The sequence below is a fragment of the Novosphingobium sp. SG707 genome (genome assembly GCF_012275515.1).
Lineage (GTDB): Bacteria > Pseudomonadota > Alphaproteobacteria > Sphingomonadales > Sphingomonadaceae > Novosphingobium.
In genome coordinates this window covers 226,820-284,490 of sequence record NZ_JAAZQL010000006.1, presented here as the reverse complement: position 1 = coordinate 284,490, position 57,671 = coordinate 226,820, and the positions used below count along the sequence as shown (strand labels likewise).

The 57,671-nt window shown below is 63.2% G+C and carries 47 protein-coding genes, 3 tRNA genes, 1 other RNA gene and 1 pseudogene (2 of these 52 running past the window's edge); 21 read left to right on the top strand and 31 right to left on the bottom strand.

Translation table 11 applies throughout. The annotated features are described in order from the left end of the window. Nucleotides 1-1,128: the 3' portion of an MFS transporter gene (locus tag FHW92_RS18010; protein WP_168604648.1), read on the top strand. Its footprint begins 150 nt before the window's first position; only the last 1,128 of its 1,278 coding nucleotides appear in the window; its start codon lies off the left edge, out of view; its stop codon occupies nt 1,126-1,128. On the opposite strand, the gene FHW92_RS18005 is transcribed toward FHW92_RS18010, so the two are convergent. Continuing rightward, entirely contained in the window at nt 1,125-1,763 is a 639-nt protein-coding gene (locus tag FHW92_RS18005) for a TetR family transcriptional regulator (protein WP_168604647.1), read from the bottom strand. The genes FHW92_RS18010 and FHW92_RS18005 overlap by 4 nt on opposite strands. A gap of 86 nt (nt 1,764-1,849) precedes the next feature. On the opposite strand from FHW92_RS18005, the gene FHW92_RS18000 reads away from it, so the two are divergent. Then, on the top strand, nt 1,850-2,530 hold the full coding sequence (locus FHW92_RS18000) for a class I SAM-dependent methyltransferase (RefSeq protein WP_168604646.1): 681 nt from the start codon (nt 1,850-1,852) through the stop codon (nt 2,528-2,530). Nucleotides 2,531-2,841: 311 nt separating this feature from the next. On the opposite strand, the gene FHW92_RS17995 is transcribed toward FHW92_RS18000, so the two are convergent. From FHW92_RS17995 to FHW92_RS17985, 3 genes are all read right to left on the bottom strand, one after another. Continuing rightward, a complete protein-coding gene (locus tag FHW92_RS17995; protein WP_168604645.1) occupies nt 2,842-3,918 on the bottom strand; it encodes a hypothetical protein in 1,077 nt (358 codons plus the stop codon). A 118-nt stretch (nt 3,919-4,036) separates the two neighbouring features. Beyond that, nucleotides 4,037-6,169 carry a discoidin domain-containing protein gene (locus tag FHW92_RS17990; protein ID WP_168604644.1) on the bottom strand — a complete coding sequence of 711 codons (2,133 nt, stop codon included), beginning with the start codon at nt 6,167-6,169 and terminating at the stop codon, nt 4,037-4,039. A gap of 112 nt (nt 6,170-6,281) precedes the next feature. Further along, a complete protein-coding gene (locus FHW92_RS17985) occupies nt 6,282-8,771 on the bottom strand; it encodes a TonB-dependent receptor (protein WP_246870247.1) in 2,490 nt (829 codons plus the stop codon). Between the two features lie 269 nt (nt 8,772-9,040). Between FHW92_RS17985 and FHW92_RS17980 the strand changes: the two genes are divergently transcribed. The 3 genes from FHW92_RS17980 to FHW92_RS17970 are packed head-to-tail and all read left to right on the top strand — an operon-like array spanning nt 9,041 to nt 14,126. Next, nucleotides 9,041-10,741: an arylsulfatase gene (locus FHW92_RS17980; protein ID WP_168604643.1), complete on the top strand. Its 1,701-nt coding sequence runs from the start codon at nt 9,041-9,043 to the stop codon at nt 10,739-10,741. Further along, nucleotides 10,738-12,198 (top strand): sulfatase-like hydrolase/transferase, encoded by a 1,461-nt coding sequence (locus tag FHW92_RS17975; RefSeq protein WP_168604642.1) that lies wholly within the window; start codon nt 10,738-10,740, stop codon nt 12,196-12,198. The genes FHW92_RS17980 and FHW92_RS17975 overlap by 4 nt, the downstream gene beginning before the upstream one ends. A gap of 44 nt (nt 12,199-12,242) precedes the next feature. Next, nucleotides 12,243-14,126 carry a sulfatase-like hydrolase/transferase gene (locus FHW92_RS17970; RefSeq protein WP_168604641.1) on the top strand — a complete coding sequence of 628 codons (1,884 nt, stop codon included), beginning with the start codon at nt 12,243-12,245 and terminating at the stop codon, nt 14,124-14,126. Here the strand turns inward: FHW92_RS17970 and FHW92_RS17965 are convergent. Then, nucleotides 14,123-15,133, bottom strand: coding sequence for a LacI family DNA-binding transcriptional regulator (locus tag FHW92_RS17965; protein WP_168604640.1), 1,011 nt, complete (start codon nt 15,131-15,133; stop codon nt 14,123-14,125). The two genes, FHW92_RS17970 and FHW92_RS17965, sit on opposite strands and share 4 nt — an antisense overlap. A gap of 193 nt (nt 15,134-15,326) precedes the next feature. Between FHW92_RS17965 and FHW92_RS17960 the strand changes: the two genes are divergently transcribed. Next, nucleotides 15,327-16,784 (top strand): MFS transporter, encoded by a 1,458-nt coding sequence (locus tag FHW92_RS17960; RefSeq protein ID WP_349237707.1) that lies wholly within the window; start codon nt 15,327-15,329, stop codon nt 16,782-16,784. Nucleotide 16,785: 1 nt separating this feature from the next. Here FHW92_RS17960 and FHW92_RS17955 read toward each other — a convergent pair whose 3' ends face one another. Then, the gene (locus FHW92_RS17955; RefSeq protein WP_168604638.1) at nt 16,786-17,814 is read right to left on the bottom strand and encodes a LacI family DNA-binding transcriptional regulator; all 1,029 of its coding nucleotides are present in this window, start codon (nt 17,812-17,814) and stop codon (nt 16,786-16,788) included. A 210-nt stretch (nt 17,815-18,024) separates the two neighbouring features. Between FHW92_RS17955 and FHW92_RS17950 the strand changes: the two genes are divergently transcribed. From FHW92_RS17950 to FHW92_RS17940, 3 genes are all read left to right on the top strand, one after another. Then, nucleotides 18,025-20,418 (top strand): TonB-dependent receptor, encoded by a 2,394-nt coding sequence (locus FHW92_RS17950; protein WP_168604637.1) that lies wholly within the window; start codon nt 18,025-18,027, stop codon nt 20,416-20,418. A gap of 61 nt (nt 20,419-20,479) precedes the next feature. Beyond that, entirely contained in the window at nt 20,480-21,880 is a 1,401-nt protein-coding gene (locus FHW92_RS17945) for a sulfatase (RefSeq protein ID WP_168604636.1), read from the top strand. Nucleotides 21,881-21,892: 12 nt separating this feature from the next. After that, the gene (locus tag FHW92_RS17940) at nt 21,893-23,323 is read left to right on the top strand and encodes a sulfatase-like hydrolase/transferase (RefSeq protein ID WP_168604635.1); all 1,431 of its coding nucleotides are present in this window, start codon (nt 21,893-21,895) and stop codon (nt 23,321-23,323) included. A 94-nt stretch (nt 23,324-23,417) separates the two neighbouring features. Here FHW92_RS17940 and FHW92_RS17935 read toward each other — a convergent pair whose 3' ends face one another. After that, on the bottom strand, nt 23,418-24,689 hold the full coding sequence (locus FHW92_RS17935; RefSeq protein ID WP_168604634.1) for a cyclopropane-fatty-acyl-phospholipid synthase family protein: 1,272 nt from the start codon (nt 24,687-24,689) through the stop codon (nt 23,418-23,420). A gap of 119 nt (nt 24,690-24,808) precedes the next feature. After that, on the bottom strand, nt 24,809-25,834 hold the full coding sequence (locus FHW92_RS17930) for a sensor domain-containing diguanylate cyclase (RefSeq protein WP_168604633.1): 1,026 nt from the start codon (nt 25,832-25,834) through the stop codon (nt 24,809-24,811). Between the two features lie 154 nt (nt 25,835-25,988). On the opposite strand from FHW92_RS17930, the gene FHW92_RS17925 reads away from it, so the two are divergent. Continuing rightward, nucleotides 25,989-26,639 carry an FKBP-type peptidyl-prolyl cis-trans isomerase gene (locus FHW92_RS17925; protein ID WP_246870246.1) on the top strand — a complete coding sequence of 217 codons (651 nt, stop codon included), beginning with the start codon at nt 25,989-25,991 and terminating at the stop codon, nt 26,637-26,639. An 82-nt stretch (nt 26,640-26,721) separates the two neighbouring features. Here FHW92_RS17925 and FHW92_RS17920 read toward each other — a convergent pair. Both FHW92_RS17920 and FHW92_RS17915 read right to left on the bottom strand, forming a co-directional pair. Then, a tRNA-Tyr gene (locus FHW92_RS17920) sits at nt 26,722-26,807 on the bottom strand. 226 nt (nt 26,808-27,033) lie between these two features. Continuing rightward, nucleotides 27,034-27,119 (bottom strand) — tRNA-Tyr (locus tag FHW92_RS17915). A 168-nt stretch (nt 27,120-27,287) separates the two neighbouring features. On the opposite strand from FHW92_RS17915, the gene rlmB reads away from it, so the two are divergent. After that, nucleotides 27,288-28,118, top strand: a complete 831-nt coding sequence (gene rlmB / locus FHW92_RS17910) for a 23S rRNA (guanosine(2251)-2'-O)-methyltransferase RlmB (RefSeq protein WP_168604632.1) — start codon at nt 27,288-27,290, stop codon at nt 28,116-28,118. Between the two features lie 112 nt (nt 28,119-28,230). On the opposite strand, the gene FHW92_RS17905 is transcribed toward rlmB, so the two are convergent. The 9 genes from FHW92_RS17905 to FHW92_RS17865 form a co-directional block, all read right to left on the bottom strand. Beyond that, nucleotides 28,231-28,503, bottom strand: a complete 273-nt coding sequence (locus FHW92_RS17905) for an HU family DNA-binding protein (protein WP_168604631.1) — start codon at nt 28,501-28,503, stop codon at nt 28,231-28,233. Nucleotides 28,504-28,745: 242 nt separating this feature from the next. Beyond that, nucleotides 28,746-31,175 (bottom strand): endopeptidase La, encoded by a 2,430-nt coding sequence (lon, locus tag FHW92_RS17900; protein ID WP_172249323.1) that lies wholly within the window; start codon nt 31,173-31,175, stop codon nt 28,746-28,748. A gap of 146 nt (nt 31,176-31,321) precedes the next feature. Beyond that, the gene (locus FHW92_RS17895) at nt 31,322-32,050 is read right to left on the bottom strand and encodes a trypsin-like peptidase domain-containing protein (RefSeq protein WP_172249325.1); all 729 of its coding nucleotides are present in this window, start codon (nt 32,048-32,050) and stop codon (nt 31,322-31,324) included. Between the two features lie 43 nt (nt 32,051-32,093). After that, nucleotides 32,094-32,429: a YbaB/EbfC family nucleoid-associated protein gene (locus FHW92_RS17890; protein WP_168604628.1), complete on the bottom strand. Its 336-nt coding sequence runs from the start codon at nt 32,427-32,429 to the stop codon at nt 32,094-32,096. Next, entirely contained in the window at nt 32,430-34,220 is a 1,791-nt protein-coding gene (locus FHW92_RS17885) for a DNA polymerase III subunit gamma/tau (protein ID WP_168604627.1), read from the bottom strand. A gap of 273 nt (nt 34,221-34,493) precedes the next feature. Continuing rightward, nucleotides 34,494-34,588, bottom strand: an RNA gene (ffs, locus tag FHW92_RS17880) — signal recognition particle sRNA small type. A gap of 47 nt (nt 34,589-34,635) precedes the next feature. Further along, nucleotides 34,636-34,914 (bottom strand): ETC complex I subunit, encoded by a 279-nt coding sequence (locus FHW92_RS17875; protein ID WP_168604626.1) that lies wholly within the window; start codon nt 34,912-34,914, stop codon nt 34,636-34,638. A gap of 33 nt (nt 34,915-34,947) precedes the next feature. Further along, entirely contained in the window at nt 34,948-37,395 is a 2,448-nt protein-coding gene (gene hrpB / locus FHW92_RS17870; RefSeq protein ID WP_168604625.1) for an ATP-dependent helicase HrpB, read from the bottom strand. A 267-nt stretch (nt 37,396-37,662) separates the two neighbouring features. Beyond that, a complete protein-coding gene (locus FHW92_RS17865) occupies nt 37,663-38,694 on the bottom strand; it encodes a polyprenyl synthetase family protein (protein WP_168604624.1) in 1,032 nt (343 codons plus the stop codon). Between the two features lie 74 nt (nt 38,695-38,768). Between FHW92_RS17865 and FHW92_RS17860 the strand changes: the two genes are divergently transcribed. Further along, a complete protein-coding gene (locus tag FHW92_RS17860) occupies nt 38,769-39,089 on the top strand; it encodes a chorismate mutase (protein WP_168604623.1) in 321 nt (106 codons plus the stop codon). Between the two features lie 211 nt (nt 39,090-39,300). Here the strand turns inward: FHW92_RS17860 and FHW92_RS17855 are convergent, their stop codons facing one another. From FHW92_RS17855 to FHW92_RS17845, 3 genes are all read right to left on the bottom strand, one after another. Next, nucleotides 39,301-40,632, bottom strand: coding sequence for a HAMP domain-containing sensor histidine kinase (locus tag FHW92_RS17855; RefSeq protein WP_168604722.1), 1,332 nt, complete (start codon nt 40,630-40,632; stop codon nt 39,301-39,303). A 93-nt stretch (nt 40,633-40,725) separates the two neighbouring features. Then, nucleotides 40,726-41,394 (bottom strand): response regulator transcription factor, encoded by a 669-nt coding sequence (locus FHW92_RS17850; protein WP_168604622.1) that lies wholly within the window; start codon nt 41,392-41,394, stop codon nt 40,726-40,728. A gap of 80 nt (nt 41,395-41,474) precedes the next feature. After that, on the bottom strand, nt 41,475-41,717 hold the full coding sequence (locus tag FHW92_RS17845; protein ID WP_246405060.1) for a PepSY domain-containing protein: 243 nt from the start codon (nt 41,715-41,717) through the stop codon (nt 41,475-41,477). A 230-nt stretch (nt 41,718-41,947) separates the two neighbouring features. On the opposite strand from FHW92_RS17845, the gene FHW92_RS17840 reads away from it, so the two are divergent. Beyond that, complete coding sequence (locus FHW92_RS17840) at nt 41,948-42,619, top strand: SIMPL domain-containing protein (protein WP_168604621.1); 672 nt, start codon at nt 41,948-41,950, stop codon at nt 42,617-42,619. A gap of 41 nt (nt 42,620-42,660) precedes the next feature. Further along, nucleotides 42,661-44,454, top strand: coding sequence for an ATP-binding cassette domain-containing protein (locus tag FHW92_RS17835; protein ID WP_168604620.1), 1,794 nt, complete (start codon nt 42,661-42,663; stop codon nt 44,452-44,454). Nucleotides 44,455-44,481: 27 nt separating this feature from the next. Here FHW92_RS17835 and FHW92_RS17830 read toward each other — a convergent pair whose 3' ends face one another. Beyond that, nucleotides 44,482-44,955, bottom strand: coding sequence for a DUF6456 domain-containing protein (locus tag FHW92_RS17830; RefSeq protein ID WP_168604619.1), 474 nt, complete (start codon nt 44,953-44,955; stop codon nt 44,482-44,484). A gap of 108 nt (nt 44,956-45,063) precedes the next feature. Here FHW92_RS17830 and FHW92_RS17825 point away from each other — a divergent pair, with 108 nt between their 5' ends. Both FHW92_RS17825 and FHW92_RS17820 read left to right on the top strand, forming a co-directional pair. Further along, nucleotides 45,064-45,636 carry a helix-turn-helix transcriptional regulator gene (locus FHW92_RS17825; RefSeq protein WP_168604618.1) on the top strand — a complete coding sequence of 191 codons (573 nt, stop codon included), beginning with the start codon at nt 45,064-45,066 and terminating at the stop codon, nt 45,634-45,636. 13 nt (nt 45,637-45,649) lie between these two features. Next, nucleotides 45,650-46,825 carry a glycosyltransferase gene (locus FHW92_RS17820; protein WP_168604720.1) on the top strand — a complete coding sequence of 392 codons (1,176 nt, stop codon included), beginning with the start codon at nt 45,650-45,652 and terminating at the stop codon, nt 46,823-46,825. A gap of 189 nt (nt 46,826-47,014) precedes the next feature. Here the strand turns inward: FHW92_RS17820 and secF are convergent, their stop codons facing one another. The 3 genes from secF to yajC all read right to left on the bottom strand — a co-directional run bounded on the left by secF (nt 47,015) and on the right by yajC (nt 49,999). After that, nucleotides 47,015-47,971, bottom strand: coding sequence for a protein translocase subunit SecF (gene secF, locus FHW92_RS17815; protein ID WP_168604617.1), 957 nt, complete (start codon nt 47,969-47,971; stop codon nt 47,015-47,017). Between the two features lie 15 nt (nt 47,972-47,986). Next, on the bottom strand, nt 47,987-49,561 hold the full coding sequence (gene secD / locus FHW92_RS17810; protein ID WP_168604616.1) for a protein translocase subunit SecD: 1,575 nt from the start codon (nt 49,559-49,561) through the stop codon (nt 47,987-47,989). Between the two features lie 102 nt (nt 49,562-49,663). Beyond that, the gene (yajC, locus tag FHW92_RS17805; protein ID WP_349237706.1) at nt 49,664-49,999 is read right to left on the bottom strand and encodes a preprotein translocase subunit YajC; all 336 of its coding nucleotides are present in this window, start codon (nt 49,997-49,999) and stop codon (nt 49,664-49,666) included. Nucleotides 50,000-50,296: 297 nt separating this feature from the next. Here yajC and FHW92_RS17800 point away from each other — a divergent pair. The 5 genes and pseudogenes from FHW92_RS17800 to accC all read left to right on the top strand — a co-directional run bounded on the left by FHW92_RS17800 (nt 50,297) and on the right by accC (nt 53,274). Continuing rightward, nucleotides 50,297-50,373: transfer RNA gene (locus FHW92_RS17800), tRNA-Pro, on the top strand. 167 nt (nt 50,374-50,540) lie between these two features. Next, nucleotides 50,541-50,795 (top strand): annotated as a pseudogene (locus FHW92_RS17795) (3TM-type holin); the annotation flags it as partial. Nucleotides 50,796-50,861: 66 nt separating this feature from the next. Then, a complete protein-coding gene (gene aroQ / locus FHW92_RS17790) occupies nt 50,862-51,296 on the top strand; it encodes a type II 3-dehydroquinate dehydratase (RefSeq protein ID WP_168604614.1) in 435 nt (144 codons plus the stop codon). 120 nt (nt 51,297-51,416) lie between these two features. Continuing rightward, nucleotides 51,417-51,923 (top strand): acetyl-CoA carboxylase biotin carboxyl carrier protein, encoded by a 507-nt coding sequence (accB, locus tag FHW92_RS17785; RefSeq protein ID WP_246870245.1) that lies wholly within the window; start codon nt 51,417-51,419, stop codon nt 51,921-51,923. A 7-nt stretch (nt 51,924-51,930) separates the two neighbouring features. Beyond that, complete coding sequence (gene accC / locus FHW92_RS17780) at nt 51,931-53,274, top strand: acetyl-CoA carboxylase biotin carboxylase subunit (protein WP_168604613.1); 1,344 nt, start codon at nt 51,931-51,933, stop codon at nt 53,272-53,274. A 276-nt stretch (nt 53,275-53,550) separates the two neighbouring features. On the opposite strand, the gene FHW92_RS17775 is transcribed toward accC, so the two are convergent. The 5 genes in view from FHW92_RS17775 to FHW92_RS17755 are tightly spaced (at most 15 nt apart) and all read right to left on the bottom strand, a layout consistent with a single transcriptional unit that may run on beyond the window. Next, nucleotides 53,551-54,669: an aminotransferase class I/II-fold pyridoxal phosphate-dependent enzyme gene (locus FHW92_RS17775; protein WP_168604612.1), complete on the bottom strand. Its 1,119-nt coding sequence runs from the start codon at nt 54,667-54,669 to the stop codon at nt 53,551-53,553. Continuing rightward, the gene (locus FHW92_RS17770) at nt 54,666-55,253 is read right to left on the bottom strand and encodes a TetR/AcrR family transcriptional regulator (protein WP_168604611.1); all 588 of its coding nucleotides are present in this window, start codon (nt 55,251-55,253) and stop codon (nt 54,666-54,668) included. The genes FHW92_RS17775 and FHW92_RS17770 overlap by 4 nt, the downstream gene beginning before the upstream one ends. A gap of 15 nt (nt 55,254-55,268) precedes the next feature. Beyond that, nucleotides 55,269-56,000 (bottom strand): sulfotransferase, encoded by a 732-nt coding sequence (locus FHW92_RS17765; protein WP_168604610.1) that lies wholly within the window; start codon nt 55,998-56,000, stop codon nt 55,269-55,271. Further along, complete coding sequence (virB11, locus tag FHW92_RS17760) at nt 55,997-56,962, bottom strand: P-type DNA transfer ATPase VirB11 (protein WP_168604609.1); 966 nt, start codon at nt 56,960-56,962, stop codon at nt 55,997-55,999. Before virB11 ends, FHW92_RS17765 begins: the two co-directional genes overlap by 4 nt. Further along, nucleotides 56,959-57,671 carry the 3' portion of a TrbI/VirB10 family protein gene (locus tag FHW92_RS17755; protein WP_246870244.1) on the bottom strand. Its footprint extends 316 nt past the window's final position, so 713 of the gene's 1,029 nt are visible here — the last part of the coding sequence; its start codon lies off the right edge, out of view; the stop codon is at nt 56,959-56,961. The genes virB11 and FHW92_RS17755 overlap by 4 nt, the downstream gene beginning before the upstream one ends.

Sequence of the window (57,671 nt, the reverse complement as noted above, 5' to 3'; positions counted from 1 at the left end):
GCCATGTTGGTGCTGGCGGGCGGGATCACCGCCAGTCTGGCCAATATTGCGGCGGGACAGATCAGCGACCGCGCGATGACCCGTCGCGGCAACCGTCGAAGGGCCATCGCGGGCGGCCTGGCCTGCCTGTTCGCCAGCTACGGCGTGCTGGCTTTTTCATACAGCCCGCCGGTGCTTGCCCTGGGGGTCATCGCTTTTCAGATCGCGGTCAACCTGCTGCTGGGGCCGATAGGGCCGCTGATCGCGGATTATATTCCCGATGAGCGCAAGGGAAACATCGCCGGTTTCCTCAATTGCGGCGTGCCGGTGGCCAATGGTTCGGTGGCCGTCATCGCATGGGCCGCGCCGGTTGATGGATCGACCGGGTTTGCCTTCACAATCGCGCTTGTCGCCGCCTGCGTCTTGCCGCTGCTGGTCTTCTGGCCCTTTGGATCGCCTTTGAAACCGCAGCCTGCGCCCATGCCGGTGGGCGATGCGGGTGGACGGACGCCGCTCCTCCTGCGTAATCTTGCGCTGGCCTGGTGGGCGCGCTTCTTGCTGCAACTGGGCGCGGCCTTGCTGACCAATTATCTCTATCCCTATATCGCGTTTGTGATGCAGGGGCCGATGGCGGCCAGCCGGTTGACGGCCGATACGGCGGTGGGCTGGCTGTCGCTCTGGGCCGCGCTTGCGGCCTGCTGCGGCGCGGTGGCCTTTGGCCGCCTGTCCGACATGCTGGCCGACCGGCGCAGCCTGATGATCGGCAGCGCGCTCTTGGCCGCGCTGGCGCTGACGGGTTTTGCCACGGCGCCGGGATGGTGGATGCTGGCCGTGGCCTATGCGCTGTTTCATCTGGCGCAGGCGGCCTTTTTCTCCGTCGAGGCGGCCTTTGTTGCCGAGATCATCACCTCCTCGCGCAAGAAGGGGCGTTGGTTGGGTTATATGAACCTTGCCAACACCTTGCCCGCGGTCCTCATCACCCTGCTGGCGATGCAGGCCAGCCACCAGAATGTGCTTGGCTCCGCAATGCATCTTGTGCTGCTGGTCTGCGCATCGGCCTGTATCATCGCTGCCGGGCTGTGTTTTGCCATGCGCGACCATCTCGGCTTTGACGGCTTGGTGCCGGATACTGCGGGCCGATATAATTAAGTCGCGGCCCCGTCGACGCCCAACCACGCCAGATAGGCACAGAGCATATCGGCCAGTGCCTCCGTCCGGACCAGACGTTCGCCCTCATCACGCAGGGACAGCGGTTTGCCCAGCGCCTTGAAGGCGGCCAGCATCGTGTCGGCAGCAACGCGCAGCGCATCGTCCGACACGCCCGGCGCGGCTTCACGCAGCAGGCCGAGCAGCGCCCCGCTCCCCTCGCCTTGCGCCGCCTGCGCCTCGGGCTCGTCGCGATAGAGCGGTGCGGCATCCTCCAGCGCCTGACGCATCTGCGCCTCCTCGGCCTCGGAGGCGATAAAGGCGCGCACCACCGCGCGCAGCCGCTCGGGCGGCGGCACAGCAGTATCGGCCAGCATGGCATTCAGCATCCCGCGCGTCTCGCGCCATTCGTCGCTTTGCAGGCGGAACAGGATCGCGGCCTTGTTCGGAAAATATTGATAGAGCGAGCCGATGCTGATCCCCGCCCTTTCGGCCACACGCGCAGTGGTAAAACGCGCCGCGCCATGGGTGGTCAAAACCTGAGCAGCGGCCTGAAGAATCGCCGTCACGGCCTGTGCCGAACGCTGTTGCTGCGGCTGTTTGCGCGAGGAAAGACGGGGGTTTGCGGGCGTATCCATCGCTGATCCTGCCAATGCGATTAGAAAAGATGAGTAATTGCTCATATTTTTGCGCTCAGGACAACTCCCCATCCCCGGAGACGATCATGACCACCCTGACCACCGCCCCTGTTGCCCCGCTGCTGACCCACCTGTTTGCCCAGGCCGATGCCTTGCGCCCGGAAAACCTGCCCATCTTTGCCCAGACTTCGCCCGAAGAGATCGACCGGCTGATGCAAAGCAAGGCCGAATGGCGTGAGCTTTACACCCATCTCAAAGACATTGCCCTGCCCGTCTCGCGTGAGGCGGGGCGGCTGCTCTACATGCTGGCGCGGGCTATGAACGCGCGCCATATTGTTGAGTTTGGCACCTCGTTCGGCCTGTCGACGCTGCATCTGGCTGCGGCGCTGCGCGACAATGGCGTGCCAGACGCCCGGATCATCACCGCCGAATTCGAACCTTCCAAGATCGCCCGCGCCGCCGACCATCTGGCGCAGGCTGGCCTTGCCGATCTGGTAGAAATCCGCGCGGGCGATGCGCTGGAAACATTGGCCCATGGCCTGCCCGATGGCATCGATCTCGTGCTGCTCGACGGGGCCAAGGCGCTCTATCCCGACGTTCTGGCCCTGGTCGAGCCGCATCTGCGCCCCGGCGCTCTCATCCTTGCCGACAATGCCGATTATTGCCCACACTATCTGGCCAAAGTACGCGCGCCCGGTCAGGGCTACCTCTCCCTGCCCTTTGCCGAGGATATCGAACTCTCCATGTGGATCGGCGCAAAGCGCTGAGCCGAGAATGGCTTCATTTCGCGAAAGAGAACTTCCCCCTCTTCGTCGAACGCCCCGGCAGCCGTCCAGTTCGACACACCGGAAATCAAAATACGTCTCGGGGTAAAGACTGTTTCCCAGAAAACCACGTCGATCTCCCGGACGATGGCCCGGCTATCGCTGACGTCTGATGATAACCGGCAATGGCCGGGCAGATCCCAAACCCCGCGCATGGATACCGGCATGAGAGGAAGGCTGAGAGCATGGTCTCATAATGCTGGTTGAGGAAACGGAAAATGGCCCGATATTCCTGCGATCGGGCTGAGCAGGACCTAATCGGGAGCGATGGTGATGGTTTTGTTCTTCGATTTGCCGATCGCCCGGTTCACCACCGAAATCGGCCTTTCGCTTTGCAGCACCTTCATCACCTGCGCCGGGCTCGGCATGGCGGTGAAGGGCGCATAACTGACCCGATTGGCCACAGTTGTCAGCGTCATCGCATATTGACCGCTCTTTTTCTCATCCAGAAGCGCGGCCATGGTGTCGGGGGCCAGCCAGATCACATTGCCATCATCCCCCACCGCTATCAGATAGTTACCGGCATCCTTCTCGTTGCGATAGGCGCCGTAATCGACAACGGCGCCGGGATCAGAGCAATAATGCGGAATTTCGGACGCTCCCTCGCCCTTGTCCGGCTTGACCTTGCCTTCCTCGACCACCTGCATCAGAGCGCCTGCCAACAGACCCCCGGTCATGTCGCGCGCGCCGCGCTCAACAGTCTGGGTCGGGAAAGGCTGGGCGCAAGGGGTGATGCCATAGGCCGCCGTCGCAGGATTTTTTGCCGCCCCAATGCCCAGAGCATCGACAAAGGTGGCGAGGGCCGGGTCCAGATCGGCAGGCGCAAGGCTCGCACTCGTCATGCGGACCACAATCAGCCAGTCATCATGCGCAAACACAGCCACCCCGCTCGCCGCCTGCGCTTTGCCCGACAGCGGAACCACCGAGCGGATGCCGCTGTTTTCGCCCTGCCCCTTGGGGGTGAAGATAGTGGTGACCTTCTTGCTCTGATCGACCTCGCCCAGCCCTGCGCCGCCCATCACCTTGAGGATGCGATCATGCCAAATCGAAGCATCCGGCAATCCGGCCCGATAGACATAGACCGTTGCCACGGTCCCGGTTTCCGGTTGCTCATAAATCGCGGCGATGTCGAGTTGCTGGTTGCCGTAATCGGCAATGTTCCTGCGCGGCAGCTCGCCGATCTGCGGCGGAAAAGTGGTGCCGGTCAACGCATGGCGCCAGTCCTTTCCGGCCTTGGAAGGAATGGGCTTCAGTTCCGCCTGCGCGGCCGTTGCGGCAAACATCGCCGAAAAGCCGAATGCCAGCACCAGACCAAGACTATTCCTTCGCATCAATAACCCCTCGGACCGCCAATTTCGCCCATGCTTAGCCATGAAGTTATTTAAAACCAGTCCAAATCGGTCTTGATGCTTATTTTTCAGCGCAGAAAAAGCCTTTGTCGATGACTTATCAAGGTGCAATCACCGCCGCCAAACTCATCGGCTTCAGCACGATATTCAGATCGCCCATAGAAGCGGACGTCCTTGCCGGAGGGGCGGAGCGGGCGGGGCGGCTCGCCGGGCCCTGGTCGATCCAGGCATATTGGTCCGGGCCAAAAAGGCTCAGCTTCACGCGGCCCGCGATCGGGCGGGCCGCTCCATGGGCGCCCTGAGCCATGACATGCAGATCAACCGTCCGATCCGGGCTGCGGTTGATGGCCATCAGGCCCAGCTTACCATCGGGCCGCCGGATGGCAAAAAGGCGAACCGCAGGGTCGGCGCCATCCTTCATCTCAACCGGCAGAAATTGATGCATGCCCCTGGACATCAGCCAGTCCCGGGTCAACAGGCGGGCAGTGTGATAGCTGGGCAGCGGTGTGGCCGCCTGCCCATTTCGGTCGGCCATGTGCAGGGCCATGTTGCCATAACCGGCGCAGGCCATGTTCTGATTGACCGGCACATTCGGACCATAGCCGAACAGATAGGCCGCGCTGCCCCTTTCGTTCAGGAATTGGCCGATGATATTGGCCATCAGCAGGGCGCTGGGCATTTCGGCCATGGCGCGGCCGGAATAGGCGGAAAAACCATATTCGGTGATGATCCGGGGAATATCCGGCCCCACCCCCTCGGCCGTCAATCGCGCCATCAGCCGCTCCATCAGGCGGTCCTCCTCGATCAGCTTGGCGGGAATGTCGCCGCAAATGTCATCGAAGGGGTAGAATTCGAAAGAGTAGAACTGCAGGTCCGACAGGCGACCGCGATCCTGCAGGGCGCGGATAAAGTGGCGGTTCCATGAGCGATCCGGGTCGGAATTGAGCCATGTCTCGCTCAGCGCGCTTTGCGAACTGGGGCCGCCGAAATGGATGGCGGAGGCGATAGGGCGCAGCCGGTCCACCCAGGCAAGGTAGAGCGCGGCATAATCATCGGCATTGCCGAATTGCCCGTCGGGCTCCTCTCCCAATTCCACCTGCGTCACCGGATAGCGCCGCCATCGCACATAGCGCAAAGCCGCCGCCGCATTCTCGGGCGTATCAAACAGCACGCCCACCGGCAGCAGGATCGGCCGCCCATTGCCGAGCCCGCTGCGGAACACGCGGTCAAGGCCGGGCTGCTCCAAGTTCGGGTCGCGATCAATGGAGCGATGCCACGGATCGGTGGAGGAGACATGGGTGAATGTCTGCCCCGTCTTGTCGGCGGCATGGCGGACAAGATCGACCAGCCTGCCATCCGGCCCGATCCGCCCTGCCCCGATCTCGCGCACGGCAAAACCGGCCCGGTCGCGCCAGTCCCTGGCCCCCGGCGGCGCGGTTTGCGACCCTTGCTCAAGCAGCACGCGCAGATATTTCACGCTGACCGGCCGCTCGGCCAGTTTCAGCAGCACATCGCCGCCCTTTCCGCCGGTTAGGACGCCATGGTCAAAGGTGATCCAATGCGCGCCCGGCCCATAGTCATTGTCGCTCGACCAATACTGGACCTTGTAGGCGGCGGCATAAGGCGTGCCCCAGGCGATCCTGACGGCATCAATATCAACCGGATTGTCGAACCGCAGCAGCAGCCATTGCTCATGCGGGCGCCCATCCTTGAGGAAGGCGGCGTCGAGATAGGGATTGGATTTCCAGAAGCTCGTCTCGTCGCCGTCGGTCAGGCGTGAATAATCCCGGTCATTGGCATTGTCGATCGTGTCCCCCCGCCGCGGCAGCTTGTAGCCCCATGAGACGCGGATCGACTTTTTCGCGCGGTCGCTGGATGTCCAATAGCCTTGTTGGTGGGCCGGATCGCTCCATTGCCCCTCCGGGTTCCAGTGCCAGTTCTCGATGCCCAGCTCTGTGCGCAGCCGATAGGTCAGCCGGGTCAGACGGGCGCTGCGCATGGCGGAGACGTTGTGCCGGGTGAGAAGCCGCCCCGCCGCGCCGCCCGCGCCACCATCAATCCCCGCCCCAAGGGCCTCGGCCGGATCGAAGCGTGCCCCGTTTGTGCTGTCTGTATGAACCACGGCCGAGACCGGCAAACTCTCTCCGCCAAGCACCGGTCCGGCGCCCAGACAGGCAAGGCCGAGCAGGATAGGCAGAAGGTGATGGCGGCGCAAACGCGGTGAAATGGGCATGCGCTAATAGGGGCCTGAACGCGGTAATCAACAGGGCAAAGCCCGATGCGCCATTTGGCCGGTGGGGAGATTGCAGGGGTATCCCCCTCCAATCTCCCCAACCTTGGCCATTTTAGAACTTATAGCCCACCGTCGCCCCGAAATAGCGGAACGCGCCCTTGGGCAGGAAGCCCATGCGGTTGGTCGGCGTCACCGTCTGAGTGGTGAACAGGCCCGGCGTGCCCATCGCGGTGTAATAACGCTGGTCGGTCAGGTTCTTGACGAAGAGCGAGAAGGAGAGCCCCTTCTCCTCGGCGCGCAGACCGATTGTGGCGTCCACGGTGGTATAGGCCGGTTGCCATTGCAAGGGGTCCTGCTCCAGCGCGAAATTGACGCTGCTCTGATAGGCCACATTGACATCGGCATAGGCGATTTTGTCCGCCAGCGGATGTTCATAGCGCGGATTGACGCCAAGGCGCCAGGTCGGCGTGTTGGGCAGGATGCCGCCAACGATGTTTTGCGCCGCGCTCGACACAAAGCTCGATCCCGTCTTGTAGCGGAAACAGGTGTTGACGGGCGCCGCCGATCCGGTGGTCACGGTGGTGAAGGCCGCCTGATTTTGCAGCGGGCAGCCAATGCCGTCGGCATCGAAGCGGGTCTTCACATAGCTACCCGAGAGGGCCACGCTGAGCCCTTCAAACGGGCGCAGCGTCATTTCCACTTCCACACCCTTGGTTTCGGAGGCCCCGGCATTGGTGGTCACGAAAGTGAACGTGTTGGTCGAGGGGTCCGAACGGTTGGCCTGAACCTGAAGGTTCTTGTATTTGGCCAGGAACAGCGCAACCGCGATGCTGATCTTGCGATCGGCGGTGCTGCCCTTGAAGCCGACCTCGAAGGCATTTACCGTTTCGGGCTGGACCACCGGGTTGTTGTTGAAGGTCTGGGTGAATTCCGTGCCCAGCGACTGCCCCTTATAGCCGCGCGTATAGGAGGCATAGACCTGTGCGCGGCGGTTGAATTCATATTGCAGACCCATCTTGCCGGTCAGCACATCGTCCGAGGCTGCCGAGGTGCCCTCGGTCAGTGGATAGCCGCTCTGGAGGATCGTATCGCCCGCAAAGGGAGGCGTCGTGTCCTGCTTGCCCCAGACCGAGATCGTCTCATGCTGCCAGCGCAGCCCGCCCAGCGCCTTCAGGCCGCCGGTGATATTGTAGTCGAACTGGGCGAAACCGGCGATCTGGCTCTGGCGCAGATGAGCGCGGTGATGGCCCGAAAAACCGGCCAGATTGGTCGAGGGACAAGTCGCGCCAAGCGTCAGACCCGAGGCCGTGCAATTGACGAAGCGGCGAGTGAATTCACGGTCCAGCGTGGTGTCAGAAAAGAACCCGCCAATGGTGTAATTCAGCTTCTGCTTGCCCGAATTGGACATGCGCAATTCCTGGGTAAACCCGCCCAGCGTGAAGGGCCCGCCATTGACGTCATACTGCGCCACCGCATTGGTGCCGGTAAAGATCGGCACGGCGGTGTTGATGCCATCGACATCGACCGTATTGTCAAAGCTGTAGTGCTGCCACGCGGTGACAGAGGTGATCGTGGCGAAATCCAGATCATATTTGGCCTCGAGCGAATAGGTCTGCTGCGAGGTGCGCGAGGTGGTGTCGGCATTCGAGCCGACCTGCACATTGTTTGGCCCCGGCACGACGGGCGCAACCAGCGTGGTCAGGCTGGCATTGTCCGAGCGGATCAGCACCGATTGGCAGCAGAGCGCGTTGTTCTTCGAATAATCGATGGTCGCCAGCAGGTTGAGCCGCCCCAGATCCAGCTCCATCTTGCCGCGCAGGCCGAAGGATTCATAGCCATTGGTCTTGCGGCGCAGGGTGACGTTATAGATGTAGCCGTCATCCTTGTTGTAAAAACCGGAAACGCGCACGCCCAGCTTGTCGCTGAGCGGCCCCGACACCGTGCCGTTCAGGTGATATTCGCCCTTTTCGGCAATGCTTGCATTCATCTTGCCGGTCAGGGTTTTGCTGGGCCGGGCGGTGACGATGTTGATCACGCCGCCCGTGGCATTCTTGCCGAACAGCGTGCCCTGCGGCCCGCGCAGCACTTCGATCCGCTCAATATCGGCCAGATCGGAAAAACCCTGCGCCTGACGCGCCATGACCACGCCGTCCAGCACGGTGGAAACCGAGCTTTCCGTGCCCTGACCAAAGACCGCCGTGCCGATACCGCGGATGCGGAAGCTGGAGTTCGACGGATTGTTGCCCTGCTGATAGGACAGCGTGGGCGAAATCTGGGTCAGGCTCTTGGTGTCGGTGATCCCGCGCGTGGCCAGCGCCTCGCCCGCAATGGCGGTGACGGCCAGCGGCACATCCTGCAGACGTTCGGCGCGCTTTTGTGCGGTAACCACGATTTCGCCGGGCGCCAGTTCACTCTGTCCTGCGGCGGCGGGTGTCTGTTGGGCAAGGGCCGGTTGGGCCAGAGCAGGTTGGGCCAGAGCAGGTTGGGCCAGAGCAGGTTGGGCCAGAGCAGGTTGGGCCAGAGCAGGTTGGGCCAGAGCAGGTTGGGCAAGAGCAAGCATCGCGCCACCACCAAGCAGCGCGGCAAAGCCACGTTTCATCATCTCATCCCCCATTTCGATTCTCGCCGCCTTGTTGCGGCGGACGGCGGGCTTATGACAAAATGCGTCAACGTTGTCACTCCGAAATTGACAGACCCGATGATCTTATGCATTTCCTACCGTGACAACGATGGCCCGAAATCCCGAACAGTGTTTCCGACGCACGGGACCATCCAACAAGAAGCCGGAGTGGATGCATGAATAGACCCTCAAGCCGATGGGCACGCCGCCTTGCCAACGCCCGGCCCGCCAAGCTCGCCCTGGCCTCTGTCATGGGTATGACGATCGCGGGAGCCGCCACAGCCGCAGGCCCGGCCGCCACGCCCCAACGCCCCAATATTGTGCTGATCGTGCTGGACGATGTGGGCTTTTCCGACCTTGGCCCCTTCGGTTCGGAAATCCGCACGCCCAATCTCGATGCGCTGGCGGCGCGCGGGCTGCGTTATAACCGGTTCGACACCAAGGCGGTCTGCACCCCCACCCGCGCCGCGCTGCTGACCGGACGCAATCCGCAGACGGTGCGCATGGCCGATCTGCCCGCCAACAAGGTCGATCCGGCCGACATGACCCGCGACCGCGGCGAGATGCCCGACAATGCCCAGACCATCGCGCAGGTCCTGTCCCGCGCGGGTTATGCCACATCGGGCTTCGGCAAATGGCATCTGGCGCCCGAGGATCAGGACGGATCGCCCGGCCATAACGGATCCTGGCCGCTGCAGCGCGGCTTCGATCAGTTCTATGGCTTTTTCCTCGGCTGGACCGATCAATATCATCCCAAGCTGATCGAGGGGAACAAACGCCTACCCTCTCCCAACGCGCCGGGCTATCACTTCTCGGTCGACATTACCGACCATGCCATTGCTGCGCTGAAACCGGGTCAGGGCAAGCCGCAATTCGTCTATCTGGCCTATGGCGCGGGCCATGCGCCCATTCAGGTGCCGCGCCCCTATATCGACGCCTATCGCGACACCTATGCCAAGGGCTGGGACGCGCTGCGCGAGAGCCGTCTGGCGCGGATGAAGGCGATGGGCATCGTGCCGGCCAACACCATCCTGCCCCCACGCAATCCGGGCGACCGAGCGTGGGCGGACCTAACCCCGACCGAGCAGCAGGTCTATGCCCGCTTCATGGCCACCTATGCCGGTTTCCTGACCCATACGGATGAGCAGATCGGCCGCCTGATCGCCCATCTCAAAGCCACCGGCCAGTATGACAACACGGTCATCATGGTGATGAGCGACAATGGCGCAGCCTCCGAAGCGGGCCAGCGCGGATCGTTTGAACGCCTCTATGCACCCAACAAATTGAGCGCCGAGCAGATGCTGGCGCGGATCGACGAATTGGGCACGGACAAGACCGAAAGCGAATATCAGCGCCCATGGGCCATGGCGGGCGTAACGCCGCTGCGGCGGTATAAATTGTGGCCCTATCTGGGCGGCATCCGCACGCCTTTGATCGTGTCATGGCCCAAGGTCATCAAGGATGGCGGCGCGATCCGGCATCAATATGTCGATGTGATCGACCTTGCCCCGACATTGGCTCAGGTGGGCCATGCGCAATTTCCCAAAACGCTGCATGGCGTGGCCGAAATTCCGGTGGCGGGGCGCTCGATCCTGCCCACGATGCTGTCGGCGGGGGCGCCTGCGGCCCGCTCGGTGCAATATTTCGAACTGCGCGGCAATCGGGCGATCACCCAAGGCCCATGGCGCGCCGTCACCATCCACAAACAGGGTAGCGATTTCACCGCCGACAAATGGGCCTTGTTCAACACGGACAAGGATTTTTCCGAAAGCACCGACCTTTCCGCGCAATATCCGGCCAGGCTGGAGGAACTGAAGAAGCTCTGGTGGAGCGAGGCGCGGCGCTATTCTACCCCGGCACTGGCCGAGGCGCCCGAACGTTTCCGCACGCGTGAGCAATTCGACGCTTCGGCCGATCGCCCCGATGCGCGCATCAAGGAGGCCGCACAATGAAGCGCGTTTTGACAAGCCTGCTGCTGGGCACGGCGACCCTGCTCTGCGCCCCCGCCTCCTCGGCGCGGGTCGCTCCGCCATCGGCCCCGGCCCGCGCGGCGCAGGCGCCCAACGTCGTGGTCATTCTGGTCGATGATCTGGGCTGGCCCGATGTCTCGGCCTATGGCGGCAAGGATGTGCCGACGCCCAATATCGACCGGATCGCGGCTTCGGGAGCGGCATTTTCCAATGGCTATGTCGCGGCCTCGGTCTGCGCGGTGTCGCGCGCGGGGCTGTTGACGGGCCAAATGCCGATGCGCTTTGGCTTTACCTATAATATCAATGATGAAGGCGATGAAGGCGCGGGCCTGCCCACATCGGAAAAGACCATTGCCGAAAGGCTGAAACCGCTGGGCTATCACACCGGCGCCTTTGGCAAATGGCATGTGGGCGCGCAGGACCGCTTCTATCCCACCAACCGGGGCTTTGACGAATTTTTCGGCTTTCTGGCCGGGGAGACGGTCTATGTCGATCCGAAAACCCCCGGCATCGTCACCACCCCCACCAAGGCGGATGCGGGCAAGCCGCCCTTTGAAACCCGGCGCGGCAATGGGGTGGTGGTCGAAGGGCCGGAGCGCCGCAAGGTCGATAATTTCAACCGCTATCTCACCACCGAGATCACCGACCATGCGGTGGATTTCATCGACCGCGCATCGCGGGGCAAACAGCCCTTCTTCTCCTATGTGGCCTATAATGCGCCGCATTGGCCCCTGCAGGTGCCGCAGGAATGGTATGACCGCTTTGCCCATATCAAAGATCCGGTGCGGCGCACCTATGTGGCGATGATTGCAGCGATGGATGCGGGTGTCGGCCGCATTCTCGACAAGCTGGAAGAGCGTGGGATCCGCGACAACACAATGGTCGTGTTCCTGTCGGACAATGGATGCCCGGTGCAATTCGGCTTTTGCAACGACGCCCATCCGTGGGGCGCGGGCAAGTTCACTTATCTGGAAGGCGGGGTGCGGGTGCCGTTCCTGTTTTCATGGCCGCGCGCGATGAAGCCCAAAGGGGTCGTCGACAGGCCGGTTTCCTCGCTCGATGTGCTGCCCACCATCCTGCATGCCGCCGCGCCCAAACAGGCCATGCCGCGCGAACTGGAAGGGCAGGACCTGATCGCCTCGGCCAGCCGCAAGGGCCCCGACAACCGCCTGCTCGTCTGGGGACAGGCTCCGGTCTATGCCGCGCGGCAGGGCGAATGGCGGCTGTGGCGTTCGGATGACTGGCATCAGACCAAGCTGCACAATCTGGCGCAGGACCCATGGGAAAAGACCGATGTGTCGGCCGATCACAAGGCCGAGACCGAGAAGCTGAACCGTGCGGTCGAGAGCTTCGCCAAATCCCTGCCCGCTCCGCTCTGGAAACTGCATTTCACCCGCAAGGTCATGATCGACGGGCGCGAGACAGAGTGGGTTTATTGATCCGCCGCCAACCCCGCCTGACCCGTTAAAAAGCGAGAGACACCGTGAAACAACCCCATTTCAACCGTCGTACTGTTCTGGGCGCAGCCGCTTCTCTGGCGGCGACTGCGGCTCAGGGGGCGCTTGCCAAACCCTCTTCAGGCAAGCGCCCCAATATCCTTTGGATCGTGTCGGAGGATAACAATCCCTATGTCGGCGCCTATGGCGACAAGCTGGCCCATACGCCCACGATCGACGGACTGGCGCGCAAGGGCGTGCTGTTCCGCCATATCTATTCCAATGCGCCGGTCTGCGCGCCCTCGCGCTTTGGCATCCTGACGGGCGTTTATCCCGAAAGCTGCGCACCGGCCAATCACATGCGGGCCAATGCGCGCTTTCCCAAGCAATTCCGCACCTATCCCGAATTGCTGCGCGGCGCGGGCTATCATTGCACCAACAATTCCAAGACCGATTACAATTGCGATGTGAACCCCGAACAGATCTGGGACGTTCAGGGCTCCAAGGGCCATTGGCGCACGCGCCCGGCGGGCAAGCCTTTCATGGCTGTGTTCAATTATGAAACCACGCATGAATCGCGGCTGTTCCGCCCAACGCCGGGCCGCGTGACGCCCGATATGGTGGTGATCCCGCCGTTCCTGCCCGACACGCCGGCCATGCGTCAGGATTTCGCCAGCTATTACAACCTGATGGAGCAGATGGACGGGCAATTGGCCGAACGCCTCGCCGAGCTGGAGGCGGACGGGCTGGCCGAGGATACGATCATCTTCCACTATTCCGACAATGGCGGCGTGCTGCCCCGCTCCAAGCGCTATTGCTATGAAGAGGGGCTGTCCTGCGAAATGGTCGTCTATGCCCCGCCCAGATGGCGCCACCTGCTGCCCGTCGCGCCGGGGCAGGAAGTGACCAGCCCGGTCTCCTTCATCGATCTGGCACCCACGGTGCTGGCGCTGGCGGGTGTGGCCCAACCGGCCCAGATGGTGGGCCAGCCCTTCCTTGGCCCTCGCGCCGCGCGCAAGACCTATGCCTTCGGCATGCGCAACCGCATGGACGAACGCTATGATTTTCAGCGCACCGTCACCGATGGTCGCTGGCGCTATATCCGCAATTACATGCCGCATCGCCCATGGGGCCAGCATCAGGCGTTCGAATGGCTGGCCAAGGGCTATCAGGATTGGGAAGCGGCGCACCGCGCCGGGACGCTCAACGCCGATCAGGACCGGTTCTTTCACACCAAGCCCTTCGAGGAACTCTATGACCTGAGCAGCGATCCGCATGAGTTGCACAATCTGGCCGACAAGCCCGAGGCGGGCGCGGAACTGGCGCGACTGAGCAAAGAGCTTGATGCGCATATGCTGGCCATCCACGACAATGGCTTCATCCCCGAAGGCATGGCGGGCGAAGGCTATTTCGAGAGCCGCGACCGCAAGTCCTATCCCCTGCCCGAAGTGATGGCCATGGCGCGTCTGGCGGCGGGCGGCAAGGGCAGCGAGGCGCAACTGGTCGCGGGGCTGAACCATCCCTTGCCCGTCATGCGCTACTGGGCGGCAACGGGCCTGCTCATCGGTGGCCAGCAAGGGGCAAAGCCCGCCCTGCTGGCCGCGCTGGCCAAGGACAGCGCCGATCAGATCCGCGTGGTGGCCGCCGAGGCGCTGGTGCGTCTGGGCGAGATCGACGAACCCGTCCGCGTCCTGACCGCCCTGGCCGCGCAGGACAAGGTGTGGCCGGTGCAATTGCAGGCGCTCAACGCGCTGACTTATATCGGGGACCATGCCCGCCCCGCCCTGCCCGTTGTGCAGCAGGCGGCGCAGAGCGAGCAGGAATATGTCCGCAACGCCGGGCGCTATCTCAGCGCGGTTCTGGAAGGGAAATATACGCCTTCGATGCCGATCATGGATTTTGAACGGCTGATCCGCCGCATGAAGGTCTAAAACGGATAGGGTTCGAGGCAATGCTGACGGCTGCCGTCGGTAGAGCCTCGAATCATCAGTTGATATTCAAAGGGTTGCGGTTTGAAGTCGGGGTTGATCGCGGCTTCGACCGCCGCCCGCGCAATTTCGCGCACGGGCTGATGCACGGTGGTGATGGGCGGAAACACCATGCGGGCAATGGGCGAATCGTCAAAGCCCGCCACCGCCAGATCATCGGGTACGCGGTATCCCAGCCGCGCCGCCTCGGCCATGGCGCCCGCGGCCAGTTCATCGCCCGTGGCAAAAATCGCGGTCGGCCGCTGGGGCAAGGCCAGCAGGCTGGTGGTGGCCGCCACGCCCGAGGCGAAGGTGAAATCGCCGCGCAATATCAGCGCGGGGTCTTCCTCGATCCCCGCCTCGGCCAGCGCCTTGCGATAGCCCACCACGCGCGCCTCGGAGGCCAGACGGCGTTGCGGCGGGCCGATGATGCCGATCCGCCTGTGGCCCTGGGCAATGAGATGGCGCATCAATTCCATGACAATGGGTTCTTCATCCACCGGCACACGCAGGCCATAGCCTTCAAAGGCCGGAGCCACCCGCACGATGGACACTTTCTCCCGCTCGAAATAATCCAAAATCCGCTCCTCATTGCTGAAGGGCGGGGTCAGGATCACGCTGTCGGGACGGGCGGAAAAGTTGATCGAGAAAAAGTCGGAGCGGCGATATTCGTGATAATCCAGCATCTCGGTAATGAGATTATAGCCCGAGGCCCGGCAGGCCGCGCCCATCGCGATCAACATGCGCGCAATATAGCTGGCCCCGAGGCGCGGCACGAGCAACCCGATCAGATAGCTGCGCTGTCCCGCCAATTGCCGCGCGGCCAGCGTGGGCTTGTAGCCCAGTTCACGGATCGCCTGATTGACCCTTTCGCGCGCCTCATTGCCGACGCGCTTCTCGCCATTGACCACGCGCGAAACGGTCTTGAACGAAACACCGGCGGCCTTGGCCACATCCTTGATTGTCGCCACTGATGAAAGGATCCCCGTCTGGCCCGTCGCGCCGTTTGCGCGCGATTTTGTTCATATTGGCAAAATACCCGCAGGCAAGATCGCAGGGCGCCCCTCAAAATGCAAATGATGCTTTTTCACCACGGTTTGCCGCAAGTTAGCCCAGACCAACCGTTCGACTGGCCAGCCTGCCGGATCATGGCTATGCCGTGGTGTGACGGATTGGCCAGAATCCCGACGAACGGGGCGGCGCAGGGGAGAGGATGTGGGCGATATCTTGCGCGCCAAGCGCTATTTCCCTTTTGCTGCGCTGTTGCTTGCAAACTTCATGGAAGTTTTGAACGCGATGTTCGTGAATGTCTCGATGCCGGTGGTGGCGCGCGACCTTCACGCATCAAGCCATATAACCCATTGGTTCTACAGCTCTTATGCGCTCGGGTTTGCGCTGACGCTGGTGATGACCGGGCCGATGGCGGACCGGGTGGGGCATCGGCGTGTGTTTCTGGCCGGGGCGGGGCTGTATGTCGGGGCCTCGCTGTCCTGTGCGCTGTCAGGCGGGATTGTCGCCTTCCTGCTCTCGCGTCTGGCGCAGGGCGCCGCTTTCGCGCTGACCGCGCCCCAGATCATGGGGCTGCTCCATATCCTCTATGCCCCGGAGGACCGGGTCCGGCTGCTGCCCGCGCTCGGCTTTGCCTCGGCCTCGGCGGGCACGTTCGGGCCGGTGGTGGCCGGGCTGCTGATGTCGGGCAATTTTGCCGATCTGGGCTGGCGCATGGTGTTTCTGGCGGGCGCCTCGATCGGGGTGACGGCGCTCTTGCTGGGCTACTGGCTGCTTCCGCGCGACACGCACAGCCGTGAGCAACAGGATCAGGGCTTTCTGCATCGCCGCATTCCTCTGGTGATGGCGGTGGGCGCGATCATGGTGGTGCTGGAATGGCTGGGGCGCGACAAGGCCGGCCTGCATCCGTGGATGGCGGCGCTGGCCGTGCTGCCTCTTGTTGTCCTGTGGCGGATCAGGCGCGGGTCATTTTCCCTGCGCCGCCCATGGAGCATGTCCGCCGATCCCACCGCCCTGTCGCAACTTGCCACAGGCGCGATGCTCACCATCTGTTTCAGCGCCAGCAGCAACAGCCTGATCATCATCATCAACCATATTCTTCAGAACGGGCGCGGCCATTCGCCCTATGTCTCGGGCGCGATCCAGATCCCCTATGGCGTGGGCGTGTTTCTTTCGATCCTGTTCTTCGGCCGCTTTCTGCTGAAAAAGGACGGGCGATTTGTCATTGCCACGGGGGCGGCGATCCTCGCGCTTGCTGCGCCGCTGATCATGTGGGCCGGGCAAAATCCGAACTGGCCGGTCTGGGCGCTGCTGCCCATTCTGGCGCTGGCGGGCATGGGGGTGGGCATGACATCGGGCTGTATCGGCCCGGCCAGCATGGCGCGCATTGCCCCGGCCAATGCAGGAGCGGGCGCGGCGGCGCTGAGGCTGGGACAACAGATCGGCCTCGCGCTGGGCGGGGCGATGATTATGCGGCCCTATTTCTACCTTTCCCAGCAGCCCGTGGTGGGCGCGGGGCCGCCGTCCTACCTGCTGGTGCTGATGTTCGTGCTGGCCACGGCGGTGGTTCTGGCGGCCAGTTTCCCCCGGCCGCTTTTCCCCACCCGCACTTGAATCACGCGTCGCCGGTGCTGGCGCGCGGGATCAGTTCGACCGGAAAGGTCATGGCCCGCACGCGCGCCGGGGCCGGTTCGGTCAGCCAGCAGACCGCCTGATAGGCCATTTCGGAATTGGGCTGGCGCACAGTGGTCAGCGCGGGCCAGGTCAGCCGCCCGAAATCCGCATTGCCATATCCGGCCACCGCCAGATCCTGCGGCAGCGCAAAGCCCGTTGCATGACCGCGCGCCAGCACGCCTGCGGCCACCTCGTCATTGAAGGCAAAGATCGCCGTGGGCCGGTCCTTGTGGGCCAGCAATTCGACGGCCTCATTATAGCCGATCGGATCGTCGCCCTCCTTTGCCCGGCTGCCCACGGGATAGCCGACATTGCGGATCTTCTCCGGCTTGCCCCCAAGGCGAGCGATTTCCTCGACAAAACCCTGATAACGCTGGGTCGCGGCGACATGCCCGACGATGTTCATGATCAGGCCGAAATGCCGGTGTCCCTTTTCCCACAAATGCCGGGCAATCAGCGCCCCGCCATGCATTTCATCGGCCTGAACCACATCGGAACGGTCAAAATCGCCCATCGGGGAATGGCGGACATAGCGCAGGCCCAGTTCGTCAAACATATCGAGCAATTGCTCATTGCTGCTGAGCGGGGCGGTGACGAAGATCCCGTCGACCGGGGCCAGTTGCAACTGCTGGCGGAAGGAGTCGATGGCATCGCTCTTATCGGGATCGAATTCGCGGATGATCAGATGATAGCCGCGCTCCTGGCAGGCGCGCGCGGCGCCGCGATAGATCTGCGACATGAAAAACGCCGTCATCCAATTGGAAACGATGCATATTCTCAATGTCTTGGCGCTGGCCAACGCGCGGGCCGAGACGTTCATCTGATAGCCCAGTTGCAGGACCGCCTCCATCACCCGCTCGCGCGTTTCGGCCCCCACCCCCTTCTCACCATTGAGCGTGCGCGCCACGGTTTTGGCGGACACTCCGGTGATCCGGGCAACATCATCTAGCGTGGGTCTGCGGTTCGACATGCGCGTTGCATAAGCCAACAGGCCGGTGCCTGTCCACGCAGGTGACGGTGCGAGGCCATTCTTGACAGCCCTGTCACAGCGGCATAGGCATTACGTCAGCGCTGACGTTGATTCGTCGAGAGCGCTGGATATGGAATTTACCCCCGAATTCGCGCGTGTTCATACCCGCCAATTCGTGGCGCAAGAATCAAAACAGGGAGAGACATCGCCATGAAATCCATCCGCACAGCCCTTTTGCTGGGCTTGGCAACGACAGCGCTGACGCAGACGGCCCATGCGCAACAGGCCCCGGCGACCGACACCGCGCCCGGAGACATTGTCGTCACCGCACAAAAGCGCGCCGAACGCCTTCAGGATGTGCCTCTCGCCGTCACCGCGCTCAGCGCGCAGGCATTGGCCACCCGCAACATCACCGACACCACCAGCCTCGGCCAGATCTCGCCCTCGCTGACCTATACGCAGGGCACCAATCCGAACAATTCGAACTTCCGCATCCGCGGCATCGGCACCGCCGTGTTTGGCGTGGGCAATGAATCCTCGGTCTCGGTGGTGATGGACGGCGTGGTCATGGCCCGCGCGGCACAGGGCTTTTCCGATCTGGCCGATATTGAACGGATCGAAGTGCTGCGCGGGCCCCAGGGCACGCTGTTCGGCAAGAACGCCACCGGCGGCGCGATCAACGTGGTCACCGCCCGCCCGACCAGCGAATTGTCGGGCAAGGTCAATGCCACGATTGCCGAAAAGGGCGAATACCACCTGAACGGCACCGTCTCGGGCCCGTTGAGCGAGCATGTCCGCCTGCGCCTGAGCGGTTACTACAACAAGGATGACGGCTATATCTACAACGTCGCCCGCAAGGCCAAGACCAATGGCGGCGAAGGCTATGGCCTGCGCGGCAAGCTGGAGGTGGACATTGGGCGCCTGAACCTGCTGGCCGGGTTCAATTATGGCCATAATCAATCGCAATGCTGCCAGACGGTGGCCATCCGCACCGACAATGCCAATCTGGCCCTGCTTCAGGCCCCGGTGATCGCCGGTCCGTTGAACATGCAGGTCAATTCAAACCTCGATACCGTCACGCTGACAACGCAGCAGACCTATTCGCTGGAGGCCAAGCTGGACCTTGGCGCATTGTCGCTCACCTCGATCAGCGCCTATCAGAAGTATAAGTTCTATAACAATCAGGATGTTGACGCCATCAACACCGATGTTCCCATCTACAGTGGCGGCACGGCGGCCCCCGCCTATGCCCAGTTCGACGTGAATGGCGGCGGCTACCAGCTGGACAATTTCTCGCAGGAACTGCGCCTGTCCAATGCCAAGAAGGGGCGGCTCAATTATGTCGGCGGGCTCTATTTCTCGGACCTGACGATTGACCGCGACTTCACGCGCCGCATCGTCACCTGCTCGGCGCCCGCCTCATCGGGGCTGGCCATCGGCGCGCCCTGCCCTGCGGCCAATGTCGTGGGCTCCTCGGGGGCCAGCCTGGCCCATCTGCGCTCCTATCAATATGCCGGGTTTGGTCAGGTCGATTACAATCTGGTCGGCGGGCTGAAGGCGATCGGCGGCATGCGCTGGCAGCATGAATATATCTCGGTCTATGGTTTCCAGTATCCCAACGCGCCCTTTGCCGGGGATTCGCTCAATGTCCCGGTCACGCGCGGTTTCACCGCCGCCTCGGACGAGGTGCTGACCGGCAAGGCGGGCCTGCAATATGAATTCAACCGCAATGCGCAGGCCTATGCCACCTATACGCGCGGCTATAAGGGCCAGTCGCTGGGCACCGAATACAATCAGACGTTCAACAACAATGCTGTCGTGCGCCCCGAAACGGTCAACGCCTTCGAGGTCGGCTTCAAGGGCACGACCATCGACCGCAAGCTGAGCATCGCGGTGTCGGCCTTTATCGCCAAATACAAGGATCTGCAGGTCCAGGCCAACAAGTCGGACCAATCGACCGGCAATTTCCTTTTCACCGTCACCAATGCGGGCGCGGCCACGACCAAGGGCGTCGAAATCGAGCTGACCCTGCGCCCGGTCGATGGGCTTTCGATCAATTCCTCGCTGGCCTATACCCATGCCCGCTTTGATGCCGATGGCCTTGCCTGTCCGCTGCAAAATCAGGCCAGCTTTGCCACCATCGCCTATGGCGCAACGCCGCCCACCAACGCCTGCTACAAGCAATATAGCGTGAACAATGTCCTGTCGGGCGCGAACCAGAATGTGCGCGGCGGCATCCTGCCCAACACGCCCGAATGGCGCTTTACGATCAACCCGCGCTATGAACGCAATGTGGGGTCGATGATCGCCTATGTCGATCTGGCCATGGCCTATCAGAGCAGCGTGCTTTTCGCGCTGGAGCAGGACCCGCTGCTGGTGCAGCGCGCCTATACGACCTTTGACCTCTCGCTGGGCGCGCGCCCGGCGGACAAGGGGATCAGTGTCTCGATCTTTGCCAAGAACCTGACCGATCAGCGTTTCTATTCCGCCATGGGCCATGGCAGCGAACTGACATCGCAGACGCTGACGCCCAACAACCTCACCGCTTTCGTGCCCAAGGCGGCCTCGCGCTATTTTGGCCTGAGCGTGGGCTATTCGTTCTGACCCATCCCCGGACGGTGGGAGGATCTCCCTCCCGCCGCCTGATCCCGAAAGAGGGCATGACATGACACATATCAACCGGCGCAAACTGCTGGCCGGATCGGGCCTGCTGGCTGCGGGGCTGGCGCTTGGCGGGGCGGCGCAGGCGGCGGGATCGCGCCCGCCCAACATCATCGTGATCCTGTGCGACGATCTGGGCTATGGCGATGTCGGCCCCACCGGCGGGCGGCGCGTGCCCACGCCCCATCTCGACCGGATGGCGGCCCAGGGCATCACGCTGACCGATTATTACGCCCCGGCCAATGTCTGCACCCCCTCGCGCGCGGGGATCCTGACCGGGCGCTATCCCGTGCGCACCACGCTCTCTCGCGTGCTGCTGGAGGCCGACACCCAGCAATTGCCCAAGACCGAGCGCACCATCGCCCATGCGTTGAAACCGGCGTATAAAAGCGCGCTGATCGGCAAATGGCATCTGGGCCACAAGGGCGATGCGTGGGACCCGACCAATTACGGCTTCGATCTGTTCTACGGCATTCCATACAGCCATGACATCAACCCGCTGCGCCTGTATGAACGCAAGGGGGGCGAGGCGATGCGTGACGAGGAGGTCGATTTCCCCCGCCTCCAGCAGAAATTCTACAGCCGCGCCCAAGGTTTTATCGAGGAAAACGCGCATCGCCCCTTCTTCCTCGAACTGGCGCTGTCCTCGCCCCATCTGCCCAATTTCCCCGCGCCCGGTTTTGGCGGCAAGTCGCAAGGGGCGGGCGCCTATGGCGACACGATCATCGAAATCGATAGCATCGTGGGCCGGTTGAACGCCACGCTGGCCCGACTGGGGTTGGAGCGCGACACGCTGGTGATCTTCACTTCGGACAATGGGCCGTGGTTTGAAGGATCAACCGGCGGGTTGCGTCAGCGCAAGGGCGGCGGGGCCTATGACGGGGCCTATCGGGTGCCCTTTATCGCGCGCTGGCCCGGCCATATCCCGGCGGGGCGACGCAGCAATGCCATGGCCATGGGCATTGATGTGCTGCCCACGGCCTGCGCACTGGCGGGCCTGCCGCTGCCGCCGGGGGTGGAGATCGACGGGCGCGACATCAGCGCTGTGCTGATGCGCGGCGGGGCCTCGCCCCATGAGGAGCTGCTGTTGTTTCAGGACGAGAATGTCGTAGGCATCCGCACCCAGCGCTGGAAATATGTCCGCGCCGATTTCTACATGAACTTTCTGATGCCGCTTGACGGGCGCGGCTATCCCCAGCTCTATGACATGCGCGACCCGACCGAGCAGTATAGCGTGGCCTCGCTGCACCCGGATGTGACGCGCGCGATGCAGGCGCGGATGCAGCAGGCGGCGGCGCGTTTCGCCCCCTATCGCCGCACGCCCGAAGACCCGATCGCGGCGCAGGCCAAGGCCCAGGCCGCCGCGCGCGGCCACACCAACTTGCCCGCCATGTGGCAGGATTAACGGAGAGACGCCATGAAACTGCGAAAATATGTCGCTCTGGCCGCCATCGCGGCGATGCTCCTGCCCGGCGGCGCGATGGCGCAAAATGGCCCGGCCCCGGAATACAGCCATGGCCCGGCGACCTCACCTGCCCCCGTCCCGGCCGCGCGCCGGGCTGGATCGCCCAATGTGATCTTCATTCTGGCCGATGACATCGGGATCGAGGCGTTCAACGCCTATGGCGGCGAATATTACACGCCCAACATCGACCGCCTCGCCAAGGAAGGCGTCCGCTTTACGCAGGCCCATGCCACGCCTTTGTGCAGCCCCTCGCGGGTTCGCCTGATGACGGGCATGGAAAGCCACCGCAATTACGATGCCTTCGGCTATCTGGCGCCGGGCCAGTTCACCTTTGGCAATATGATGAAGGCCTCGGGCTATACCACCGGGATCGTCGGCAAATGGCAATTGATGGGGAACGGTTTTGACGGGCGCGTGGGTATCACTCCGCAGCAGGCCGGGTTCGACGAAAGCTATCTCTGGCAGTTGAAGGCGCTGGACGCCAAGGGTTCGCGCTATTGGGGGCCGACCCGCGTCGGCAATGGCCGGACAAAGATCAACGAGGAGGGCTTCGGCCCCGATTTCGACAGTCAATATGCGCTCGATTTCATCAGCCGCCACAAGGACCAGCCCTTCTTCCTCTATTACCCGATGGTGCTGGTGCATAATCCCTTTGTGCCCACGCCCGACAGCATGAGCGCGCAGGGCGCCAAGACCCGCTTTGCCGCGATGGTCACCTATATGGACAAGCTGGTGGGCGCCTTGATGGACCGCCTCAAGGCCGAGGGACTGGATGAGAACACGGTGGTGATCTTTTCGGGCGACAATGGCACCAACCGCCAGATCACCTCGACCCGCGCGGGCTATTCAGTGCGCGGGGGCAAGGGCACGCCCACCCTGTCGGGCACCCATGTGCCGATGATCATCCGCGCGCCGGGCAAATTGCCCGCCGGGGTCACGCGTGATGGCCTGTTCGATTTTGCCGACATCATGCCCACCATCGCCGAGGCCAGCGGCGCGCAGGCCCCCGCAGGCATCGACGGGGTCAGCCAATGGGCCGTGGCCAAGGGCGAGAAGCCCGCGGCACGCGACTGGATCTTCCAGCATTATGCCCCGCAATGGCAATTCGACCCGGCGCGTTATGTTTTTGATGCCCATTACAAGCTCTATGGCGATGGGCGTTTCGTCGCGCTGGACGACATGGCGGGCAGCGAAACCCCGATCGCCGCGCCCAAGGGCGAAGCCGCCCTACGCAAGGCCGGGCTGCAAAAGCTGCTGGATTCCATCAAGGACGGCGCGCTGAGCAAGGTGAAATACCCGTGGTGCGCCGGGCAGCCGTCAAGCGATCCCGCCCGCCCGGCCATAGAGGCGGGATGCAAAAACATGCCTCAGGGCGGGGAATAGAACCTCGCCCCCCAAACTATCCAAGACCCTGGACTGGCCGGGCGGCCCCTCTCCAATACGTCGCCCGGCGCTTTTTGTTATATGGCGCGGCTCCTCACGCCACCTTGGGCGCCAGATGCCAGACCGGCGGGGCCTCCTTGGACAAAAGGCGCTGCATTTCGGCGGCAATATAATCGCGCGTCATCGGCAGGGCGCTCTGCTGCTTCACGTTCTGGATATGGAAATTGACCATATTGCCCTGACGGAACGCCTGTTCGGCCCCGACCAGATAGAATTGCCACATGCGCAGCAATTCCTCGTCATACATGGCGATGATGCGGTCGGCATGCAGCGTGGTGCGTCGATACCATTCGGCCAGCGTTTCGGCATAATGATAGCGCAGCACCTCGATATCGCCGGTTTTCCATCCCGTCCGCTCGATGGCCCCCACCAGCTCGCTCATCGCCGGAATATAGCCGCCGGGGAAGATATATTTGCGCGTCCACGCGTCGGTGAAGCCCGGCCCGCCTGCGCGCCCGATCGTGTGGGTCAGCATGATGCCGTCATCGGCCAGCCGGTCGAACGTATGGCCGAAATATTCGTCGAAATGGCGCGCACCGACATGCTCGATCATGCCCACGCTGGTGATCCGGTCGAATGTTTCGGTCAGATCGCGGTAATCGACGAGGCGGAACTGCACCCGGTCGGCCACGCCTGCGGCCTGCGCGCGTTCCTGCGCAAAGGCGACCTGATCGGGGGCCAGCGAAATGCCCAGCACCTCGCAACCGTAATGGCGGTTGAGAAACAGCCCCAGCCCGCCCCAGCCGCAGCCGATATCGAGCACCCGCATCCCGCGCGCATCGGGCGGCAGGCGCAATTTGGCCGCGATCAGCGCTTTCTTTTCCAGTTGCGCCTGTTCCAGCCCCACCTGCGGGCCGGAGAAGTAGGCCATCGTATATTGCCGGTCCTCGTCGAGGAACATTTCGTAGAATTGCCGCGTCAGGTCATAATGGTGGCGTACATTGCGACTGGAACGGCGGCGGTCGTTGAACTGGTCGAAATACCATGCCGCGCGGTCGATCATCCGGCTCAGCCGCCCCGGTGCGTCCATATGGGTCTTGGCCGCCTTGGCCTCGGCGCCGATCATCAGCACCAGATCGCGGATGTCATGGGGCGGCTCGACCACCATCCAGCCGCGCATATAGGCCTCACCCGCGCCCAGCGAGGGGTTGCGGGCAATATGCCCGGCGGTGCGCTTGTCGGTAAAGCGCAGGCGGAGCGGGTCGCCCTTGCCCGAGCCGTAAAGATGGACCTTCCCGTCCGCACCGGTAATCTGCAAAGGGCCGGTGCGGATCGCACGGCGGAGGAAGCGGTCAAGCAGCCACATATCTCATCCTTTCATTCCGTCGCCAACCAATGCCTGAAGGGCGGTTTCGGTTCCAGAAACCCAACAGAAACACTTAACGAAGCGACGAATACAGGCGGAAATATACGGGTAGGCCGAAATCAGGCCATTTGGGCGCGGGCCTCGCGGCGCTGACGCTTTTCCAGATACATGGCCGCATCGGCATTCTGAAGCGCCTGATCCACGGTCGTCTCGCGCGGATCGGCGCTGATGATGCCAAGGCTGGCGCCGGGATAGTGCATCGAGCAGCAGGGCAGATCATAATGCCCCTCGATCACCGAAGAGAGACGCCGCCGCATCGCCGATACCGTCAATTCGCTGTCCTGCCCCTGTGCCGGGCCAAGCCCCGCCAGCACGAATTCGTCGCCCCCCAGGCGGCCCAGCAGATCGCTGCCCCGCATACCCAGGGCCAGCCGCCGCCCGACCTCGATCAGGAAAGCATCGCCGGTTTCATGGCCATAGGTGTCATTGATCTGTTTGAACCCGTCCAGATCGATGAAAGCCAGCGTCACGCGCCGCCCTTCGCGCAGGGCCAGACTGAACAGGCGGCTCAATTCCTGAAAGATGAAGCGGCGATTGGGCAGCCCGGTCAAAGTGTCGGTGAAGGAAAAGCCCTCAAGCTCGCGATTGGCCCGCTGAAGCTTTTCGAGCAGGTTCTCTCGCTGGATATGCTGCTGGATCAGCGCGCCGAACAGCACCAGCACCTGACGCCCTTCGGAGGTGATCGGGCGCTTTTCCGAACTGGCGGCGCATAATGTACCGAACAGGCTGCCATCCTCCATCCGCACAGGAGTGGAAGCATAGGTGCATATGCCCAGCGCGCGCGCCGCATCCGAATCGCCCCAGCAGCCCGCCACATCATCGGTAAAGGGTTGTCCGGCATCCAGCGCGCGTTTGCACAAAGTGTCGCCCCACGGCACTGTCAGTCCTTCGGGGATCTGCATCACCTTGCTGTTGCGGGCATAGAGGATGCTCTGAACCCCGGCCGCCTCGTCGATCCGGGTCAGATAGGTGCTTTCCAGCCCTGTGACCAGTTCAAGCATGGTGAGCAATGGGCGGGTGAGCTGTTCGACCGTCTGCGCGGTTGCGACCGTTTCGGAAATCCGACCCAGCAATGCGTCTGACATGGCAGATCCTCTTTATTCCGCGAGCCTTGCGCCGGCCCTGTTCGTGTCACACAATGCCAAAATTCACGCATTTGGCATCATGCAAAATGCTGAACCGATGTATAATTGCCATCGGCTTGATCGGGGCGGGCCATCCTGCCTATACCTCGCGGCCATGAAGCAACTGTCTCGCGCTCTGTCGCCCCTCGCCCCGTCCCTGTTTTCTCTGGCGGCCCTGTCGCTGATGATCGGCACCGCCCAGGCCGCCGCCCCGGCGCACAAAGCCGCCGCGGCAAAACCTGCCGCGACCAAGCCCGCGCCCAAAGCGGGCAATGACATCATTCCTTTGCCGCTCAATCCCATCCTCCCGGCCTCTCAGCGTGTATGCGGCACCAAGACCGCCTCGGGCGTCAGCTTCACCATGCTGCGTCCTGCCACCGGCCCTGTGCCCGCCGAAGAGGATTATGTGCTGGTCAATTACATCGGCTATCTGGCCGCCACGGGCGCGGTCTTCGATCAGGGCATGCACGCAACCTTTCCCGTTGCGGGCGTGATCCCCGGCTTTTCCCAGGGGCTTCAGATGGTGCCCAAGGGCGGCATCGCGCGTTTCTGCATTCCGGCGGCCATGGGCTATGGCGCCCAGGCCGCAGGCCCCATCCCCGCCAATTCGGATCTGGTGTTTCAGGTTGAGCTGATCGACTACAAGACCGGCGCCGAGATCGAAACCATGCGCAAGGCCCGCGCGGCGGCAACGGCCCCGGCCGAAACCGCCCCTGCGACCACGCCTGCGCCCAATCCGGCACCTGCTGGCACGCCTCAGCAATAAGACCAGACGCTGCGCCGGGCCGAGCGCCTGGCGCAGCGTCATAGGCGGTTCGCCCTGTTCATGCTGAACTTTGAAGAAACGGTGGTGGACAGGGCTAGATTCGAACTAGCGTACGCTTGCGCGGGCAGATTTACAGTCTGCTGCCTTTAACCACTCGGCCACCTGTCCACACCGTCAGGCCTCTTTGACAGAGGCATCGAGCTGGGGTCTCCCCCGAATGACCCCATCTGCATGGAGCCGTTCAGCCGAGGTCCGCGCCTATGCGGATGTTGCTCGCATCTGTCAACAGGCAGAAATCATTGCGCACAAATTCTGTCGCAAAAGCCCCGGCGCGTGCCGACACAATGGCCCTTGGGGCCGGATCACGATGAATTGTCTGGAAAAACTGCAACGGTGGTGGACAGGGCTAGATTCGAACTAGCGTACGCTCTCGCGGGCAGATTTACAGTCTGCTGCCATTAACCACTCGGCCACCTGTCCACACCGTCAGGCCTCTTGCGAGGCTATCCAGCTTGGGGGTCTCCCCCCGAATGGCCCCATTTATGTGGAGCCGTTCAGCCGAGGACCGCGCCTATGAGGATCTTGCCCTTGCCTGTCAACACTCGAATTGGCAAAGGCGGGGAAATTTTTTCCAGAAAGGACAATTTCATGAGCCGCCACAGCGACGACGACAGCCAACAGGGCGGACGCGGAAAGGGCAAGGCCATGCGTGGCCGCGCAGGACGTATGCAGGGCGGGCGCGGTTCGGGCCGGGCCAGCAAGGGCGCGGTGCGCCTGTGGGGCCACCACGCGGTCGAGGCCGCATTGAAGAACCCCGATCGCCGCCACCGCAAACTGTGGGCCACGCGCGAAGCCATCGCGAATCTGGATGGCGAGCTTCCCGCTGATTTCACGATCGAATATGCGCAAGCTGCCGATCTTGGCCGCCTTGTTGCACGCGATGCGCCGCATCAGGGGCTGGTGCTGGAATGCGACGCGCTGGAGGATGTTTTCCTCGATGACGTGCTGAGTGGCGATCCCTCGCGCCCGCTCGTCGTGCTTGATCAGGTGACCGATCCGCATAATGTCGGCGCGATCCTGCGCTCGGCTGCGGCCTTCAATGCGGCCGCGATCATCACTCAGGACCGCCATGCTCCGCCCGAATCGGGTGTGCTCGCCAAATCGGCCAGCGGGGCGCTGGAGGTCGTTCCCTGGGTCCGCGTGGTCAATCTGGCTCGCGCGCTCGAAGAAATCGCCGAGGCCGGTTATTGGCGCATCGGTCTGGCGGGCGAGGCCGAGGTGACTCTGTCGCAGGCGATGAGCGCGGGTCCTGTCGCGCTGGTGCTGGGCGCAGAGGGTGAAGGCATGCGCCACAATATCACCCAGCATTGCGATGTTCTTGCCCGTCTGCCGATCAGCGAGGCGATGGAATCGCTCAACGTGTCGAATGCCGCCGCCATCGCGCTCTATGCCGTTGCCACGCGCGAAGAGGCCGAATAAGCCCCTTCCCATGCCTCAAACAAAAACGCCGCCCGGATGATCCGAGGCGGCGTTTTTCTTTCTGCTTATGGCTGCGAGGCGTTTCAGCCATTCAGCAGTCAAAAACGGGTGATCAGTTCACCGCGTCCTTCAGGCCCTTGCCGGCCTTGAACTTGGGCTGAGCCGAAGCCGAGATCGCCAGAGGTTCGCCGGTGCGGGGGTTGCGACCGGTCGAGGCCTTGCGCTTGGCCACCGAGAAAGTGCCAAAGCCGACCAGACGGACTTCATCGCCAGCCTTCAGAGCAGCGGTAATCGCTTCGAACACGCCTTCGACGGCCTTGGTCGCATCATTGCGGGTAAGGCCGCTGGCTTCGGCAACCGCGCCGATCAGTTCGTTCTTATTCATTTGGGTACCCCCGGAAAGGACGTTGAGAATATCTGTTTGAGTCGCCTCGACAGCGGGCGGAATTGAGCGACTTTTAATGGCGCTGTCAAAGCGAAATGCGGTTAAAAACCCGCAATTATCCCCGAAAATCGGGGGTTTTCGACGAATGGATGGCTAAACTCGGCCTGTCGTGGCCAAACCGCAATGCGGCGACCCGGGGGTAAACCCGAGTCGCCGCATTGCAGCAAAATTGGGGCAGCAGATCAGTGCGCCGTGGCCGAAGAAGCCGGTGGCGCGCCCGCAGGCGCCGCGCCGGGCTGGCTGGCCAGATCATCGGCCTCGGTCCATTCGATGGCCTGCGGCACCTCAACCAGCGCGCGCGCCAGCACCTGATCGACATGGCTGACGGGCACGATCTCCAGACCTTCGCGGATATTGGCCGGAATCTCGGCCAGATCCTTGGCATTCTCCTCGGGGATCAGCACGGTCTTGATGCCGCCACGCAGCGCGGCCAGCAGCTTTTCCTTCAGCCCCCCGATCGCCAGCACACGGCCCCGCAGCGTGACCTCGCCGGTCATCGCCACATCGGCGCGCACGGGGATGCCGGTCAGCGTGGACACCATCGCCGTCACCATCCCGATGCCCGCGCTCGGCCCATCCTTGGGCACGGCGCCTTCGGGCAAGTGGATGTGCAGATCCTTGCGGTTGAAGATCGAAGGCTTGATCCCATAGGCAGGCGCGCGGGCCTTCACGAACGAAAACGCCATCTGCACGCTCTCGCTCATCACCTCGCCCAGCTTGCCCGTGGTCTTGACCGCGCCCTTGCCCGGCACGGTCACGCTTTCGATGGTCAGCAATTCGCCGCCCACCTCGGTCCAGGCCAGCCCGGTCACCGAACCGATCTGATTTTCCTCATCCGAAACGCCATGACGGAATTTGCGGACACCGGCAAAATCGGCCAGGTTTTCGGGCGTGATCGTCACGCCCTTTTCCTTGCCCTCAAGGATCTTGCGCAGGCTCTTGCGCGCCAGCCGGGCGATCTCGCGCTCCAGCGTACGCACGCCCGCCTCGCGGGTGTAATAGCGGATCAGATCGCGCAGCGCGGGCTGGGTCAGGGTGAACTCACCCTTCTTCAACCCATGCGCCTCGATCTGCTTGGCCACCAGATGGCGCTCGGCGATCTCGACCTTCTCGTCCTCGGTGTACCCCTCCAGACGGATGATCTCCATGCGGTCCAGCAAAGGCTGGGGCAGGTTCAGACTGTTGGCCGTGCAGACGAACATGATGTCCGACAGATCGATGTCCAGTTCCAGATAGTGATCCTGGAACTTGGCATTCTGTTCCGGGTCCAGCACTTCGAGCAGCGCCGAAGCCGGATCGCCGCGGAAGTCCTGACCCAGCTTGTCGATCTCGTCGAGCAGGAACAGCGGATTGCTGGTGCCCGCCTTTTTCAGGTTCGACACGATCTTGCCCGGCATGGAGCCGATATAGGTGCGGCGGTGGCCGCGAATTTCGGCTTCATCACGCACGCCGCCCAGCGATTGCCGGATGAATTCGCGCCCGGTTGCCTTGGCAATGCTCTTGCCCAGCGAGGTCTTGCCCACGCCCGGCGGGCCGACGAGGCACAGGATCGGCCCCTTCAACTTGTTGGTCCGCGCCTGCACCGCCAGATATTCGATGATCCGGTCCTTGACCTTGTCCAGAGCATAGTGATCGGCATCGAGCACCGCCTGCGCCGCGCCAATATCCTTCTTCAGCTTGCTCTTCTTGCCCCAGGGCAGACCCAGCAGCACGTCGAGATAATTGCGCACGACGGTCGCCTCGGCGCTCATCGGCTGCATCGTCTTGAGCTTCTTCAGCTCCGTCTCGGCCTTGGTCCGCGCTTCCTTGCTCAGCTTGAGCTTGTTGATGCGCTCCTGCAGCTCGGCAATTTCATTGGCGCCGTTTTCATCGCCGCCGCCCAGCTCGCTCTGAATCGCCTTCAACTGTTCGTTGAGGTAATATTCGCGCTGGGTCTTTTCCATCTGGCGCTTCACGCGGCCACGGATCCGGCGCTCCACCTGCAGAACGCCCAGTTCGCCTTCCATGAAGCCATAGACCATTTCCAGCCGCTTCAACGGATCGGTTTCCGACAGCAATGCCTGCTTGTCGGCCACCTTGGCGCTGATATGGCTGGCGATCTGATCGGCCAGCGCCGAGGCGTCCTCGATTTCGGAAAGCTGATCGCCCGCATCCTGCGAGAGCTTCTTGTTCAGCTTGGCATATTCGCCGAACTGATCCACCACGCTGCGCATCATGGCCGCGACTTCGGGCCCTTCGGCCTCGCCGCTTTCCACCGGCGCCAGTTCGGCGCGCAGCATCTCCTCTTCCTCGGTCAGGGCGACCATGCGCGCCCGCCGCGTGCCTTCGACCAGCACGCGCACCGTGCCGTCGGGCAGTTTCAGCAGTTGCAGCACCGTGGCCACCACGCCCACATCATAGAGGTCATCGGCATGGGGATCATCGCAACCCGGGTCCAGCTGGGCCAGCAGGAAGATATCCTTGTCGCCCGCCATGGCCGCTTCCAATGCGGCCACCGATTTTTCGCGACCCACAAACAGCGGCACCACCATGCCGGGAAAAACCACAATATCGCGCAGCGGCAGCATCGGCAGCGGCGCAATCACATTCGAGGGAGTGTTCTCGTCGGTCATAATCTTCCATTCAGGCTGCGCCTCAGAACGGCAGCCCCGCATTGTTTTTGAGGATATGGGGAGCGGATGCGCGTGGTGCAATGGGGAAAAGGGCCGCAATCGCCCATGTTGGCAATTTGCCCACAGAAGGCAGCGGCGCGGTTTTCCTATTTCGCCGCGCCGATCAGAGCGCGCAGACGGTCAAGCGGAACCGCCATGCCCAACAGATCGCCGCGATCCTTGCCCCCGCCCAGATGCAGGCCCAGCACACGGCCCGCCCCATCCACCACGGCGGCCCCGCTGCTGGCCTGCAAGGCCAGCGTGCCGTCGACAAAGGCATATTGCAGCGCATCGGGGCCATTATAGATCACCCGCGCGCCATAGCGCCGGATCCGCCCATCGCCCCCCATCGAGGCCACGATCCATACCTCATCGCCCACCACCGCCGCCTTGTCGGCCAGTTGCAGGCGGGTAGCGCCATTCAGGCTGGCCGGATCGGCGGCAAAGGCGGCCACATCGCGAAAGGGCGTGGCCATCGGCACCGCGCCTGGAATCGCCAGCGTACGCCGCGCGGCCCAATGCTGACCATCGCCATTGGTACAGCCGGTCATCTTCACATGCTCGGGCAGGTTTTCGGATGCGATCTGCGCCGCCAACCCGCCATTCGGCCCGAACAGATGCAGCGCCGTCACCAGAAAAAGCGCAGGAGGGCGCGGCGCCAGCGGATTGCTCGGGCTGGGCGGCTCGGTCATGTCGAGCAAAAAGGCGGTTCCGGCCGACATGGTGCTGTCATCAACCGAAAAGCTGGGATGACAGGTCGCGGCGGTCGGATCGGTCGCTTTGTCGCTCTCGACGGCCCCGGCCACTGGGGCCGCGCAGGTCAGCATGAGGGCCATGGCGCCACGCCACAGCCCTTGATGCATTCCCGTCATGGAGGGATCAGAACGGCAGCTTGAAGCCCGGCGGCAGGCCCATGCCGCTCTGCGCCTTGGCCAGTTCGGCCCCGGCAACTTCATCAGCCTTGGCGCGCGCATCGTTGAAAGCGGCCGCGATCAGGTCTTCCAGAATGCCCTTGTCGGCGGGCACCAGCAGGCTGTCATCGACCGAAACGCCGATAACGCGGCCCTTGGCACTGGCCCGGATCTTGACCAGACCGCCGCCCGCGCTGCCTTCAACCTCGAGCGAATCCAGCTTCGACTGGGTTTCGTTCATCTGCTTCTGGATCGTTTCGGCGGCCTGCTGGGCGGCCTTGATCATTTCTTCCATCGACTTCATTTAACGGCTCCCATAGGACTGGCGGCGAGCAAAACCGCCAGACTGTCCTTCATCGGTAATATCCTGCGCCCCCGGAAACGCGGCCAATGCGGCCTGCATCAGGGGCGACTGCTGGCGCTGGCTGACCTGCGCCTCACGGGCCTTGGCTTCAACCTCCATCAAAGTCGGTTGGCCGCCTTCGCTGCGCTGCTCGACCTCCCACAGATCGCCGGTCACCTCACGCAGGATCTTGCGCAGATCCTCGACGATATTCATCGCAAAGCCCGGAGCCTGCTCGAAAACCAGCCGTGCGGGGGAAAGTTCCACCACGCGGACCTGTCCGCGCATCATCGCCCCCATGGGGATCGAATAATGCTCGACATGCTCGACCAATTGCCGCCATTCCATCGCCGGGGTGGCAGGCGCCTGCGCCGGTTCGCCGGGCGCAGAAGGCGGCAGGGCCACAGCCTGCGCGGCCAGCCCTTCAAGCTTTTTCACCAATTGCCCCGGATCGGGCATATCGGCGGCATGGAGGCAGCGCAGCAGCGCCATTTCCGCCGCCACCAAGGGCGCGGGCGCGGTCTTGACCTCGTCGTGCCCCTTGATCAACATTTGCCAGAGGCGGTGCAATTGCCCCGGCTGCAAACGCTTGGCCCAATCCTCGATGGCCTTGCGCTCATCCTCGGAAACGGCCTTGACCTCGCCGCGCCCGACCTGGGCCACGGTGATGCGGTGGGTGATTTCCATGGCAGAGCGCATCAGGGCGATAGGCTCAACCCCCAATGCGAATTGAGCCGACACCAGATCGAGCAAGGCGCCGCCATCCCCGTTCAGCAAGGCGGCGAACAGCTTGCGCTGCACGCTCTTGTCGGCCAGCCCCAACATCTCGCGCACGCTCTCGGCGGTGACATGGGTATGGTCGGAATCGCTGGCCAGATCGGCATGGGCAATCGCCTGATCGAGGATCGAAAGACCGTCGCGCGCCGAACCTTCAGCCGCCTCGGCAATCATGCCCAGCGCCTCGGCCTCAATGGCCACGCCTTCTTTTTCGCAGATCGCGCCGAAATGCTCGGCCAGCAATTTGGCCGGGATGCGTTTCAGGTCAAACCGCTGACACCGCGACAGGACGGTGATCGGCAGCTTGTCGACCTCGGTAGTCGCGAAAAGAAATTTCACATGTGCAGGCGGCTCCTCAAGAGTCTTGAGCAACGCATTGAAAGCATTGCGTGAAAGCATGTGAACTTCGTCGATGATATAGATCTTGTAGCGCGCAGAAACCGCCGCATAGCGCACCGCCTCGATGATCTCGCGCACGTCGTCCACGCCGGTATGGCTGGCCGCGTCCATCTCGATCACGTCAATATGCCGCCCCTCGGCAATCGCCACGCAAGGCTCGCAGACGCCGCAGGGCGAAATCGTCGGACCGCCCTTGCCATCGACTCCCACGCAATTGAGCGCCTTGGCGATCAGGCGCGCGGTGGAGGTCTTGCCCACGCCGCGAATGCCGGTCATCAAAAACGCATGGGCCAGACGATCGCGCTTGATCGCATTGGCCAGCGTCTGAACCATCGCGTCCTGACCGATCAGCTCGGCAAAAGTCTGCGAACGATATTTGCGGGCCAGCACGCGATAGGGCTGCGCCGAAACCACGGGCGCGGGGGTGGGCGCCGGGTCGGGCGCGCCGAACATGCTCTCCTGCCCCGCCTCTTCCAGTTCGGCCGCACTGGGCTGATCTTCTGGCGCGTCATCGTCCCACGGCAGATCATCGCCGTCATCGTCGTCGCCGAACATGTCCGAGGAATCAGTCATCATGAATGTCTAACTAGGGCTTGGGGAGAAGAAGGGAAGGATAAATGCGAGGGACTCGTCCCTCGCGCTCCCATTACTGTCTTTGTTGCACTTTGCATCGCCCAAGGTGCAACGCCGCACCGCCGGAGGCTACAAAATTTAGCCGCTTCGCGGAATGTCGGTGTTTTCGCACCACCCCAGTCATGGGATTGCAAAGGGTCGAGACCCTTTGCCCGCCGGAGGCATAAACCACCCACCGCACAAACAAAAAAACCAGCCCGAAAGCTGGTTCTTTGTAACGTAGGAGCCGGCCGACCCGCGGCAATTCCGTTGTGGCTGCTTCCTTCCGGACCTGACCAGGTTGGCGGACGCAACGTCCGACCGACTCCCGGAGCGGCCTATGGCGAGGCTTGCCGCGAAAGGCAAGCCCCTTTGATGCTTAGCGGAAATTATCCGCGTAAGCCTGCAGCTTAAGGCGGCGCGGCGGGGTGGCGTGGATAGTGGCGAGGATGCCATGCTTGTCGGCATAGGCTTTCGCTTCATCCAGCGAGGCGAACTTGAGGCTCACCTGATTTTGCGTGTCGGCGCTGCCGGGCCAGCCCATCAGGGGGTCGGGACGGCGGGCTTCATTGGGGGCGAATTCGAGGATCCACTGGTCCAGCAGGGCCTTGCCGGACTGCATGGCGTTCTTCGGGCGCTGAAAGATACGTGCGGTCATAGGCGCTGCCATGCCAGCGAATCGCGCCATAAATCAAGAGCGACGTTGGGCATGAAACGCGTTTTTCGTCTTCAAACTGGGGTCTTCGGCCCATGGCTCGTCGGGCCAGCGGTGTTTGGGGTACCGGCCCTTCATATCTTTGACCACATCGCGCCACGATCCGCGCCAAAATCCGGGCAGATCCATCGTGGTCTGGATCGGCTTTCCGCCCGGCGAAGTAAGCAAAAGTCGCAAAGGCTGGGGCGGATTGCCAAAGGTGGGGTGGCGCTCAAGGCCGAACAGCGCCTGCACGCGCACCTCGACCGATGGCCCGCCCGCATCGTCATAATCGATGGGATGCGTGCTGCCCGCCGGGCTGCGGAACTCGCCGGGCACCAGCCGGTCGAGCGTCTGCTTCCCATCCCAGCCCAGCCGGTCGAGCAAAGCCTGATGCAACGCCCCGGCCTCCACCGAATCAAGCCGCCGTTTGAGATGCGGCCCCGCCCAATCCTCCAGATCAGCCAGCAAGGCCGCCTCGCTCAACGCCTCCACCCCGGCAAAGCGCGCGCGCTTGAGTAGGCCCTGACTGGCCCGCCCCAAAGGAAGCAAGCCCAGCCCCTCGGCCCGGATCCGCTCGCACAGGAAAGCCGTGATCGCGGCGGGATCGGGCTTGGGATCGCTGCCCCGCATAAACACAAAGGCCCCCAGCCGCCGCTCGAGCAAAGCCTCAACCCGCCGCTCATCCGCCACCCAGCGCAAGGTGGAACGCCGCTCGATCCGGTGCGCCAGATGTTCGAGCACTTCGGCCTCGGAAAGGGCAATCGCCCCGGTAATCCGCGCGCCCTTGGCCGACCCTTGGGCCTCGCCCACGGCCAGATATTCGGCGCGGGCCAGCGAGGACAGGCCATCGAGCACCAGCCCCCTGCCCCCCGCCGCCAGCCATTCCTCACCGCTGGCATCGCGCCGCTTGGCAAGATTGTCCGGGAAACCTTCGGCCAGCAAAACGCCTGCGGGCGGGGCCTCGCCGGGAATGCGCGCGACCAGCTTTTCGGCCCGCCGCGCCCATTGCTTGGCCATTTGCCGCGCCGCCTCGGCCTTGGCCGAACGGTCGCTCCGCCAGCGATCGAGCCGCGTCAGCAGATCCTCGCCCCGCCCGCCCAGCGCGCGCTCCTGCAGCAGAAAGGCCAGCATGGCCGCCGCCTCCCCCGCCCCGCGCGCCGCGCCATAGAGCAGCATATGCGCCTGTTCCGGCCCCATCGGCAGACTTGCCATCGCGCGGCCATGTTCGGTGATCCGGTCGCCATCCAGCGCGCCAAGGCTGACCAGCTTGGCCCGCGCTGCCGACAGGGCCGCCGCCGGAGGAGGATCAATCCACGCCATTGCGCCCGGATCAAGCGCCCCCCACTGCGCCAGCGCCAGGGTAAAAGGCGCCAGATCACTGGTCAGCATTTCGGGCGAATCGAAGGCGGGGCGACCGGCATGAGCGGCTTCCTCCCACAGGCGATAAGCGACGCCCGGCCCCTGACGCGCGGCGCGGCCCGCGCGCTGGGCGGCGGCGGCCTGCGAGGATCGCGTGGTAATAAGGCGCGTGACGCCCGCCGCCTTGTCATATTCCGGGCGGCGCGACAGGCCGCAATCAACCACCACCGACACGCCATCAAGCGTCAGCGAAGTCTCGGCAATGCTGGTGGCCAGAACGATGCGGCGGCGACCTTCGGGATCGCGGCGAATCGCGGCGCGCTGGGCCTGCGGCTCGCATTGGCCGTGCAGGGGCAGGATCGGCACATTCTTCAGCCGCTCCTCCAGCTTTTCCGCCACGCGGGTGATCTCGCCCACGCCGGGCAGGAAGGCCAGAATATCGCCCTCCTCCTCGCGCCATGCGGTCAGGATCGCGCTCACCATCTGTTCTTCGATCCGCGCCTCGGCCCGCGCGCCCAGCCAGCGGATGGTCAAAGGCCAGGCCCGCCCCTCGCTCTCGATCACAGGCGTATCGGGGCCGAGCAAGGCGGCAAAACGCTCGCCGTCAATCGTGGCCGACATCGGGATGATGCGCAGATCTTCGCGCAGGACTTGCTGACACTCTACAGCAAGAGCAAGGCCTAAGTCACTGTCAAGATTACGCTCATGCGCCTCGTCAAACAGGACCGCCGAAATACCGCTCAGCTCGGGATCGGCCAGAATGGTGGCGACAAAAATCGCCTCGGTGACCACCAGAATGCGAGTTTTCGCCGATTGCTTGCTGTCCAAACGGGTCAGATAGCCCACCGTCTGCCCGGCGCTCTCACCCATCATTTCGGCCATGCGCTCGGCCGCCGCGCGCGCCGCCACGCGCCGGGGCGAAAGCAGGATCACCTTGCCGTCACACCAAGCCTCGCGGATCAACGCGGGGGCCACGCTGGTCGTCTTGCCCGCACCGGGCGGCGCGATCAGCACGGCATTGGGGCGATCACGCAGGGCCTTCAGGAGTTCAGGCAGGACGGTATGGATGGGCAGGTCTGACACAGGTTTGCGTCATATGGATTTTAGGGGAAAAGGGAAGTGGGGCTCCGGCGAGGGATTTCGGGTGCCTCCGGCGGGCAAAGGGCGGGGGCCCTTTGCAATCCCGTTATGGGGTTGCGCCATGTTTGCGTCGGAGCGCTGTTCCGCGAAGCGGTTTATTATAGCCTGCGGCGAGGCAAGTTTGCGCAAGGCTGATCCCATAACGCAACGAATACAGTACTGGGATTGCAAAGGGTCGAGACCCTTTGCCCGCCGGAGGCCAACTACCTCTTAATACCGCCGCGCCACCGAAAACAGCGCCGCTTCCTCCAGCGCCGAACGCATCTCGCCAGCGGGGAAAATGCTCAGCGCATCAATCGCCTTCTGCGCATAATCCGCCGCGCGCTGACGGGTGGCCTCGACCGTCCCGTGGCGGGCGATGATCGCGATTGCCTCGGCCAGATCTTCGTCCTCGGCGCGGAAACCGGCGATGGCGTCGCGCCAGAACTGCTGCTCTTCCTCATTGCCGGCGGCATAGGCGAGGATGACCGGCAGGGTCATTTTGCCGTCGCGGAAATCGTCACCCTTGCCCTTGCCCATTTCGGCGGCTTCGGAATCATAGTCGATGGCGTCGTCCACCAACTGGAACGCCACGCCAAGGTAGCGGCCATAGTCGTCGAGCGCCTGCTCCTCGGCCGCGCTGCGCCCGGCCACAACCGCCGAAATACGGCAGGCGGCGGCGAAAAGCGCGGCGGTCTTGGCGGCGATGATCGAGAGATAATGCTCTTCGCTCGTCTCGATCTTGCGCTGGGCGGTCAACTGATCGACCTCGCCCTCGGCAATGATCGAGCTGGCGCGCGACAGGATGTCGAGCACGCGCAGCGATCCGGCCTCAACCATCAGTTCAAACGAACGGCTGAACAGATAGTCGCCGACCAGCACCGTGGCCGGATTGCCGTAGATGATATTGGCCGCCGCCTTGCCCCGGCGCAGGTCCGAGCCATCGACCACATCGTCATGCAGCAGCGTGGCGGTATGGATAAACTCAACCGCTGCGGCCAGCGCATATTGTGCGCCGCCCGTATAGCCAACCAGTTCCGCCGCCGCGACCGTCAGCATCGGGCGCAGACGCTTGCCCCCGCTCGAAATCAGATGCCCGGCAAGCTGCGGGATCAGCGGGATGTCGCTCTGCATCCGGCTCAGAATCACGGCGTTCACCTCGTCCATCCCCTTGGCCGTCAGCGCCAGCAAAGGGTCGATCGAGGGCTGAGGCGCATCCATGGGCGCCCCAAGTTCATTCAAGGAAACGGGTTGGGCAGTCATCGGGCTCGCATTGCGCCGCATCCCGCGCAAAGGCAAGGCTGGAATCGACCATTGTCTCATGCTAGCGGCGCTTTATGGTTGAAACGTCACATCAGGGCAGCCTTGTTGCCACCACCGATCCGGTTCTGGCCTCTTTCCGGTCGAGCATCGACAATATCGATGCCGCGCTGATTCACATTCTGGCCGAGCGATTCCGCATCACCAAGGCCGTGGGCGAATATAAAGCCGCCCACACCCTGCCCGCCAGCGACCCCGGCCGCGAAGAGCGCCAGATCGCCCGCCTGCGCAAGCTTGCCGAGGATGCGCAGCTTGATCCTGATTTTGGCGAAAAATTCCTGCGCTTCATCATTGATGAAGTGATCCGGCATCATGAGAAGGCCAAATTGGGCGAGTAAGGGTTAAGGGGTAAAGATGCCTCCGGCGGGCAAAGGGACTCAGTCCCTTTGCAATCCCGATACTTTGTTGCGCTATGAAATCGGTGTTGCGCAACCTTGCCGCGCCGCAGGCTATTAAACCGCTTCGCGGAATGGCGCCACGATGCACATTTGGCGCCACCCCATAATCGGATTGCAAAGGGCCCCCGCCCTTTGCCCGCCGGAGGCACCCTTAACCTTTAACCTCTATCCCCCGCGCTCTGGGCAATCGCAACTTCACCAGCAACCCGCCCAGATCCTCACTCTCGTCCAGCTCAACGTTTCCGCCATAGATTTCCGCCACATCGCGCACGATAGCCAGCCCCAACCCCGTGCCCGGTTTGCCCGTATCCAGCCGCGCGCCACGATCGAAGATACGGGTGCGCTCGGCCTCGGGGATGCCCATGCCGTCGTCCTCGACCCAGATTTCGACCAGTTCACCCTTGTCGCCCGCATCAATGGTGACGAAGACGCTGCCGCCGCCATATTTCGCCGCATTTTCAATCAGATTGCCCAAAAGATCGTCCAGATCCTGCCGCTCGATGGCAACCTGAGCGTCATGCGATCCATCAAGGTCAAAGCGCGCATCGCCATAAAGTCGCTCGACCGCGCGCATCACCGATTTGGCCGCATCCCACACCACGGTGCGCGCCTGCCCCGCCCCGCGCCGCCCAACGGCCCGCGCGCGGGCAAGATGGTGCTCGACCTGCCTGCGCATGACCGCCGTTTCGCGCGCCACCGATTCGGCCAGATCGGGCTCCTTGGCCTGCGCCGCATTGAGCAGCACCGTCAGCGGCGTTTTGAGCGCATGGGCCAGATTGCCCGCATGGGTGCGCGCTTCCTCAGCCTGCCGCTCGTTGTGGGATAGCAGGTCGTTCAATTCCTGCACCAGCGGCTGCACCTCAACCGGCAGAGGGTCGTTCACCCGGTTGGCCCCGGTGCTGCGCATATGCGCGATGGCCAGACGCACGCGGCGCAGCGGCGAGAGGCCATACCAGCTCTGGATCGCCGCCATCAGCACAAGACCAAGGCCCAGCACGAGGAAGCTGTCGATCAGGATCGTGCGGATGCGCCGGATCTGCGCGTCCAGTTCATGCCGGCTCTCGGCCACCACGAACCACCACGTCGTATTGCTGCCCGGCAGGATGATCGAACGCTCCATGATGCGCAGGGGCTCGCCGGAAAACTGGCTCGAATCGAAAATATGGGCCTGCGTGTCCTGATGATCGGCCGAGATTTTCAGCGTGCGGTCCCAGAGCGAGCGGCTGGGGAAATCCTCATGCCCCTTGCCGCTGATCTGCCAATAGAGGCCGCTGTTGGGTTCAAGAAAACGCTGGTCGCCAAGGGGCCGGTTGAAGAACACCTCGCCGTCGGGGCCGATTTCGGCGCTGCCGATCATGCCGGTCAGCATATAGCCGAGCTGTTCGTCGAAATTGCGCGTGACCATCGCGGTCATCGCCCGGTCCAGCGCCAGCCCGCCCGCCAGCAGCAGCACCAAAATCCAGCCCACCGCGATCAGCATCATGCGCCGCGCAAGGCTGCCGGTGTATTTCACCTGGTCAACCCTGCCCGTATCGCTCTTTGCTGTTTCCGGCGCTTGGGCGCTGGCCATTGTTGCTTATCCGCGCGCCGGCTCGTCAAGGCTGTAGCCAAGCCCGCGGATCGTGGTGATCACATCGGCGCCCAGCTTCTTGCGAATGCGCGTAACAAACACCTCGATAGTGTTTGAATCGCGGTCGAAATCCTGATCGTAAATATGCTCGATCAACTCGGTGCGGCTGACCACCTTGCCCTTGTGATGAAGCAGATAGGAGAGCAGCTTGTATTCCTGCGCGGTCAGCTTCACCGGCTCACCGGCCAGCGTAACCCGACCTGAGCGCGTGTCGAGACGCACATCGCCCGCGATCAGTTCGGACGAGGAATTGCCCGAAGCACGGCGGATCAGCGCGCGCAGGCGGGCGATCAGTTCCTCGGTCTGAAACGGCTTGGCCAGATAATCGTCGGCGCCACCATCCAGCCCAGCCACCTTGTCCGACCACGAATCGCGCGCCGTCAGCACCAGCACGGGGAACTTGCGCCCCTCCTTGCGCCACATGGACAGCACCGTCAGCCCATCGATTTCGGGCAGGCCAAGGTCAAGGATCACCGCATCGTAATCTTCGGTGCTGCCCAGAAAATGGCCGTCCTCGCCATCGGTGGACAGGTCAACCGCATAGCCGGTCTGCTCCAGCGTTGTCTTGAGCTGGCGGCCCAGCGTGGGTTCATCCTCGACGATCAGGATCCGCATCTGGCACTTCCTTATTATTGGTCGGATTAACAGGGGAGATGGGCGCGGGGCACGCCTGCGTCAAGCAGCCGGGGCAAGGATCAGCGCCGCTGGCGCAGGATTTCCCCCGAACGCGCATCGACATCGACAAAGACCACACGCCCGTCCTTCACGAATTTCAGACGATAGGCCATGGCCAGCGGGTCATATTCAGGCCCCAGATATTGGGCCCCCGCCATCATCGGCAGCACATGCGTTTCGATTTCGCGCAAGGATCGCACATTGCCCGCGCGCATTTCGCGCCGGGCCTCGCCCTGCGCCTCACCCGGGCCGGCATGGGCCATCGGCACCGGCGGCAAAGCCAGCGCCGAAACCACCGCCCAAAGCGCCAGAGGGGCCATCATCAGCATAGAGGTGAGCCGTGTGAACATGGCGTCTGGGTTATCCGTTTGCGATTGAACACGATGTGAATAGAGAACATAGCGATTGTTCAGCCGGAAATGGAAGGCAAGGGGGCCAAATGAAAAGATGTTATTTTCTGGCGCTATGTTTTTGCGCCTCACCTCAAGTGGCCATGGCGCAGATCCCCTCGGCTCCCATGCTGACGATCGCGCCAAAGGGGCCGGTCGTTTCCCTGAATGTCGGTGACAGCGTGGAGCAGGCCCCCGACATCGCCATTCTCCATATCAGTCTGATCACCCGCAATCGCGAAACCCCGGCCGCCGTGGCGGCCAACAATGCGGGATTGGCAAAGCTGAAAACTGCCTTGATGGCAAAGGGCGTGCTTGCCTCGGACATCAAACAGGGCGGCCTTTCGGCCCATGACGAATTTGAAGGAGAAGGCGGCACGCGCCATCGCAAAGGCTTCATGATCGAAAACTATATTCAGGTGAAATTGCGCAAGCTGGATGGCCTGAACGACGTCATGGGCGCGGCCGTGGCCGCCGGGGCAACCAGCACCGGCAATCTGCAATTCGACGTTGCGAACAAAAGCGCGATCATGGACCGGCTGATCGCCAACGCCACCGCGCAGGGCCGCAGCAGGGCTATGATCCACGCTCAGGCGAACGGTTTTTCCTCAGTGCGATTGTTGAGCGTTACCGAAAGTGAGGCGCGTATGGCCCTGTTTGCGCCCCCCGCCCCCCGCTTCATGCCCAGAGAAGGCGAGACTGTTCCCCTCGACCTCACGCCCCGCCCCGTCACCATTTCCGTGTCGCTGGCCATGGCCTTTGAACTGACCAACTGACGCGGCTTGCCATGGCCGCTGTTGCCCCCTAACGCGCGGCCATGGCAGTTGCACCTATTCTCAGCTGGGAAGGACTGAGCCTGATCCAGGGATCGGGCTGGCTTTTTCGCGACCTCGACATTTTCATCGCCCCGCGCGATCGGCTTGCGCTGATCGGGCGCAATGGCGCGGGCAAGACCACCTTGCTGCGCCTGATCGCGGGCACGCTGGATGCGGACAAGGGCAAGCGTTCGATCCAACCGGGCACCAAGGTCGTGGTGCTGGAGCAGGACCCGGATTTCGGCGGTTGCCCGCGCCTGCTCGATTATTGCCTGAAGGGGCCGGACGCCCCGCCCCAGCATGAGGTCGAATCCATCGCCAGCCAGTTGGGCATCGACCTGAACCGCGAGGCCGCCAGCGCCTCGGGCGGCGAGCGTCGCCGGGCGGCGATCTGCCGCGCTCTGGCCAGCGAGCCGGACCTGCTGCTGCTGGACGAGCCGACCAACCATATGGATCTGGCCGCGATCGACTGGCTGGAAAGCTGGTTGCAGCGCTATACCGGCGCCTTTGTGGTCATCAGCCATGACCGCACCTTTTTGACGCGGCTGACGCGGGCGACGCTGTGGCTGGATCGCGGATCGCTGCGGCGGCGCGAGGTCGGCTTTGGCGGCTATGAGGCGTGGGAAGAGGAAGTTTACGCCAACGAGGCGCGCGCGGCCGAAAAGCTGGACGCCAAGCTGAAGTTGGAAACGCACTGGCTTTCACGCGGGGTCACGGCGCGGCGCAAGCGCAATCAGGGGCGTCTGGAAAAGCTTTATCAGATGCGGGCACAGCGGGCGTCCATGCTCAGCCCCCAGGGCGCGGCCAAAATGAAACTGGCCAGTGACGATGTTAAAACCAAATCGGTGATCGTGGCCGAGGGCGTGTCGAAGAAATTCGGCGACCGCACGATCATCCGCGACTTTAACCTGCGCATCCAGCGTGGCGACCGGATCGGCCTTGTCGGGGGCAATGGCGCGGGCAAGACGACCTTGCTCAAAATGCTGACCGGGGAATTGGAGCCCGACACCGGCACGGTCAAGCTGGCGCAGACACTCTCGGGCGTGATGATCGACCAGCAGCGCAGCCTGTTAAGCCCTGAAAAGCGCATCCGTGATGTGCTGGCAGAGGGCGGCGACTGGGTGGATGTGCGCGGTGAGAAGAAGCATGTTCAGGGCTATCTCAAGGACTTCCTGTTCGACCCGGGCCTGATCGAGGCGCGGGTGGGTACGCTGTCGGGCGGGGAGCGGTCGCGGCTTTTGCTGGCGCGCGAATTTGCGCGGACTTCCAATCTGTTGGTGCTGGACGAACCGACCAACGATCTTGATCTGGAAACGCTCGACCTGCTGCAGGAAGTGATCGCCGATTACGACGGCACGGTGCTGATCGTATCGCATGACCGCGACTTTCTGGATCGCACCTGCACGGTCACACTGGGGCTGGACGGATCGGGGCGGGTCGATATCGTCGCGGGCGGCTATGCCGATTGGGAAAAGCAGCGCCAGCAGCGCAATGCTCCGGCGGCCAAAAAGGCGGCTGTGGCCGACAAGAGCGAGGCCGCGCCCGTGGTCATGCCCGTGCGCAATAAGGTCAAGCTGAGCTATAAGGACCAGCGCGATTACGACCTCCTGCCCGCCCGGATCGAAGCGCTGGACGGCGAGATTGCCAAGCTGGAGGCGGCGCTGGCGGATGGGGACCTCTATACGCAGAACCCGGCCCGCTTTGCGCAATTGACGGCGGCACTGGACAAGGCCCGCGCGGAAAAGGATGCCTCCGAGGAGCGCTGGCTGGAATTGGCGGAGATGGTGGAGGGGTAAGAAGCGGGAGGCATAATGCCGCCCCCCTCACTCGATCCGATAAAACTCCGCCACCCGATCAAGCGCCAGCTTCAGCACCAGCTTTCCCGAGCGCGCCGGCCATTCGAGCGATTTTTCGGCAACCGGCAGACTCTCACCCGCGCAGACCACGCGCCAGAGGATATCGGCCAGCCCTTTTCCGGCCACGGCCAGTGCGCCGTCGAAGCGGGCCTTGGCGGCGATCTGGCGCTCTGTGGGATTGAGATCGCGGTCGTGGCGGCTGCCCCGAGTGGCCACAGGCTCCCAACGCATCGACATATTCGGGGCCAATTGCGCCGTTTCCCAATCGGCGCGCAGCCGCTCGCCCGCATCATATTCGCGATCGGTCAGATGGCCGCGCGCGTGGAGCCATGTCAGGGGCGATTCGCACAAATTAACCGTCACGCTGCGCCCCAATCGGCGAGGTTTTCCGCGTCCAGGCCCCTCTGCGGTTAATTCCCGTTCGACAAGTTGCCGATTCATAGTAGTATCCCCTTAGGTTTCTTCTGCCATTCCTTGCAAAGAGTTTGCCAAGCCGGGCAAATTGTAGGAAAGTGAAAAAACCGGATTGGTTCGAGGGGTCGGCTAGTCATGATTAACCGTATACGTGATATTCGCAGACAAAAGGGCATGACGCTGGCAGATGTGGCCGCGCGCTGCTCACCGCCCACAACGGCGCAGACGATTGGCAGGCTGGAAACCGGCACGCGCAATCTCTCGCTCATCTGGATGAACCGGATTGCGCTTGCGCTTGAGGTGGATCCGGAGCTTCTGGTGCGCGGGGATACGGCCGAACAGGCCAAAATGGTCGCTCGCCTGACCGATGTCGGGGCCGAGGCCTTGACCACGCCGCGAGATGCCATCCTGCCTTCCGAACTGGTGGGCGAAGGCACGCAGATGGCCATGTCGGTGGAAACCGGCGCGGGTGACTATCGCAGCGGCGATCAGATCTGGTTACGCCAGATGCAGCCGGAAAGTTTCTCCAAGCTGGTTAACCGCGATGTGCTCGCGCCGCGTCCAGGCGGCCGATTCGTTTTCGGCCGCCTTATCGACCGCGACGAGCATCGCATCGCGCTGCTGCCTCCCGGCATCGGCCATCGCCAGTTGGTGATCGACAGCCCGCCATGGCTGGCCGTTGCCGAAATGTTAGTGAGGAAGCTGTAATCACCCGCGCATGATGCGCGTCCTCTCCCTATCCACCCTGTTCCCCTCGCCCGTTCGCGGGGGGTTCGGCAAATTCGTCGCCAATCAAATGGCGGCGCTTCAACGGCTGGGCGGGGTTGATCTGACCATGATCAACCCAGTCGGCCTGCCCCCTTTTCCGCTCAGCCTGCGCCGGCCCTATCGGGATTGGGCGCGATGCCCTGCGCAATCGCAATTGGGCGGGCTGACGGTGCTCCATCCGCGCTTCACGCTGATTCCCATGATCGGCGGTGATGGCAATCCGAACCGGATCGCCCGCGCCGTGCTGCCATTGGTGCGGCGGCTTCATGCGGAAAAGCCGTTCGATCTGGTCGATGCGCAATTCTTCTTTCCCGATGGCCCCGCCGCCGCGATCATCGCGCGTGAACTGGGTCTGCCGCTGACGATCAAGGCGCGCGGGTCGGACATCCACTATTGGGGCGGTCGACCGGCGGCGCTGGCACAGATGCTGGCTGCGGCGGATCAAGCATCTGCGCTGCTGACCGTTTCCAGCGCTTTGGGGCGCGATATGGTGGCGCTGGGCATGGATCAGGCCAAGCTGCGCGTGCATTACACCGGGCTGGATCGCGGGCGCTTCAAGCCCATCCTGCGCAAGGATGCTCGCAACGCCCTCCCCGAAAGGCTTGGTCTGACAATACCCGATGGCGCGCCGCTGCTGGTTTGCCCCGGCGCGCTGATCGGCATCAAGGGTCAGGCACTGGCCATCGCCGCGCTGGCCGATCTGCCCGATGCGCATCTGGCGCTGGCCGGGACCGGGCCGGACGAGGCCGCCCTGCGCCAACAGGCCGCGCCCTTTGGCCCGCGCGTTCATTTCCTTGGACAGGTCAGCCATGACGCCCTGCCCCTGCTGATGAGCGCGGCCGATGCCGTCATCCTGCCCTCCGAGCGCGAGGGGCTGGCCAATGTCTGGATCGAGGCGCTGGCCTGCGGGGCGCCCTTGGTCATCCCCGATATTGGCGGCGCGCGTGAAGTCGTCACCTCTCCCATGGCGGGCCGGATTGCGGAGCGCAGTCCTCAGGCCATTGCGGCAGCAGTGGCCGACGTGCTGGCCGCGCCGATGGAACAGGCCGATGTGGCCGCGCAGGTGGCGGGTTTTAGCTGGGAGGCCAATGCGGAGAGGCTGAAGGAAATTTGGCAGGAAGCAAGGTAGCCTCCGGCGGGCAAAGGGTCTCGACCCTTTGCAATCCCATGACTGGGTGGAGTAAAATCCCAAAGCTCACCGCGCCGCTGGCCATAAAATAAAAGCGGCTTCGCCGCATAAAGCAACGAAGCCGCCCAAAACCTATTAACGGGATTGCCAAGGGACAAGTCCCTTGGCCCGCCGGAGACAACCTAGACCTTAAGGCGCCTCATCCTTCGCCCCTTCACCCGGCACAAAGCTGGTCGGGTTGACCTTGAGCCAGATCAGCATGGGCGCTGCGGCATAGATCGAGGAATAGGTGCACACGAAGATCCCGAGGATCAGCGCCGCCGAGAAACCAAAGATCACCTTCGGCCCCAGCAGCAGCAGCGCAATCAGCGTGATCAGCATCGTGCCCGAGGTCACCACCGTACGCGCCAGCGTTTCATTCACCGACAGGTCGAGCAATTCCTCCAGCGGCATCTTGCGATACTTCTTCAGATTCTCGCGGATGCGGTCATAGACCACGATCGTGTCGTTGAGCGAATAGCCGATCACCGTCAGGATCGCCGCCACGATGGTCAGGTCGAACTCCATCTGCGTGACCGCAAACAGGCCCAGCACCAGCGAGACGTCATGCACAAGGCTCACCAGCGCGCCGACGCCGAACTGCCATTCAAAGCGATACCAGATGAAGATCGAGATCGCGAGGCTGGCAAAACCCAGCGCCTTGAACGCGGTCCAGCCCAGTTCCTTCGAGACCTTGCCCGACACCGAATCGACGCCATCGACGCGCGCATCGGCGTGGTTCTGCTTGATGTTGGCGGTGATTTTCTTGGCCATGGCATCGGCCAGAGCCGCATCCTTGTCCGACCCTTCGGGCAGGCGCAGGCGGATCGAGATCTCGTTGGGCTTGCCAAAGGTCTGGATGATCGGCTCGCCATAACCCAGCGTCTCGACCTCGCTGCGCAATTGCGCGATCGGTGCGGTCGGGCTTTGCGTAAAGGTCACGCGGATCATCTGGCCGCCCACAAAGTCCACGCCCATGTTCAGCCCATGGGTGAACATCAGCGTCCAACTGCCCAGCATCAGCAGGACAGAGATGATCGTGGTCGGCCACTGCCACTTCAAAAAGTGGAGATTGGTGTTGTCAGGGACGAGTTTAAGCAAACGCATGGAAATTCACCCCTATCAGATATGCAGGTCGGACGGGCGCGCGCGGCGCAGCCAGCCCGCCACCCACATGCGGGTGAGGAAAACGGCGGTGAACACCGAGGTCGCGATACCGATCATCAGCACCACGGCAAAACCCTTGATCGGGCCGGAGCCGAATTCGAACATCAGCACAGCGGCGATGATGTGGGTAATGTTGGCGTCAAAGATGGTGCGGCTCGCTTCCTTGTAGCCCAGCTCGACCGATTGCACGACCTTGCGCCCGCGCCGCCGCTCTTCGCGGATGCGCTCGTTGATCAGCACGTTGGCGTCGACCGCCGCGCCGATGGTCAGCACGAAACCGGCAATGCCGGGCAGCGTCAGTGTGGTGTTGAACACCGCCATGATGCCCAGAATCATCAGCACGTTGATGATGACCGCCGTGTTGGCATAGATACCGAAGCGGCCGTAGGTGACAGCCATGAAGATCACCACCAGCGCGGTGCCCACCACCATGGCGATCATGCCCTTGTGGATCGAATCGGCGCCAAGGTCGGGGCCGACCGTGCGTTCCTCAACCACCTTCAGGTCCACCGGCAGCGCGCCCGAACGCAGCGCAATCGCCAGTTGGTTCGCGCTTTCCACGGTAAAGCTGCCCGAAATCTGGGCGCTGCCGCCCATGATCGGCTCGTTGATGTTGGGGGCCGAGAGCACCTTGCCGTCCAGAATGATGGCGAAAGGCTTGCCGACATTCTGGCTGGTCAGGCGGGCGAATTGTTCGCCGCCCTGATTGTCGAAGGTAATCGAGACGACCGCCTCATTGTGCTGGCTGAAGCTCTGCGTGGCATTGGTCAGGCGGTCGCCCTTGATGCCGCCCAGACGCTTGACCGCAATCGCGCCCTGCCCATTGGCAAAGGGCACGATTTCATCGCCGGGGGCCGCAACGCCACCCGCCATGCCGTTCTGATCGACCAGCTTGAATTCCAGCTTGGCGGTCTGGCCCAGCAGGGCCTTCAACGCGGCCGGATCCGACAGGCCGGGCACCTGCACCACGATGCGGTCGGCGCCCTGACGGATGATGGTCGGCTCGCGCGTGCCCATGGCGTCGATACGCTTGCGCACCACCTCGGTGGCGGTTTCCATCGCCTTGTCGATCGCGTCGGCGATGCCTTCCTTGGTCGGCGTCAGCACGAAGCGGGTGGTGTCGACCACCTGAATATCCCAGTCGCGCTTGCCTGAAAGCCCCGCGCCATTGGTCAGCGGCACCAGCACTTCGCGAGCGGCGTCCACTTCGGCGGCGCTGGCCACCATGAAGGAGAGCACGCCGCCCTTGGTGGAAATGTCGCCGTAATGCACATTGCCGGCCTTCTTCAGGGCGGCGCGCACTTCTTCTTCCTTGCCTTCAAGGCGCTGCGAAACCACCTGATCGGCATTGGCTTCGAGCAACAGGTGGCTGCCGCCGGCAAGGTCGAGGCCAAGGTTGATCTTGGGATTGGGCAGCGAGGAGGGCCAGTTGCCCCCGGCCCATGACACTATCGAAGGCACGGCGGCGGCCACGCAAAGCAGCGTAAGCGCCCAGTACCAAAGCTGTTTCCAGCGGGGAAAATCGAGCATGGGTTCATCCGGCTCTAGAAATGAAAAGCGGCCCGAAAAGGGGCCAAGGCAGCGCACATAAGAACGCCCCACAGCCGGTTCAAGCTGGGGGCGTCTATGTCATCAGTCGTTGGCGGGCTTGCCCGTGCCGGGCACGACCACGTCCGAAATGGTTGCCCGCACGGCGCGCACGCGCGTGTTGGGGGCGATTTCCAGTTCGAGGTAGTCGTCGTCGGCCTTGACCACCTTGGCCAGCAGGCCACCGCCGGTAATTACCATGTCATTCTTCTTGATCCCTTCCAGCTTGGCCTTCTGGGCCTTTTGCTGGGCCATCTGCGGGCGCAGGAACAGGAACCACATGACAATGCCCATCAGCACCAGCGGCAGGAATTGCAGCCAAGCGGGGGGCTGGCCACCGGCGGCGGCGGCGGAAAGAAGCGAAAGCGTTTGGATCGACACGGGAAAACACCCTTGCGCAGGAATAACAGGAACCGGATCTGGCCGATCAGGCAGGATAAATCCGCCTTCTCGCGCCTCCCCCGAAGTGACCGTGCGCCTAGCAGCTTATCCGGATCATATCAATGTGACGGGGCATGGGCGTGCGTAATGCCCGAAATGCCTGGGTTTTGACCCAAGCCCTGATCAGCAAGGTAAAAAAATTGCCAGAAAAATGCAAAAAGATGATTGCCATGCCGAAAAAGCCCTCCTATAGGCGCGCCTCCGGCAGGGCAACGCCCCATCGGAAACAACCAAGGTCGGGACGTAGCGCAGCCTGGTAGCGCATCACACTGGGGGTGTGGGGGTCGGAGGTTCGAATCCTCTCGTCCCGACCAATTGGTTTCAAAAAGGCGATTGCCCAAGCGGCGGTCGCCTTTTTTGTTGCCCGATTTCCTACGTAAACCGATTTGGTTATTTCATTCTCCCCAACAGGAGAACCCCCATGCCCGAATCAGCCGATCCGCCCGCCAATGGCCTGCCCGAGCTTGAACCGGCCCAGATCGAAGCCGCCTGCCCCGACCGCTATGTCAGCCGGGCGCGGCCCAGCTTTCTCTATCTTATGTACGGCATGATCCTGCTCAGCCTGCCGATGGGCCTGCTCTCGGCGATCAGCGCGCCGGTGGCGGCGGCCATCAGCAATGGCGTCAAGCTTTGGCTCAACAGCCTGCCCGATGGGCTCTACGCTTTGTTCGGCACCGGTTATCTGGGTTATACCGCCGCGCGCCAATGGGGCAAAGTGGCCGGAACGGATCGCTGAACCTTGCCCGCTCGACGCGACATTGTATGACGCCTGCAACGCAAACAGTTTCAGGCAGGCTTTTCCATGGCAACGACCATTTTCGTCCTCAACGGCCCCAATCTCAATCTGCTCGGTACGCGCGAGCCGCAGATTTACGGCCATGACACGCTGGCCGATATTGACGCCAGCCTGGCCAAGCGGGCGGCCGAACTGGGCGTTGCCGTGGATTGCCGCCAGTCGAACCACGAAGGCGATCTGATCGACTGGCTGCACGAGGCCCGCGCCACCGGCGCCAAGGCGGTACTGTTGAACGCAGGCGGGTATACGCATACGTCGGTCGCGCTGCATGACGCGATCAAGGCCATTCAACTGCCCGTGATCGAGGTCCATCTCTCCAATCCCCACACGCGCGAGGAATTCCGCCATAAAAGCTATATCGGCATGGCCGCCAAGGGCACCATCGCCGGTTTTGGCGCGAAATCCTATCTGATCGCGCTGGATGCGGCGGTTATCCTGTAAAATCGCCCGGAATATGGCCCTGCGGGTGGCTTGCCTTTGGTAAACGCCCGGTTTCCCCTTGCCTGATAACGGCCGTAGGGATAGGGGCCAAGCCTGATAAACCATCGCCAAGGGGATTTCATGGGCGACAAAACTGAAACGGGCCGCGACATCCAATCCGGCATGAACGTCGATGCAGCGCTGGTGCGCGAGCTGGCGGTTCTGCTGGGCGATACGGGCCTGACCGAAATCGAAGTGGCCGATGGCGGCCGCAAAATCCGCGTCGCGCGCAACGTCACCGTTGCTGCGGCGGCTCCGGCCTATGCGCCCGCGCTGCCTATGGCGCCCGCCGCCGCGCCGGTTGCGGCGGCTGCGCCTGCCGCTGCGGTCCCGGCTGCTCCTGCCGTGGTTGAAGGCACGCAGGTCAAATCGCCGATGGTCGGCACTGCCTATCTGGCGCCCGAACCCGGCGCGCCCGATTTCATCTCCATCGGCAAGACTGTCAAGGCGGGCGACACCCTGCTGATCGTGGAAGCGATGAAGGTGATGAACCCGATCACCGCCCCTGTGGCTGGCACGATCAAGGCGATCAGCATCGAAAACGGGCAGCCGGTCGAATTTGACCAGCCGCTGGTTGTGATCGGCTGATAGAATTATGGCCATCAAACGCATCCTGATCGCCAATCGCGGCGAAATCGCTCTGCGCATCCATCGCGCGGCGCGGGAAATGGGCATCGAAACGGTGGCTGTGCATTCGACGGCGGATGCCGATGCGATGCATGTGCGGCTGGCCGACCATGCGGTCTGCATCGGCCCGCCCGCGGCCAAGGACAGCTATCTGAACGTGGCGGCGATCATCAGCGCGGCGGAAATCACCGGCGCCGATGCGATCCACCCGGGCTATGGCTTCCTTTCGGAGAACGCCCGCTTTGCCGAAATCGTCGAGGCGCATGGCCTGATCTGGATCGGGCCCAAGCCTGAACATATCCGCACGATGGGCGACAAGGTCGAGGCCAAGCGCACCGCTGGCGCGCTGGGTCTGCCGCTGGTGCCGGGTTCTGACGGCGCGGTCTCGGAGATCGAGGACGCCAAGCTGATCGCGGAAGATGTCGGCTATCCGGTCATCATCAAGGCGGCCAGTGGTGGCGGCGGTCGCGGCATGAAGGTCTGCACCGGGCCGGACGAGCTCGAAACGCTGATGCAGCAGGCAGGCAGCGAGGCCAAGGCCGCCTTTGGCGACGCAACGGTCTATATCGAGAAGTACCTCGGCAACCCGCGCCACATCGAATTCCAGGTGTTTGGCGACGGCAATGGCAATGCCATCCATCTGGGCGAACGTGACTGCTCGCTGCAGCGCCGCCACCAGAAGGTGCTGGAAGAAGCCCCCTCGCCGGTGATCGGCGCGGAGGAACGCGAACGCATGGGTGGTATCGTGTCCAAGGCGATGGCCGACATGGGCTATCGCGGCGCGGGCACGATCGAATTCCTCTGGGAAAACGGTGAGTTCTACTTCATCGAGATGAACACCCGCCTTCAGGTGGAGCATCCCGTTACCGAAGCGATCACCGGCGTCGACCTCGTGCGCGAACAGATCCGCATTGCCGATGGCCTGCCGCTCTCGGTGCGTCAGGAAGAGCTGGAATTCCGTGGCCATGCCATCGAATGCCGCATCAACGCCGAGGATCCCTTCACCTTCGCTCCCTCGCCGGGGCTGGTGGAGAATTTCCACGCGGCGGGCGGCCTGCATGTGCGCGTCGATAGCGGGCTTTACGCCGGTTATCGCATCCCGCCCTACTACGATTCGATGATCGCTAAGCTGATCGTTTATGGCCGCACCCGCGAGGGCGCGATCCTTCGCCTCAAGCGCGCGCTTGAGGAAATGGCGATCACGGGGCCGAAAACGAACATCCCGCTCCATCAGGCGCTGCTGGACGTGGATGATTTCAAGACCGGCAATTACACGATCAAGTGGCTTGAGGAATGGCTGGCTAAGCGCTGATATTCCTTGAGTTATCGGAGAAGAGGCCGGTGGGGAGGAGACTTCTCGCCGGTCTTTTTTGTTGAGGTTTAGGTGCCTCCGGCGGGCAAAGGGTCTCGACCCTTTGCAATCCCATGACTGTCTTCGTTGCGCCACGGGTTCAACCTTGCGAGAGATTGCCGCGCCGCAGGCTTTTAAACCGCTTCGCGGAAAATAGCACCACACCCGCAAACCAAGCGCCAAATTAAAGGGATTGCAAAGGGCCCCCGCCCTTTGCCCGCCGGAGGCATCCTTACCCTAAACAAACCCCGCCCTAAACCCGGCCAACCTCTCCACCGCCTGATCCAGCGTCTCCCCTCGCTTGGCATGACACAGCCGCAGATAGCCCCGCTCCGGCCGATCCGCATAGAAGGCCGACACCGGGATCGACCCCACGCCCGCCTCACGGACCAAGCGCTGAGCCAAAGCCTCATCCTGCGTGGGCAGACCTGAAGCCGCCAGATCGACCGTCACAAACCACGTCCCCACACAGGGCAACACGCAGAACCCGGCCTGCGACAGCCCGCTCACCAGCCGCGCCTTGCTCGCGACATAGCGGGCGCGATGCGCGGCAAACCAGGCCTCGCCCAGCGCCAGCCCTTCGGCCACGGCCCATTGCAGCGGGGTGGGGGTGGTAAAGGTGATGAACTGATGACTGGCCGCAACGCGCTCGGCCAATTCGGGCGCGGCCACCGCCCAACCGATCTTCCACCCGGTCAGCGAGAAGATCTTGCCCGCCGACCCGACCTTGACCGACCGGTCCCGCAGCGAGGGAATATCCAGCACCGAAAGCGACTTGCTGCCATCCAGCACCGTCGCCTCCCACACCTCATCCGACAGCACATAAATCCCATGCCGCTGCGCCAGAGCGCCGATCCCCTCCAGCGTCGCGCGATCCAGCACAGTGCCGGTGGGATTGTTGGGCGTGTTGAGGATAATCAGCCGCGTCCGCTCGGTAATCGCGTCCGCCAGTTCGTCGAGATCAAGGCTCCACGCCGGAGGCCGCAGATTGACCAGCCGCGCCACGCCCCCCGCCCGCGCCACCAGCGGCAAATAGGCGTCATATAAGGGTTGAACGCAGATCACCTCGTCACCGGGCCGCACCAGCGCCAGAATCGCGCTGGCCAGCGCCTCGGTCGCACCGGAAGTCACGATCACCTCCGCCGACGAAACGCCATACAATCCCGCCACCGCCCCGCGCAATTCGGGCAGGCCGCGCATCGGCGGATACTGATTGCTGCGTTCCACCAAGGCCCGCTGGGCCGCGCCGATCACCTCGGGCGGCTCCGCCATATCCGGAAATCCCTGCCCCAGATTGATCGCGCCCAGCTCGCGGCAAAGCCCCGACATCACTTCAAAAATCGTCGTCTGGCTCATAAATCCCCCAGGGCGTGCAGCGCAAAGCGGCGAAACTGCATCAGCCTATCATCCCGGCTCTCACGCCCCTCGCGCCTTGCATCGCGCGGCGGCACATCCAGCGCAGCGGCCGTCACAAACCGAATCCGCCAGCCCAGCGTCGCCTCATCCACCCCCGGCAGTGCGGCGGCCAATCGCGCCTTCACCTGCGCCACGCCATCGGCAAACATCGCCCATATCTCGTCATGCAGCGCAGGCGCAGCGCGCGAAAAAATCTCGTCCAAAACCACTATGGCGCGATAATCCCCGCTCATCGCCGCCTGCGCCCATAGGGGCTGGATCAGCGCATCGACGCTGGCCTCAAACCCCTCGCCGCGCGCCAGCCAGTCGGTTCGAGCATCGGCAATCATCGCCCCATTGCGCAGCGCCAGTTCGCGCAGCAACCCGTCCGTGCCGCCAAAATGATAACGTATCAGCGCCGAATTGGCCCCCGCCGCCCCGGCAATCCGTCTCACGGAAAGCGCATGGACACCCTCGCCCACAACAAGCGTTTCGGCCGCCAGCAAAAGGCGTGCGCGGGTTTGGGCTGGCGTATCCTCGGTCATATCGGGCCAGCCCTATCAAACCGCGCGCGCCCCGCCAATCCCGGTCAACCGTTCAAACAACACCCGATCATGGGCCAGCCTCTTCATAATATAGGCCCGATCCGCCGCGTCCGGCGGGGCCGGATAATCCATCTGGGCCCGCGCATTACGCCGCAAAGGCTCCACCGCGCCAAACGGCGACACCCCGGCAAAAGCCGCCACGCGCGCCAACACGCCCTTATGATCGCGCGCCAGTTCCGCGCTTTCGATGAACAGCAATTGCCGCCGGGAAAACAACGCCATCGCCCGTGCCACCTGCATCCCATAGGCGCTGCGCTCGATATAAGAGTGATGGCGCAAGCCCACCTCTCCCGCCGCGATCCGGCTGCGTTCTTCGCGGATGGCGCAGGCAAAGGGCATGGCCTCATCCGCGCGCGCATATTCCATGCACCATTGCGACCATGCCCGCTCCACCGGATCGCGCCTCAGAAAAATCAGCCGCGCCGCCGGATTATAGGCCGCAATCCGCTCCATCGCGCCAGGCCAGAAGCCATAGATCGGCGTGGCATCGACGCGCATCCCCGGCCCGACAAACCGCGCCTCATAGGCGGCATAGTCGGGCCGCGCCCAATCGACGCCTTCATCGTCGAAAAAATGCAACTCCTTGGGCCCAGCGCAAATTTCGGGATGCTGCGCCAGATAGGCATGCAGGCTGGTGGTCCCGCATTTCTGCCCTCCCGCAATGAACAGACCTACACGACCCGTCACGCCGCACCTCGCGTGGTGATGATCCGGCTGACCCGCCGCACGCCATCGCGCCGCTCCAACTGCACCACCACATCGACTACTGATCGCGCATAATCCACAATATCCCCCCGCCCCAGACCCAGCCCGGCCTGCAACACGATCAGCGCCAATTGCTCGATCGCGCCCTCCGGGCTGTCGGCATGGATCGTGGTCATCGAACCGGGATGACCGGTGTTGACCGCGCGCAGGAAACTGTAGGCTTCCCGCCCCCGCAACTCGCCCAGCATGATCCGGTCGGGCCGCATCCGCAGCGATGCCTGCAACAGATCCTCCCCCCCCACCTGCGCCTCACCCATCGCGCCGCGCACCGCCAGCAGGCCCACCGCATTGGCATGGGGCACACTCAGCTCCGCCGTATCCTCGATCGTCACCAACCTTTCCCCATGCGGGATCTCGCGGATCAGGGCATTGAGCAGCGTCGTCTTGCCGCTCGACGTCCCCCCCGAAATCAGGATATTGCGCCGTTCGCGCACCATCGCGGCCAGATAATCGCCCATCCCCTGCCCATCCCCCGGCGCGGGTACAGGCGCAGACGGCGCCATCCCCTGCCGAAACTGCGCTCCGTCAAACATCCCCTGCGCGCCCAGATCGTCCAGCCCCAGATCGGCCACCACATGCTTGCGGATCGCCATCGCCATCCCTTCGCGCGCGGCGGGCGGGGCCACCACCTGAACCCGCGCACCATCGGGCAGTGTGGCAGCCATCAGCGGATGCTCGCGGCTGATGCCTTGATGGCTGATCCCGGCCACACCCCGCGCGATCAGCCACAGCCGCACCTCGTCCACCTCGGGCATGGCATGGCGCTCCATCCCTCCACCCATCCGCTCCACCCAGATTTCACCGGGCCGGTTGACGAAAATATCGGTCACATCCCCCTGCGCCAGAAAGGGCGCGAAAGGCGCCAGCCATGCCGTCAGCATCATCGCACCCCCGGCGTTCCGGCAAAATCGAGATCATGCGCCACCAGCACTGCGATCACCGCCCCCTCGCTCACCTTCACCGTGGCGGGGCGATTGACCGAGGGCACCAATTGCTGCCCCAGACTTTGCCCCGCCCCGCCCAGATAGACCGAGGTGCCGCCCCGACTGACCTCCGCCGTCGCGACATTGACGCCCAGCGTCAGCGCCGATTGCAGCACCGCGCTGCCCAGCCTTTCGATCGCATGGGTATCCACCCGCCCCGCAATCCCGGCCCCGCCCATCGCATCACTGGCGGGCGAGGCAATGCGGATCGCCACCCCATCAGGCCGGATCAAGCGGTTCCACAAGACCATCACCCGCCGCTTGCCCGGGCTATTGTCGGCCTTGAACTCACCGATCAACCGGCTGCCGCGCGGGATCAGCACGCGCGTCCCGTCAAACCCGCGCACATCGGCGCTGATGATGGCACGGGCCAAGCCGGGCCGGTCGGAATTGAGCGGCGTTTCCAGCGTGGCGGCCATGATCGTCCCTTGCGGGATCGTGCTGGCCCGGCTGCGGATCAGAGTGGCATGGGCGGTGTCATCGACCGGCGCGGAACCTTCAGGCTTTGCGCCCTGAACCGCCGCCCCCATGCCCGCCGTATTGTCGATCACCAGCGCGGATTCGCGATTGGCCGCCGGACGCGGCGGCGCAGACGGCGCATAGGCTGGCG

Coding starts and splice junctions, on each gene's coding strand:
- FHW92_RS18005 (WP_168604647.1), bottom strand. CDS start 1,763: ATGGATACGCCCGCAAACCCCCGTCTTTCCTCGCGCAAACAGCCGCAG.
- FHW92_RS18000 (WP_168604646.1), top strand. CDS start 1,850: ATGACCACCCTGACCACCGCCCCTGTTGCCCCGCTGCTGACCCACCTG.
- FHW92_RS17995 (WP_168604645.1), bottom strand. CDS start 3,918: ATGCGAAGGAATAGTCTTGGTCTGGTGCTGGCATTCGGCTTTTCGGCG.
- FHW92_RS17990 (WP_168604644.1), bottom strand. CDS start 6,169: ATGCCCATTTCACCGCGTTTGCGCCGCCATCACCTTCTGCCTATCCTG.
- FHW92_RS17985 (WP_246870247.1), bottom strand. CDS start 8,771: ATGATGAAACGTGGCTTTGCCGCGCTGCTTGGTGGTGGCGCGATGCTT.
- FHW92_RS17980 (WP_168604643.1), top strand. CDS start 9,041: ATGGGTATGACGATCGCGGGAGCCGCCACAGCCGCAGGCCCGGCCGCC.
- FHW92_RS17975 (WP_168604642.1), top strand. CDS start 10,738: ATGAAGCGCGTTTTGACAAGCCTGCTGCTGGGCACGGCGACCCTGCTC.
- FHW92_RS17955 (WP_168604638.1), bottom strand. CDS start 17,814: ATGTCGAACCGCAGACCCACGCTAGATGATGTTGCCCGGATCACCGGA.
- FHW92_RS17950 (WP_168604637.1), top strand. CDS start 18,025: ATGAAATCCATCCGCACAGCCCTTTTGCTGGGCTTGGCAACGACAGCG.
- FHW92_RS17945 (WP_168604636.1), top strand. CDS start 20,480: ATGACACATATCAACCGGCGCAAACTGCTGGCCGGATCGGGCCTGCTG.
- FHW92_RS17940 (WP_168604635.1), top strand. CDS start 21,893: ATGAAACTGCGAAAATATGTCGCTCTGGCCGCCATCGCGGCGATGCTC.
- FHW92_RS17935 (WP_168604634.1), bottom strand. CDS start 24,689: ATGTGGCTGCTTGACCGCTTCCTCCGCCGTGCGATCCGCACCGGCCCT.
- FHW92_RS17930 (WP_168604633.1), bottom strand. CDS start 25,834: ATGTCAGACGCATTGCTGGGTCGGATTTCCGAAACGGTCGCAACCGCG.
- FHW92_RS17925 (WP_246870246.1), top strand. CDS start 25,989: ATGAAGCAACTGTCTCGCGCTCTGTCGCCCCTCGCCCCGTCCCTGTTT.
- rlmB (WP_168604632.1), top strand. CDS start 27,288: ATGAGCCGCCACAGCGACGACGACAGCCAACAGGGCGGACGCGGAAAG.
- FHW92_RS17905 (WP_168604631.1), bottom strand. CDS start 28,503: ATGAATAAGAACGAACTGATCGGCGCGGTTGCCGAAGCCAGCGGCCTT.
- lon (WP_172249323.1), bottom strand. CDS start 31,175: ATGACCGACGAGAACACTCCCTCGAATGTGATTGCGCCGCTGCCGATG.
- FHW92_RS17895 (WP_172249325.1), bottom strand. CDS start 32,050: ATGGCCCTCATGCTGACCTGCGCGGCCCCAGTGGCCGGGGCCGTCGAG.
- FHW92_RS17890 (WP_168604628.1), bottom strand. CDS start 32,429: ATGAAGTCGATGGAAGAAATGATCAAGGCCGCCCAGCAGGCCGCCGAA.
- FHW92_RS17885 (WP_168604627.1), bottom strand. CDS start 34,220: ATGATGACTGATTCCTCGGACATGTTCGGCGACGACGATGACGGCGAT.
- FHW92_RS17875 (WP_168604626.1), bottom strand. CDS start 34,914: ATGACCGCACGTATCTTTCAGCGCCCGAAGAACGCCATGCAGTCCGGC.
- FHW92_RS17865 (WP_168604624.1), bottom strand. CDS start 38,694: ATGACTGCCCAACCCGTTTCCTTGAATGAACTTGGGGCGCCCATGGAT.
- FHW92_RS17860 (WP_168604623.1), top strand. CDS start 38,769: ATGGTTGAAACGTCACATCAGGGCAGCCTTGTTGCCACCACCGATCCG.
- FHW92_RS17855 (WP_168604722.1), bottom strand. CDS start 40,632: ATGATGCTGATCGCGGTGGGCTGGATTTTGGTGCTGCTGCTGGCGGGC.
- FHW92_RS17850 (WP_168604622.1), bottom strand. CDS start 41,394: ATGCGGATCCTGATCGTCGAGGATGAACCCACGCTGGGCCGCCAGCTC.
- FHW92_RS17845 (WP_246405060.1), bottom strand. CDS start 41,717: ATGGCCCATGCCGGCCCGGGTGAGGCGCAGGGCGAGGCCCGGCGCGAA.
- FHW92_RS17840 (WP_168604621.1), top strand. CDS start 41,948: ATGGCGCAGATCCCCTCGGCTCCCATGCTGACGATCGCGCCAAAGGGG.
- FHW92_RS17835 (WP_168604620.1), top strand. CDS start 42,661: ATGGCAGTTGCACCTATTCTCAGCTGGGAAGGACTGAGCCTGATCCAG.
- FHW92_RS17830 (WP_168604619.1), bottom strand. CDS start 44,955: ATGAATCGGCAACTTGTCGAACGGGAATTAACCGCAGAGGGGCCTGGA.
- FHW92_RS17825 (WP_168604618.1), top strand. CDS start 45,064: ATGATTAACCGTATACGTGATATTCGCAGACAAAAGGGCATGACGCTG.
- FHW92_RS17820 (WP_168604720.1), top strand. CDS start 45,650: ATGCGCGTCCTCTCCCTATCCACCCTGTTCCCCTCGCCCGTTCGCGGG.
- secF (WP_168604617.1), bottom strand. CDS start 47,971: ATGCGTTTGCTTAAACTCGTCCCTGACAACACCAATCTCCACTTTTTG.
- secD (WP_168604616.1), bottom strand. CDS start 49,561: ATGCTCGATTTTCCCCGCTGGAAACAGCTTTGGTACTGGGCGCTTACG.
- aroQ (WP_168604614.1), top strand. CDS start 50,862: ATGGCAACGACCATTTTCGTCCTCAACGGCCCCAATCTCAATCTGCTC.
- accB (WP_246870245.1), top strand. CDS start 51,417: ATGGGCGACAAAACTGAAACGGGCCGCGACATCCAATCCGGCATGAAC.
- accC (WP_168604613.1), top strand. CDS start 51,931: ATGGCCATCAAACGCATCCTGATCGCCAATCGCGGCGAAATCGCTCTG.
- FHW92_RS17775 (WP_168604612.1), bottom strand. CDS start 54,669: ATGAGCCAGACGACGATTTTTGAAGTGATGTCGGGGCTTTGCCGCGAG.
- FHW92_RS17770 (WP_168604611.1), bottom strand. CDS start 55,253: ATGACCGAGGATACGCCAGCCCAAACCCGCGCACGCCTTTTGCTGGCG.
- virB11 (WP_168604609.1), bottom strand. CDS start 56,962: ATGATGCTGACGGCATGGCTGGCGCCTTTCGCGCCCTTTCTGGCGCAG.